This is a genomic window from Paenibacillus sp. alder61 (assembly GCF_020179875.1).
Classification (GTDB): Bacteria; Bacillota; Bacilli; order Paenibacillales; family Paenibacillaceae; genus Fontibacillus; species Fontibacillus faecis.
The window spans coordinates 57672-114926 of record NZ_JAIUDG010000022.1; the positions used below are offsets into that span (position 1 = coordinate 57672).

The window sequence follows — 57255 nt, forward strand, 5'->3', positions numbered from 1 at the left end:
TACCTTGGCCGACGGCTCGACCCGCTTGGTCGCCACCGTGTACGATCTGATGCTCAGCCAGTACGGCGTGAACCGGCCCGGCTGCAGACTGGCTGCGGCGGGATATGAAGATGCGGATTCCCACTATACACCGGCATGGCAGGAGCGGATTACGGGCGTCAAGGCGTCGCTGGTTGTGCAGATCGCCCGCGAATTCGCCCAGAACTCCTTGGACACCGGCGGCCGATCCATGATCATCATGGGCGCCGGGATCAATCACTGGTTTAACAGCGACACGATTTACCGGTCGATCTTAAACCTGGTCATTTTGACCGCGTCCCAAGGGGTCAACGGGGGCGGCTGGGCCCACTATGTCGGCCAGGAGAAATGCCGGCCGATCGAAGGCTGGTCCTCGATCGCGTTCGCCCGGGACTGGCAGGCGCCGCCTCGGCTGCAGAACGCGACATCGTTCTTCTATTTCGCCACGGATCAGTGGAAATACGAAGAGATGAGCAACGCGTCGCTGAAATCACCGACCGGCGGGCCGATCGACTATACCCATCCCGCGGATTACAACGTCCTGGCCGCAAGGCTCGGCTGGCTGCCGTCCTATCCGCAGTTCAACAAGAGCAGCCTGGCCTTCGCCGAAGAGGCCGCGGCCAAAGGGCTCACGGATAATGCCGATATTATCCGGCATGCCTATGAGCAGGTCGTATCGGGCGAAACGAAGTTCGCCGTCGAGGACCCGGATGCGCCGGAGAACTTCCCGCGCACGCTGTTCGTTTGGCGGTCGAACCTGATCTCCAGCTCCGCCAAAGGGCAGGAGTTCTTCATGAAGCATCTGCTCGGCACGAGCAACGGACTGTTGTCCACGCCGAACGAAGAGGAGAAGCCGCAGGAAATCGTTTGGCGTGATGAAGTGGAGGGCAAGCTCGACTTGCTCGTCGCACTGGATTTCCGGATGACCGCCACTCCGATGTACGCGGACGTCGTCCTTCCGGCGGCTACCTGGTATGAGAAGGTCGATTTATCGTCGACGGATATGCATCCGTTCGTGCATCCGTTCAATCCGGCGATCGACCCGTTATGGGAATCGAGATCCGATTGGGATATTTACCGGGCGCTGGCCTATACGTTCTCGGAGATGGCCAAGACCCATCTGCCGGGGGTTTACAAGGATATCGTCACTTCTCCGCTGGGACACGATTCCCAGGCTGAAATCGCCCAGCCGTACGGCTTGGTGAAGGACTGGAGGAAGGGCGAGGTCGAACCGGTCCTCGGCAAAACGATGCCGGGCTTTACGGTGGTCGAGCGCGATTATACGCAAATTTACAATAAATACGTCACCCTCGGACCAAACCTGGAGAACGGCAAGGTCGGAGCGCACGGCGTTTCCTTCTCCGTGAAGGAAGAGTACGAGGAATTGAAGAAAATCAACGGCACGTATTTTGACGAAACGATCAAAAACGGCCGGCCGAAGCTGCATACGGCCAGACACGCGGCGAACGCGGTGCTGCATATTTCGTCAGCGACGAACGGCCGGGTTTCGCAGCGGGCCTGGGAAGCCGCCGAGCAGGACACGGGCGTGCAGCTGAAAGACATCTCCGCGGACCGGGCGGCCGAGAAGATTACGTTCGCCGGCATCACCGCGCAGCCGCGGGAAGTAATTCCAACGCCGGTGTTCAGCGGCTCCAACAAATCGGGCCGCAGATATTCGCCGTTTACGACGAATATCGAACGTCTCGTGCCGTTCCGCACGCTGACGGGACGCCAGCATTTTTATCTGGATCACGAGATCTTCATCCAGTATGGCGAATCGCTGCCGGTTTATAAGCCGACTTTGCCGCCGATGGTGTTCGGCCCCCGCGACAAACAGGTGACCGGAGGCAAAGATACGCTGGTGCTGAGATATTTGACGCCGCACGGCAAATGGAACATTCACAGCACCTATCAAGATAACCAGCACATGCTGACGTTGTTCCGCGGCGGTCCGACGGTCTGGATCAGCCGGGAAGACGCGGAAGCGCACCAGATCGGCGATAACGACTGGTTGGAAGTTTACAACCGCAACGGGGTCGTAACGGCCCGGGCCGTCGTGAGCCACCGGATGCCGAAAGGCACGATGTTCATGTATCATGCCCAGGACAAACATATCAACGTTCCGGGCTCATCGATCACGAACGAGCGGGGCGGCAGCCACAATGCGCCGACGCGGATTCATCTCAAGCCGACGCAGCTCGTCGGCGGCTACGCGCAGCTCAGTTACGGCTTCAACTACTACGGACCGATCGGCAACCAGCGGGACGTATACGTGGCCGTTCGCAAAATGAAGGAGGTCGACTGGCTTGAAGATTAAAGCGCAAATCGCCATGGTGATGAACCTGGACAAATGCATCGGCTGCCATACCTGCAGCGTGACTTGCAAAAGCACCTGGACGAACCGGGAAGGTGCGGAGTACATGTGGTTCAACAACGTAGAGACCAAGCCGGGGATCGGCTATCCGAAGCGTTGGGAGGACCAGGAGAAGTACAAGGGAGGATGGACCCTGCGTAAAGGCAAGCTGGAGCTGAAATCCGGCAGCAAACTGTCCAAAATCGCGCTGGGGAAAATCTTTTACAATCCCGATATGCCGGAAATGAAGGACTACTACGAGCCCTGGACCTATGACTATGCCAAATTGACGAACTCGGGCGAGAAGAAGCATCAGCCGGTGGCCCGTCCGAAATCCGCGGTGAGCGGGGAGACGATGGATCTCGACTGGGGGCCCAACTGGGAGGACGATCTCGCCGGAGGCCATATTACCGGCCCGAAGGATCCCAATATCGAGAAGATCGAAGAAGAGATTAAATTCAACTTTGAGCAATCGTTTATGATGTATCTGCCTCGTCTATGCGAGCACTGCCTGAACCCGAGCTGTGTGGCTTCGTGCCCGTCGGGCGCCATGTACAAACGGGATGAGGACGGCATCGTGCTTGTCGACCAGGAAGCCTGCCGGGGCTGGCGCTACTGCATGACGGGATGTCCGTACAAAAAGGTGTATTTCAACTGGAAGACCAACAAGGCGGAAAAGTGTACCTTCTGCTTCCCGCGGATCGAAGCCGGACTGCCGACGGTATGCTCGGAAACTTGCACCGGGCGCATTCGCTACCTCGGCGTCCTGCTGTATGACGCCGACCGCGTACAGGATGCGGCGTCCATGCCGGACGAGAAGGATCTGTACCGGGCGCAGTGCGATTTATTCCTGGACCCGCACGATCCGAAAGTTATCGAGCAAGCGCGTAAAGACGGGCTCGCCGAAGAGTGGATCGAAGCGGCGCAAAATTCGCCGGTGTACAAATTGGCGATCGAGTACAAGCTGGCGTTCCCGCTGCATCCGGAATACCGGACGCTGCCGATGGTATGGTATGTGCCGCCGCTCAGCCCGATCATGAGCCATTTCGAAGGCAAGGATTCGATCCAGAATCCGGACCTGATCTTCCCGGCCATCGAGGAAATGAGAACGCCGATTCAGTATTTGGCCAATATGCTGACCGCCGGAGACACCGAAGTCGTCAAGGAGGCCCTCCAGCGGATGGCGATGATGCGCTCCTACAAACGGGCGGAATTCTCCAAGCAGCCTTTGGACGAAAACCGTTTGGCCCGCGTGGGCTTGAACGCCCGGCAAATCGAGGAGATGTACCGGCTGCTCGCGATCGCCAAGTACGAGGACCGATTCGTTATTCCGACATCGCACAAGGAAGGTTACATGGATCCTTTCCGTGCGCAAGGGATGGAAGGGTTCGGCGGCATGAACTGCGACGGATGCGGACCGGCATCGCCGCGGACGGAAAGCAAGAGCGGCAAGGAGCTGTACGAGGAGAACTTCTACGGGGGGATCTGGCGTGATTGATCTGGTCAAGTTAAACGACTATAAAGAAGCCTTTGGCTTTTTTGCCCGGCAACTGGCTTATCCCGAGAAACGCAGCATGCAGAATCTGACGATGGACGGGGACGTTCCCCCGCCCGTCGCCCAGCTGCTGAACACGTACCGGGAACAAATGGAGCTGCTTAGTATGGAAGAGATTGAAGAGAGCTATGTGCAAACATTCGATTTTCAGAGAAGCACGACCTTGTACATGACTTATTTTAAATTCGAAGATTCTCGCGAGCGGGGAAATATGCTATCCGCCCTGAAAGCCATCTATGAGACGTTCGGGCTCGAAATGGCGGACAGCGAGCTTCCGGACTACTTGCCCCTGATGTGCGAGTTTCTTTATGCCGCGGAATGGGTGGGCCAAGAGAAAGCCGAACTCGGCGTAAGTACGCTGCTCAGTGTTTTGGAGGACGGCACGTATTCCCTGATGAACGCGCTGGAGAAGATCGAAAGCCCTTATTTTTTCCTGGTGAAGGCGTTAAGGGAAACGTTTAAATGCTGTTTGCGGAAGGAGGCGCTGGAATCATGAACTGGCTGGATCATTTCGTCTGGGTCATCTTTCCTTATTTATGCGTCGCGGTTTTTGTGGTGGGTCATATTTTTCGATTCCGGTACGATCAGTTTCACTGGACGGCCAAATCAAGTGAGTTTATCGAGAAAAAGCAGCTGATGGTGGGCAGCCTCCTGTTTCACATCGGTATCCTCCCCGTCATTATGGGCCATATCGCCGGTCTGGGGATTCCTAAGGAATGGATGGAGTCCATGGGCGTCAACGAGCATGTGTACCATATCGGAGCGGTTTACATCGGCGGACTTTTCGGAGTGATCACCTTGGCGGGGATGCTGCTCCTGACCACGCGCCGCCTAACCAAACGTACGATCCGTCAGCTCAGTACCACCTCGGATCTGATCGTTAACGTCATGCTGCTGTTTATCGTATTTATGGGCGTGTTCTCCACCTTGGTGACTACGAATGTGCAGCCGGAGTTTGATTACCGGGAGACGATCTCCGTCTGGTTCCGCAATCTGTTCCTGTTCCAACCGGACGCCTCTCTGATGAGCGAGGTTCCGCTTTCGTTCAAGATGCATGTGGTGGCCGGCTTCCTGATCTTCGCGTTCTGGCCGTTCAGCCGACTGGTTCATGTCTGGAGCGTACCCTTGAATTATGTACGCAGAAGCTATATCCTTTATAGGAAACATCGTCAGCAGAGCGTACGTCGCTAAGTCGTTCAGAAATGTACAGGAATAATGTTAGGGAGATAGAGCTATGCACCAGAGTTCCGGTCAATACCAAACGATCCTCGATCAATTGAGAGAGAAGATGGGCTATGATTTCGTTTCGCTGGCTTTCGCCCAGTCCGAGGCGGATGGTTTCGTTTTAACATGGCAGTATGCCTCCGGTAATTTGAACAACCGGTACAAACGGATTGTGCTTCAGTCGGGCAAAGGAATCGCCGGAATCGTATATAAAACGGGGAAACCGATGCTGGTTGAAGATGTTGCGGATGAACTGAATTCGGGCGACCTGTTCAATTATCCGATTCTGATTTCCGAACGGTTAACCAGTGTCGCCGCGATTCCCTTGTACCGGTTTGAGCGGGTGGAGGGCATTCTGCTTGCGGGTTACCGGGAGAACAGTCGTTTTACGAGAGAAGGGCTGCGGATGTTACATGCGCAGCTCCGAGGCGAGTTCGGTGATTTTGAAGTCAAGGAGATGTCCGTGTTATGACTCCGCAAACCTCTGGAATTTCATCCGACCTGCTGTGGAACCTGTACCGCAACAGCCCGGAAGCCGTCCTGTTCTTTGACGCCGCTAACCATATAATCGCGATAAATCCGGCTGCCGAGCGCTTGTTTGACCCGAAGCTGCTGAGCCGGCTTTCTTCCGGAGGCAACAACGCCTTCTGTTTTACCTGCCGCGGCTATACGAGCGAAGAGGAACTGATGTCCTGCCTCAACTGCTATCTGTCCTCTCCGGCCCGTGATTTTGCCTCGTTTCAGCTGTTTCTGGAGACGAAGGAGCGAGGGCTGCTGCCGTTCTCGGCCAGTTTTTTCCCCATTGAGGAAGAGTCGGGTATCCGGGTGCTGATGCTCCGGGATTTGACCCGCCCGCTCATGACGCAAGACAGTTTGAACCGGAATACGATGACGAAAAGCATCATTAAAGCCCAGGAGGACGAGCGCAAGCGGATTTCCCGCGAACTGCACGACAGCGTAGCACAGGAGCTGATCAGTTCCCTGGTGGATCTCCGGGTTCTCAAATACTTGAACGTGCAGGACGAAGCCTTGCAGAAGATCCAGCAAACGGAAGCTTCCTTGACCCGCTTGCTGGATCAAATCCGCAATCTGTCGGTCGAACTCCGTCCCGCGTCCCTGGATGATTTGGGTTTGGAGGCGGCCTTCCGCTCCCACTTCAAATGGATCGAGAAGAATTACGGCGTTCTCGTGCGTTTCACGGCGGAATTGAACGGAACCCGGTTTAACAGCGAAATTGAAACGGTCGTATACCGCATCTGCCAGGAATCCGTATTGAACGCGCTAAAATATGCGGATGTGGACGAGATCGCCGTGCGGCTGTTTGAGCGGGAAGACGGCCTCGAGTTGATCGTCCGGGACGAAGGCTGCGGGTTTGACGTCAATGCCCGGGATCCGAAAGGGACCGGCCTGGGCCTATACGGGATGAAAGAGCGGACCGAGCTGGTGAACGGGGAGTTAACGATCACTTCCGAGCCCGGCAAAGGCACCGCCGTTCATCTGCGGATCCCTACGGGTAAGGCCGCTGCGGCTCCGGCATCGGGAGATCCCGGGAAAAGCTATGGTCGGGGGGAAGAGAAATGAGAATCGTCATTGCGGATGACCACGCGGTCGTTAGAAGCGGTTTTGAAATGATCATCAATTTTCAAGAGGACATGGAGGTTGTCGCCACGGCGGCGGACGGAATCGAGGCTTATCAGATGGTCGCCAAGCATCGGCCGGACATACTGCTGATGGATCTGAGCATGCCTCCCGGAGAGAGCGGCTTGATCGCCACAGGCAAAATCAATGAGGACTTCCCGGATACGAAGATCCTCATCTTGACCATGTATGATGATGAAGAATATTTGTTCCATGTGCTCAAGAACGGAGCGAGGGGCTATGTTCTCAAAAATTCACCGGATGAGCAGCTCGTTACGGCGATCCGTATGGTCCATCAAGGGGGGACCTACATTCATCCCAAGCTCGCCACCTCGCTGGTCCGGGAGTTCATTAACAAGGACCACGGCGTGGATGAAAGCAACCCCTACCAGGTGCTGTCCACGCGGGAAATCGAGATTCTCCCTCTCGTGGCCAAGGGATACGGCAACAAAGAAATCGCGGAAATGCTTCATATTTCCGTAAAAACCGTAGAAGCCCATAAAGCCAAACTGATGGACAAATTGAACTTGAAAACCAGGCCGGAACTGGTGGAATACGCTTTGAAGAAGAAATTGCTTGATTTTTAGGTTTGACTGGACATTTCCCTTATAAAAGCCCAAGATCATCCCTTGATGATTTTGGGCTTTTGTGTGTCAAAACCCCGCCCATAGGGTTTTTACCTTCCTGATTAGGGGAGTTCCCTATTAAAGGAGGCGATTTTTCTGCGCTACAATACGTGCAGGGGAAATTCATCCGGCTTCATTTCAGTTTAAGCGAAAGGTGATCGATATGATTAAAAAAGCTCAATTGCCGCTGCAAACCTTGAACCTTATAGTAGGCTTTGCGGTCTGGGTCATTATTTCTTCGCTGCTTCCTTATATGAGGGAAGACATCGCCATTCCGGCGGACAAAGTCGCCATCATCACGGCGATTCCCGTCGTGTTGGGATCGGTCCTGCGCATCCCGGTCGGGTATTACACCAATATTTTCGGGGCGCGGATCGTATTTCTGATCAGTTTCATCCTGCTGCTGGTTCCGGTTTACTTCATTAGTGAAGCGACTTCCTATTCGGCTTTAATTATAGGAGGCCTGTTCCTCGGTATCGGCGGTTCGGTTTTCTCGGTAGGGGTTACCTCACTGCCAAAATATTATCCGAAAGAACGGCACGGCCTGGTCAACGGGATCTACGGGCTAGGGAATATGGGTACCGCGGTCAGCACCTTTGCCGCACCGCTTGTGGCCGACCGTTTCGGCTGGTCCGCGACCGTTAAGTTCTATCTTGTACTGCTGCTTGTGTTTGCGGCCTTGAACTTTCTGTTCGGCGACCGGAAGGAAACGAAAGTCAAAACATCTCTATCCGTGCAGATCAAAGGCGTTTACAAGAACGAAAAGCTCTGGCTCTTCTCCTTGCTGTATTTTATCACTTTCGGCTCTTTCGTAGCTTTTACGGTGTACCTGCCGAATTTCCTGGTCACGAATTTTGACCTGACCAAAGTGGACGCGGGCATGCGCACCGCAGGCTTCATCGCGCTCGCCACCTTTATGCGTCCGGTCGGCGGCTGGTTGGCGGACCGTTTTAACGCGCTATATTTGCTGATCGGCGTGTTCGCCGCGTTCACGGGAGCAGCGATTGTTTTGGCTTTCTCGCCGACCATCGCGCTTTACACGTTCGGAAGCTTGGCCATTGCGGTCAGCGCTGGCACCGGGAACGGTGTTATTTTTAAACTGGTCCCGCAATATTTCAACAAACAGGCCGGGATCGTCAACGGGATCGTTTCCATGATGGGGGGGCTTGGCGGATTCTTCCCGCCGCTGCTGTTGTCGGCGATTCATTCCATGACCGGTCAATATTCTATCGGATTTATGCTGTTGTCCCAAATTGCGTTGGCGAGTCTGATTCTGGTGATTTGGATGGTATATCAAAACAAGCTGAGCCTATCCTCGGAAGTGTTCAAAAAGACCAATCAAGGGATCTTGGTCACCGATGCGAAGGGAATTATCACGGCGGTGAACCCGGCATTTACCGCACTGACCGGCTTTGAGGAAGACGAAGCGATCGGGAAGAAGCCGAACATCCTGAGAACGGACCGGCAGCAGGCGGATTTTTATCAAAAGATGTGGAAGAGCATCAAGCAAACCGGGATGTGGCAGGGTGAAATCTGGAATCGCCGGAAAAATGGCGAAGTCTATTTACAATGGTTAAACATAAGTGCTATAAAAGATGAGACCGGAGAAGATATCCGATATGTGGGAACTTTTTCGGAGCTTGCGGAAAGCCGGAGGAAGAGCGGCTGATTGGAGGATGACGGATCATGGAAAACCCGTTGCAAGATCAACTTCATAGACCCCTGCGCGACTTGCGGATTTCCGTGACGGATCGCTGCAATTTCCGCTGTACCTACTGTATGCCCATTGAGAAATATGGGGAGGATTACCCGTTTCTGCCGAAAAGCGAGCTGCTCTCGTTTGAGGAAATCGAACGGCTCGTGAGAATCTTTGTGACCTTCGGAGTCAAAAAGATCCGCTTGACCGGCGGGGAACCCCTGCTCCGGCGCGGGCTTGGCGGGCTGATCCGGCAGCTTCGACGCATCGGCGGCGTCGAGGACATCGCCATGACGACCAACGGATTGCTCCTGCACCAATACTGCGAGGAGCTGTACGAAGCGGGGCTGCGGAGGCTGAATATCAGCCTGGACGCGCTGGACCCCGGGATCTTCGGCACGATGAACGGGAGAGGCATCCGCCCCGAACGGATTCTCGAGAATATCGATTTTGCCGGCAAGTTAGGCTATGAAATCAAGGTAAACATGGTCGTGCAAAAAGGAATGAACGATCGGGAAATCATTCCGATGGCCGAGTATTTTAAGGATCGCAACATCACGCTGCGCCTGATCGAATATATGGATGTCGGCAACGATAACGGTTGGAGTTTTGAGAAGGTCACCCCGAAAGCGGAAATGCTGCGGATGCTGGGCGAGGCTTATGATCTTAAACCCGTCGAGCCTTCCTATTTCGGTGAAGTGGCCAAGTATTACCGTTATAGTGGAAGTACCGCGAAGCTTGGTTTCATCACCTCGGTTTCCGAATCGTTCTGCTCGTCCTGCACGAGAGCCCGGCTATCGTCGGAAGGCAAGCTGTTTACTTGTTTGTTCGCGTCCGAAGGCTTTGACCTGAGGAAACTCCTGCGCGAAGGCGCAGACGACGCGGACCTGGCGGCAGCCATACGCGCGGTATGGGAGAAGCGGACCGACCGTTATTCCGATGAGCGGACCGAATTTACCGCAAGAAACCGAAAAAAAATCGGGATGTCTTATATCGGAGGCTAATGTTCGCTTCTTTTGCAAAAAAGGTTCCTAAATTCGCGAAAACGCGTTTTAGGGACCTTTTATTTATCATCGGCTACAAGATGACCAAGGCGCAGACGGTGAACAGGAGCGAAAAGGCGATTTCCAGCATGCCGCTCTGCTTCACGGTTATTTTTGTTTTCGGAAGCCATACGGCCCGCAGCAGCAGAACGGTCATCGGAATCAGCAGCGCGGCGGGGAACCTCACCGCGCAAATCGCCAGGGAAGCGATATGATAACCTACGGATAGCTTGTAGAACAACGGGTTGTTTTTCTCACGGATAATCGTTTTGACATAAAAAATGGTTCCGGTAAAATACAGAATATTTAACAGAAACAAGCTCCCTGCGAATCGCCAGTCCTTCCCGCCGCCCATTTGGTAAGCGACGAACAGAATCAGGCTAAACTGCATCACCGCCGCGAGATCGTTCAGAAACGCCCGTTCCCGGTTGCGCCGGGCAAAATAGCCGTTAACCAGAAACAAGGGGAGAAATAAGGGAATCCAGAACAACAGCACCGGATCAAGAACGAGCAATGCCGCCGCTACCGGGATCAACAAACCGCCGTACAGCAACATCGGTTTACCGTAAAGGCTTGTTTTCCTCGTGCGAATCCATTGCAGCAGCGGAAAGGTGAACAGATACACGAGCAGCCAACCGGCAAACAGCAGGATGTGAAGCCGACCCGGCCTGGAGGCGAACATGCCGAGCAAAAATGGTATAATCAGCATAGCCCAGGCGCCGTGCTGTTTTGGAATATATTTGGATTTCATATTTTCATTCCTCACTCTCATCCTATATAAACGATCTATAATTAAATTTTAACTGACTGATGAATCCGGCTTGTGAGGGCGGTCACTTGGCGTCTGAAACATCTATGAAGATTTCGAATTCTATTTCGAATTCCGGGAGAGGAGAAGGATTATGCCTCAAGTCGAACTCATTCAGGTTCCGCCCCATCATGCGGACCTAAAAGCGCTTATCGCCCGATTGGACGAGTATCTGTTTAAACTTTATCCCCCGGAGGAAGTGTTTACGGTCGATTTCAATGATCCTTACGTTCATGAAATTCAATTCATCGTAGCCTATACTCAAGGGAAAGCGGTGGGATGCGGAGCTATAAAAAAAGTGGATGAGTCGAGCGTGGAAATCAAAAGGTTTTTTGTCGACGAATCCTGCAGGAATCAAGGCGTCGCCGGTCTGATTCTGGGGGAATTGGAGCGGCGGGCCCGCGCACAATCGTTTACGTCCATGAAGCTGGAGACGGGAGCCGATCAGGTTGAAGCCGTGCGCTTCTATGAGAAGCACGGGTTCGTCCCCATTGAGCCGTACGGGGAATATATCGGATGCCCTTCAAGTCTTTGCTATGAAAAGAGGCTGACGGATAAGGGAGATCTCATCCAGGCGGCTGAAGTCTTTGTAAAAAAAGAGCTGGAACACGAGCCGAGCGGACATGATTGGTGGCACATCGAGCGTGTCCGAAGACTCGCCGTGCTGCTGGCTGACCGGGCAGGGGCCGACCCGTTTATCTGCGAGCTCGCCGCGCTGCTCCACGATATTGCGGACGAGAAGCTGAACGAATCGAAAGAAGCGGGGTTGGACAAGGTTCGCGGTTGGCTGAGCGATCAGGGGGCCGCGGAGGACGTGAAGCAAAAAGTGCTGTCCATCATCTCGACCATGTCGTTTAACGGAGGAAAGAATCCGCCGATGGATACATTGGAAGGGAAAGTGGTTCAAGACGCGGATCGGCTGGATGCGATCGGGGCGATCGGCATTGCCCGGACCTTCGTTTATTCGGGGGCCAAGGGAAGGCCCATTCATCTGCCCGGACAGGATTTCAGCGGAACGGATTACCGGTCGAGCGATAAATCGGCCATCTATCACTTTTACGAAAAGCTGTTGAAGTTAAAAGACCTGTTAAATACCGCTCACGCCAAAAAGCTGGCGGAAGAGCGGCATCAATTTATGGAGCAGTTCCTAATTCAATTTTATAAGGAATGGGACTTAACCGAAGAAAGGAAGTAGACGCATGGAAGAGAATTTGCTGGTCCTGGAAACGGACAGGCTGTTGATCAGGCGGTACAAGGAGGAGGACCTGGAAGAACTGGCCGCGATTCTTGGCGACGCCGAAACGATGAAATTCTGGCCGGCCCCTTTTACAAGGGAACAGGCAGAAGCCTGGCTGCAGCGAAGCTTTGAAGCCAATCGAACTTTGGGGTTTGGGAGATGGGCCATGGTGCTGAAGGAAACAGGCCGAATCATCGGTGACGTCGGATTTATGCGGGCCGAATTGGACGGGCAGATGGAAAATGATCTCGGGTATATTTTGTCCGACAGCTATTGGGGCCAGAACCTGGGAACGGAAGCGGCTGCCGCCTGCCTCGATTACGGGTTTCGGCAATTGGGAATGACCCGGATCTGCGCCAACATGGCCGTGGACCATCATGCCTCCAGACGCGTGGCGGAAAAGATCGGGATGATGGTCGAGAAACAATACATCAATAAGCGGAATCGTGATAAACTCACTTACTTATTAAGCAAAAGTATTTAATCGGGAAGGTGAAGTATGTTCTTTTTCAAAAAGAAATCCCCCGCATCCGAGGAGGAACTTCTCCGCTTTATTCGCCGTTTGGAGGACGCCTACATGGAGCAAGACGAGCTCAAGCTGAATGATAGTTTTCATCCGGATCAGCGGGGAATGTCATTAACGCGTCATGTTCAATTACAAATGAATTTTCAAATCTACCAAATCACCTCGGAAATCCTCCACTTCGAGAAGATCGATAGCTCGGAGGAGGAGGCCGGTTTTACGTATACTAGAAAACATCTTTACACCTGTAAAAATCCTGAAGACGAGCAGAGCTCCACTTTGAACAACATAACCAGCTACTACGTAAAAGTAGTTCGCGGGAAGCGCGGCTTTTGGATTACCAAATATACGCCGTACAGCGTTCTGTATTTGGATCGAGCCGGGGATATCCTGCCGGGAGAAGCCGCGGTAGTACCGGCTAACGCGCAGTATTTCGGAGCAATCCAGCCGCTGCTTTCCCGCTTCCGCAAGGACGGACTGAAACCGGCTACATACCATACCTATGCAGGCAGCGAGTTCATTGGCTATTTTCCAGAGCGAGAAACTTTCAGCTACCAGACGACGGAAAAGTTCTCAGTCGATTTCTTTGAGACGATGGAGGCTTCGGATATCCATGAGCATACGGCAATCTATTTGGACCAGGAGCTCGATTTCGGCGAAGCGCTCGAGGTGGGAGCAAGCCATTCAATTATCGAAACGCAAACGCCCGGAAGCCAGGGAACGAACCATGAACTGGTGTTAAGCCTGCTTAACCGGGAAGGGTTCTTTATGATCCGGTATATGAAAATGGGCGAGCCGATCCCCGATGAAGCCCGGAGCCGTTGGATCGAACAAATGCAAGAAGCGGCAAAGATACTCCAAAACTAAACAAACGAAAGCGGAGGAATTAAAGGACGGATTGTTTTATTATACGCGAAGCAACCGCGCTGCCGCTTTATAGAAAGTTATCGTTCAAATTATGGTTGGGTTAAGGGGGAAAAAGGATGTCCGAATTGCTGGAAAAGATTCAAAACAGGGTGGTCGACGCATCGATCACAAACGAAACCATCGGAAGCCTTACTGTGGTTTCCGGTGAGATCATAGCCTGCGATCCTCTGATTCCTCATCACGAGCCTTTCGCCAAACGCGTTTCTTCTGGGGTGTACCCGGTGATCCTCTGGTGGCACCAGGAGGAAGAAAGAATTGCCGGAGCGGAATTAAGATTGTCCGAGGAGCAGCCGGTGCGTTGGGAAATGGCCGTCAGACCCGGGCAGAATATCTCGTCGCTGAAGCCGGGGGCCGTTTTTGGTTTCCCCGTCGATGCGGGGCTTGGCTGCTTTGCCGATGCAAGGGCGATTCAGGAAATGGAGCGGCTCGAGGAACGGCTTGCCCGGGAGCTCGGGGATCAATTTAGCAGCTTCTATGATAATAAAATCGAGTTTATCCTTGAGGAGAACGAGGATAATTGGGGCAACTTGCTTGTTAAGGAGGAGAACGGGCTGAATGTCATCCTGTTCGCTTCCGGCTATGGTGACGGGCACTACGCCTCTTACTGGGGGATCGGGGACAACGGCGAACCGGTTGCCCTGGTAACAGACTTCAATTTATTCTAGTTATGGTGTTATAATAGATACCGTAAATTTTATAAAGAAAGCAGGTACACCCATGGGGCGTAAGTGGAACAATATCAAAGAGAAGAAAGCTTCTAAGGATGCAAACACCAGTCGAATCTATGCGAAATTCGGCGTAGAAATTTATGTTGCGGCCAAAAAAGGCGAGCCGGATCCCGAGTCCAACCGCGCGTTGAAGGTCGTATTGGAACGTGCAAAAACTTACAATGTACCCAAAGCCATCATCGACCGGGCCTTGGACAAAGCCAAAGGCAGCGGGGAAGAAACCTATGAAGAACTGCGTTACGAAGGTTTTGGACCGAACGGCTCCATGGTCATCGTCGACGCTTTGACGAATAACGTGAACCGTACCGCTTCCGCCGTACGCGCCGCGTTCAACAAAAACGGAGGCAACATGGGCGTCAGCGGTTCCGTAGCTTATATGTTCGATTCCACCGCGGTGATCGGCGTCGCGGACAAATCGATTGACGAAGTGTTCGAACTGCTGATGGAGGCGGATCTGGAAGTTCGCGACATCCTTGAGGAAGACGACAACGTGATCGTTTACGCCGAGCCGGATCAGTTCCATGAGGTGCAGGAAGCGTTCAAGCAAGCCGGCATTACGGAGTTCACGGTGGCCGAGCTGACGATGCTGGCCCAGAACTATGTGACGCTGCCCGAGGACTCCGTCGCTCAATTCGAGAAGCTGATCGATGCGCTGGAAGATCTGGAAGACGTGCAGCAGGTGTATCATAACGTGGAATTTGATGAGGCATAATCAACAGGACCATTAGTGAGAGACCGGGTTTCGCCGTTAGGCGGGCCCGGTTTTTTTGCTTTATTGCAGCTGTTTTAAAGATGGCCTGGTCGGGTATTCATCCGGGATTAGGCGGAACATCGGTACCGGAGCAGCCACGGAAGGAAACCTTAACTTAATTTTTGAATTCCATAATTTTGAACTCTATGCTAGAATGAAGGCGAACCTCTGTTCTGTGAAAATGTGTGAGGAGAACAGCATGGCAAGATCGCAGAATTTGTCCACAACAAAATTAAGGATAAAGGTGGTAATCGTATGGCGCTTCAATTAAATCAGGTATTTATTAATCTACCGGTGAGAGACCTGAACAAAAGCATGGCCTTTTATAAGGAGATCGGCTTTGAATTCAATGCGCAGTTTACGAATGAGAATGCTGCTTGTCTGGTCATAAGCGAGCATATTTTCGCCATGCTGCAGACGGAAGAACATTTTAAAGGGTTCACAAACAAAGAAATTCCCGATACGACAACTCAGGCCCAGATGATTCTGGCCTTCTCCGCAGCCAGCAAGGAGCAAGTGGACGATATCGTCAACCGCGCCATGGCGGCAGGTGCTTCCAAATATAACGACCCGCAGGACCACGGTTTTATGTATGGCTGGAGTTTTCAGGATTTGGACGGGCATCTTTGGGAAGTTTTGTATATGGATCCGAGCAACCTTGAGCAGTAGTTTATTATTAACATCATGGATTGTTAATGTCATGAATTATTGATATACGATAAATTAAACAGGAACTATTTAGGTTGAACTATTGATTTGCATATTAGACAGCGGTGTAGAGCGTTCTTTACACACTTGGATGTGGAACTAAATGTTTGGTTTGAATTAAAGGGAATTCTTCCCGTTAATTTGGCACATATGCGTCTGCAGAGGCGAATTAACTGGAAAACCTCCCGTTAATTCGCCTGAAATTGTGTATTTCGGCAATAGGGCCGCGAAATAGATGGAGTTTTTCCTGCTAAATCCGATCGAGGGGGCCAAGAGGGGTACATTAACAGGATATTTTCCCGTTAATGGTGTAGACTCCGACGGCGGGACCTTATATCCACATTTGTGGATGTTGGCAACGCTTTTTCCGAAACCCTATCACATCCTTGCCTAACGACAATTTATTTAATTCAACTTATTATAGACAGAATTTTGTTTTTCAGCGCGTTATATTTCTTGAGATGAGGGACTCTACCTATGAGTGATTATATTTTTACCCAGTTGAATTTTGTGCGGAATAATACGCTCCAGCTGGCGAGTACGGTGGATGAACGGAAATCGGAGATTCTCCTGGACGGTTTTGGCAACCATATTAAATGGAACCTTGGCCATATTTACTTTGTACAGGAGAAATTCGCCTTCCATTTCAATGGGGAGGAGATGCATCTTCCGCCTGGCTTCGGGGAGTTATACGCCCCCGGCACTCGTCCAGAACATGGAGCTGACGGGGGATTCGCGCTTGCGGAAATCCTCGGTTTGCTGGGCGGGCAAATGACGCGGATCGAAACCGCGTTGTCCGCTCGGCTCCAAGAAGAAGTTAAACAGCCTTACACGACTTCCAAAGGTCTTCATTTATCCAAGGTGAATGAGTTCTTGAGCTTTTGTTTGTACCATGAAGGCATGCATTTCGAAAAAATCAAAACCATCCTCCATCTGATCGAACGGGAAGACAGCCGAAACTAGTAAACGGCGGTTGAACCTTGCGGGATTCTCGATTATGCTGATAGTAACATCGACTAGAATGGAGTAATCCCGTTATGTATCGCAATATGGAAGAGTGTATCTTGGATTTGGAGAAGCATGGACATTTAATTCGGGTTCGCGAGGAAGTGGACCCTTACCTTGAGATGGCGGCAATCCACCTGCGGGTTTATGAGGCAGGCGGACCCGCCTTGTTGTTTGAGCGCGTTAAAGGCACAAAGTTCCGGGCCGTTTCCAATCTTTTCGGCACCTTGGAGCGCAGCAAATTCATTTTCCGCAAAACCTGGACTAATACGCAGAATATTATCGCTCTGAAGAGCAACCCACTGGCAGCGTTGAAAACGCCGTTTAAAAGTATCGGCACCGGTTGGGCGGCACTTAAAGCCTTGCCCATGAAGGGGGGAAGCCGTCCGGTAACCGCGCAAGAAATCCGGATTTCGGACCTGCCGCTCATTCATCATTGGCCGATGGACGGCGGAGCCTTCGTAACCCTGCCACAGGTGTTTACGGAAGATCCCTCCAAACCGGGGATCATGAATTCGAATTTGGGGATGTACCGGGTCCAGCTTAGCGGAAACTCGTACGAGCCGGACCGCGAAGTGGGAATTCACTACCAAATTCACCGGGGAATTGGCATCCATCAAGATAAAGCGAACAAACTCGGGCAACCGCTTAAAGTGAGCATTTTCGTAGGGGGCCCTCCCGCACACACGCTATCGGCCGTCATGCCATTGCCGGAAGGGCTAAGCGAGCTTACGGTAGCGGGGATGTTAAGCGGGCGCCGATTCCGCTACAGCTACGTGGACGGCTATTGCATCAGCAATGAGGCCGATTTCGTGATCACCGGCGAGATTCACCCCGGCGAAACCAAGCCGGAGGGACCGTTCGGCGATCACTTGGGGTATTATAGCCTGGTCCATCCGTTTCCGGTGATGAAGGTGCATAAAATATACGCCAGAACCAACGCGATTTGGCCGTTCACCGTAGTCGGCCGTCCGCCGCAGGAGGATACCGCTTTCGGCGAGTTGATCCACGAGTTGACCGGAGATGCGGTACGCCAGGAAATCCCGGGCGTCAAAGAAGTACACGCCGTGGATGCGGCGGGGGTCCATCCGCTGCTGTTTGCCATCGGAAGCGAGCGGTACACGCCTTATCAAAATGTTAAACGTCCGGCCGAACTGCTTACGATCGCCAACCGGATTCTGGGTACCGGCCAGTTGAGCCTGGCGAAGTATTTGTTTATTACCGCCGAAGACGGGATGCCGCTCGACACCCACCGGGAAGTGGAGTTTCTGACCTACATCCTGGAGCGAATCGATTTGCATCGGGACATTCATTTCCAGACCCAGACAACAATCGACACGCTCGATTATTCCGGCACCGGCCTGAATAGCGGCAGTAAAGTGGTTTTTGCGGCATACGGAGACAAGAAGCGGGAGCTGTGCAGGGAAGTGCCGGATTCGCTGAAACGGGTCAGGGGCTTTGAAAATCCCCGGCTTATTATGCCGGGAGTTGTGGCGATTCAAGGCCCGCAATTCGGGAGTTACCCCGAGGCCCAGAAACAGCTGGAGGCATTGACGAAGGCGGTATCCGAGCAGGGAGCGCTACCTGCTTGTCCGATGATCATCCTTTGTGATGACAGTTCTTTCGTAAGCGCCGATCTGAGAAACTTCCTTTGGGTGACTTTTACGCGAAGCAACCCGTCCCATGATATTTATGGCGTCAACAGCTACTATGACAACAAGCATTGGGGCTGCGACAACGTCATTATTGACGCTCGCTCCAAACCGCACCAAGCCCCACCGCTTGTACAGGATGCCGACGTGGACAAGCATATTGACCGGTTGTTTGCAAAAGGCGGAAGCCTTAGCGGGATTAAAATTTAATTTCTGATTGAATATTGACATATCGCAAATCATCGATATAATGATAATCATGAAACCAATTGAAGTATTTAAAGCGTTGTCGAATGAGTCGAGACTGCAAATTCTGCACTGGCTGAAACAACCCGATCTTCACTTTACACCTCATGAAGGCATTGACATGAACAAAATTGGTGTTTGCGTTTCTCAAATCACCGACAAATTGAATATGACGCAATCCACGGCATCCCAGTATCTGACGATTTTGCAGCGAGCCGGGCTGATCAAGACACAAAGGATCGGCAAGTTCACTTATTATCGGAGGGACGAGGCTGCGATCGCGGAAATTGCGGAATATTTAAAGCAGGAAATCTAAAATCACGGATCCTGAGCTGCGAGTAAGGGCTCGGGATTCGTTTCGTCAGACAATTCGACAATTCGCGATATGACTGTTTAATATTCAACATATCGATATATCGCGAATTGTTTTAATATAGATGAAATACGAGCAAAGTAGCGGAATAGGAGTGAACATCTTGCAAAATACTTGGAAAATTTATGTGCTCGCTATCGTTAGTTTCTTGGTCGGGACTTCGGAATATGTCATTTCCGGGATACTGGATAAAATCGCCGAGGATCTGGGAATTACTATTGCGGCGACCGGCCAGCTTATCACGATTTTTTCGCTGGTCTATGGGCTGGGGACCCCCATCGTCATGGGTTTAACCTCTCGAATGGACCGCAAGAAGTTAATTCTCTACGGATTAGGTTTGTTCGTTGCGGCGAACGCTCTGGCTTTTTTGCTTCCAGGCTATGGTTTGTTTGTGCTGGCCCGTGTAATCATGGCGCTAGGAGCTGGGACCGTGGTCGTCACCGCTCTCAATATCGCGGCCAAAATAGCGCCGGCCGGAAAGCAGGGGAGCGCTATCGCTACCGTCATCATGGGCTTTACGGCTTCGCTTATCGTCGGAGTGCCTTTGGGCCGGATCGTTACCGGCATGTGGGGGTGGAAGGCTGTTTTCGGCGGGATTGCCGTGATGGGCGTCCTCGCCATGATCGTACTCTCCCGAACCTTGAAACCGATTGAGGGGGATAAACCGGTCCCCCTGATGCAGCAATTATCTCTCTTGAAGAAACGACATGTCGCGCTGGGACTGTCGATCACCTTTTTATGGCTGGGCGGGTACTCCATCGCTTATACCTATCTCTCTCCTTATTTGCTCGAGGTTTCGGGAATGGGGGAAAAGCTGCTAAGTCCTTTGCTGCTTGCTTTCGGCCTGGCCAGCCTGGCGGGATCCAAATTCGGAGGATACAGCACGGACCATTGGGGCGTTAAGGTCACTTTGACCGGCGGGATGCTGCTGCATATTCTGATGTTGGTCCTTTTGTCGGTGGTAGCCGGGACCATCACCGGTATATTCCTCTTACTGATTCTTTGGTCTTTTTCGGCCTGGTCAACCGGTCCGACCCAGCAATATCATATGGCGACGATGGAGCCGGAATCCTCCGGGGTCCTCCTCGGCTTAAACCAGTCGATGATGCAACTGGCTATGGCTGCCGGAGCCGGAATCGGCGGTTTGGCGATCAAGTATATTTCTCTGGCATCGGTAACGTGGATCGGCGCACTTAGCGTTCTTTTCGCCATTATAGTCGGCTTGGGGAGCTTTCGGGCGATTTCCAAATCCAAAGCAAACATGAATGCGGCGAAAGGATAAATTTGGATTGCTTCGGGCTCTAAGGTGTGATATGATTACGCCACTTGATAAAAGGAGGCTTTCGTGTGATAGATTATTCCCGATTGAGACGGCCATGATTTTGTTGTGGAGCTGTTTTCGTTCTGCCTGTGCGCAGGAAATCGGGAGAGGTATGTCTATCCGCGGGTGTCTTCATCCATCTTTGTTGTTAAGGTGCATTGGATCGCGTGTGTCTTTTTGCCCTTAACCAACTTGGTTATGCGAAGCCATTCCTTTTTCGAAACCCGCACAGGCAGACGACTGCCTGTGTTTTTTATTTTGAAGAGGAGGAGTGGTGGATTTATGACACCATCAAACTTGAACGGTAACGGGAATGAGCATGCCCATGGGTACGTGGAGAATCAAATGATCTCGGATGCTCGGCGGCTTGGATTAAATCTGGACCCGAAGAGTCTGGAGCTGAATGAAACGGGAATGGACTTCCTGGTCGGTTTTGCCAAAGACGCGAAGGATAACCGAACTTGGGTGCTTCGCAAGCCCAGAAGGAAGGATGTCTGGGAGAGAGCGGTAAACGAACGAAACGTGTTAGGCCTGCTTCATAACCAGCTGTCTGTGGCAGTCCCCGACTGGCAGATTTTCGATCCGGAGTTGATCGCCTATCCGCTGCTACCGGGATTCCCCGTCGCGGTCGTTGATGCCGCCGCGGGAGGGTACGCCTGGGCATTTGAACAGGCTCGGCTGGAGGATGCATTTTTCGATTCCCTTGCCGGTGCGCTTGCCGACCTTCACGGGACGGATCGGGACGCCGCGGCAGCAGTCCGTTTACGGGTAAAGTCCCCGCAGGAAGCGAGACAAGGCTATGCCGATCACATCCGGGAAATCTCCGAACACTTTACTATTCCCGAATCCCTGAGTACCCGATGGAATCGTTGGTTGGCCACGGATTATTATTGGCCGGACTTCTCGGTCCTGATCCACGGTGACTTGCATCCGCCTCATATTTTGGTCGATGACAAGCAGCGCGTCACCGGCCTGATTGACTGGACCGAAGCGGAAGTAGCCGATCCGGGAAAGGATTTTACCATTTATTATGCGCTGTTCGGGCGCGAAGGACTTGAGGATTTACTGGAGCGTTATGAACGCTCCGGGGGCCGGACTTGGCCTCGCATGTCTGAACATATCGCCGAGCAGTGGGCGGCGTACCCCGCATTGGTCGCGAAATTTGCGCTAACGACGGGGAAGGAGCAGGATATGGAAATGGCCAGAGGGATGCTGGCAACCTGGAAAGCCGATTAAACCAAAATTCTAAGAAATCAGGAGGAATTAAACTATATTGAATCAAGCGCGCAAGTCATTGATGATTACCCCCGTTCCGGTCATCGAGCCGGAAATCGGCCGTTGGTTGTGGGGAATGGAGGATGTAAGAAGAACGATTAAGACGAGGCTGGCGGAAGCGAGCCAAGCGGTCCTGGATACCCGGCTGGAAGGGGCTACTTCGATCGGTTCCCTCTTGTATCATATCGCTTTTATCGAAGCGGATTGGCTTTATGAAGAAGTGCTTTGTTCCCCTTGGAATCCCGACATCAAAGCTTTGTTTCCGGTCGACTGCCGGGAAGACAACGACGATTTGTCTCATGTGGAAGGCGAAAGCATCGAAAGGCATTTTGAAAGGCTCGACCGCGTGCGTAACGCTTTTTTGGCGGTGTTTCGGGAAATGAGTCTGGAAGACTGGCGGCGCCCCCGAGTCTTGGAACCGTATGATGTCACCCCCGAGTGGGTGGTCTACCATTTGATTGAACATGAAGCTCATCACCGCGGGCAGATCTTTTCGCTGCACGGCAGATTGCTGAAGTCGCTCGCCTGAGGCTGGAAAATAGGCCCCCCCGTTTGTTGCATCTTTCTATAAGAGCACACATAATATACATAAACGTATATGATGTGTGCTTTTTGTTTGACACCGACAGCATGAGCATGAGGAAGGAGCTTACATACATGTCTACCCTGGACCTGGCCTGTCTTCTCAAGGACCAGCCTTTATCCCGATATTCCACGTATGAAATCGGAGGAACCGCCGCATTTTTGGCTCTGCCGCAGACCGACGACGACATCCGCGCCGTTTTGGAGGCGGCGCAATCCCATGGTTTGAACCCCGTTTTCTTCGGGATGGGGTCCAACTTGTTGTTTCCCGATAGACCGAGCCGGGAAACTTTATTTATCTCGACGAGATCCCACCGTGAACTTTCGATGAGCGAAGAGCGCATATACGTGTCGGCGGGGACGCCGATGTCCTTGCTGGCGCTTGTCGGCGCCGAAATCGGAACCGAAGATTTCGATTTCTGCTATCTGCTACCGGGGACATTGGGGGGCGGAATCTACATGAACGCGAAGTATTTCGAACACCATATCAGCGATTTTTTGGATACCGTATACTATGTGGATTTGGATGACCTGCGCCAAGGGATTCAATCGATTGCCGCAGAACAATGTGAATTCAGTTACAAACGTTCGATTTTTCAGCAGAAGAATTGGTTCATTACCGGAGCGCAATTAAAGTTTAAGCGCTGCCCGGCCAACCCGGATGCTTTAGATCCCTTTTTGGTCCATATGGATCGGGAAAAGACGGCCATTTCCAGCCTGTCGGAATTTTATGATTTTTACGCCGGTGCGCTGGATCGTCTGGAGGCCCGGCTAGGGCGGACGCTAGGCAAGATGCGGGGAGTCATTGAAGACCGCACGGGAAAACATCATTTTGACTACCCTTCCTGCGGTTCCGTGTTCAAAAACAATTATGATATCGGCGAACCCATCGGCAGGCTGGCGGACCGTCTCCAACTCAAGGGATTGCAGTACGGGAACGCCATGATCTCTCCCGTTCACGGCAATGTGATTCAGAATAGGGGAGGCGCCAAAGCGGAAGAAATCCTGTATCTGATTCATAAAGTGCAGGATGCCTTTAGCAAGCATTACGGATTTGTGCCGGAGCCCGAGGTGGTGGTTGTGCCGTCGTGATCCGTTTGAAGGCCTTCATGCCTTGTGGTTGACAGGGCAGATCGGCTATATTATCATGTAACTATCTTCCAATAAGGAGAAGTTTTTATGTCCGGAGTCGTTCTTAACTAAGATAATTCCATAAATAAGCTTCATTTGTCCCGTCTTTCTGACGACTGATCAGAAGGGTTTGTTTTCATGCGGGCAATGACGGCTTATGGATTTAGTTAAGAACAGCGGATACCCTCCGAATTTGGAGTCGTCTTGATATGCCTAACACATATCCGTGCTGAGTTCAGCGCGGATTTTTTGTTTAGGGGCTATTGGGGCAGCGCAAAAAAGAGCGGGAGTGAACGTGTGTTCATGGACCGCTCTTTTTTATATTTTGAACCGGGAGTGATCGGAATGAAACAAATTGTACGCCAAATAAAACCGGAAGTTGAAGGAGGATCTAGAAAAAGGGAGCGATGGGATGAAAAACTTAATTGAACATGTATATGAGCAAATACAGCTTCAGGAAGGGACGGCCGCGTTGGAGAGGGTTCTGATGGAGTGCTACTTAACCCCGGGGATATCGACTAAAGCCTTGGCGGTAAAATGCGGCTTGCCCGTCCCTTTAACGGCGGCAGTCAAAAGAGAATTTATCCGGGCCGGCGCTTTGACGCAGGATCGCGGTGTCCGCTGCACCCCGGAGGGAGAAGCCTGGGTTGATAGGCAATGGGGATATAGCGGGATCGATAAAATCCTTTACCATCAACTTATTGCCGAAGGTTCCGCAGAGTGGAAAAAAGAGGTTCAAAGCCTGCTTACCGAGCTAGAGCATGGCTATGCGTTAAGGCCGCAGGCAAACGTCCAACTGGACCAGGCCAAATGTACGCCGGAAACCAGTTTGAAGAGAGCGGTCCTGTCTCTCCGGGAGCAAGCTCTTATCGGTAAAAAAATTCTCTGTGTTGGCGATGACGATCTGGTCAGCGTTTCGGCCGGTTTTTTGTTGAAACGGCTTTTTCCGAATTCCGACCACCGGGCCACCGAAATCGAAGTCGTGGATATCGATTCAAGATTTTTAAGCTATATCGAGGAGTTGGCGGCCGCTTATCATTTACCCATACGCTGCAGACTGTGGGATTTGCGCGAACCTCTGCCTGACGATATGCTGGGCGAGTATCATAGTATATTTACGGATCCGCCCTATACCCTGCAGGGAATGTCATTGTTTCTTTCCCGGGGACTAAGCGCCCTTCGTCAAGAAAGCGGGCTGTCGATCTTTTTGTCCTTCGCCCATAAACCACCCGGCTTTACCTTGTCGATGCAGCGGGCGTTTGTAAACATGGGGCTGACCGTCTGTGCGAACTATCCCCATTTCAATATCTATGAAGGGGCCGGGTCGATCGCCAACCGGAGCCAGATGTTCGTGCTGCGCACAACCGATCAGAGTGCGCCGGAAATAACGGGCAGCTTCCAGGAGGAGATGTATACCGGGGAAGTGAACCGAACCCTGCGCATTTATCAATGCAAGCGCTGCAAGACACAGGTGAGGGTTGGGCAGCGAGGGGAGGCAGCCACGATCGAACAGCTCAAACATAGGGGATGTCCGCGATGCACCGGCTTTACCTTCGAGCTCATCCGCAAGGTGAAACAGAGCTGAAAACGGTCCTTGCATTTGAGGACATATGTCCTTCCCAAATACTTAAAGATCCCTTTTAATAGGGAATATCAATAAGGATTGGGGAGAGAAATGAAGATGAAAGGACTGTTGTTTGCTTTTATGGCCGGGTTCTTCATAACCTTGCAGGGGGTGGCCAATTCCCGGATCAGCGAAGGGATCGGCACCTGGCAGGCGGCGACGATCACGCAATTTACCGGCTTTGCGGCGGCGTTGTTGATTCTTCTGTTTGTGAAGGAGAAGAGATGGCGGGGATTCAAAGAGGTCAAGCCCATTTATTTAACCAGCGGCGCTTTGGCCGCGATCATCATCTCGAGCAACATGACGGCGATCCACCATGTGGGGGTTACGCTGACCGTCGCGGCTGTTTTGATCGCCCAGCTTAGCTTGACTTTTTTAGTCGATATTAACGGCTGGTTCGGTGTGATCAAGCAGAAAATGCGTCTCCCGCAGTTTATCGGGATCGCCTTGATGGTGATCGGCATTATCATATTGAAATTTTAAGCAGAACGCCGGGAGTGGTGAGCCATGAAAGAAATCAAAGATCCGATCCTATTGGAAACTTATCTTCGGGAATACGGACTGGAACCTGTTTTGTACGAAAAAATCAGACCTTACTGCGCTTTGTACGAATATAACCGCGGGGATCTGATCTGTTCCCAGGGCGAAAGTCCGGAAATTTTATATATTCTCGTCAAGGGCAAGCTTAAAGTGTTTACGACCAATGCCGAAGGGAAAACGTTGGTGATCTCTTTTAAAACCGCGCTTGAGCTCGTCGGGGATATTGAATACGTTCAAGAGACGGATATATTGAACACGGTGGAGGCGGTGACCGGAGTTCATATGATCGCCGTGCCTTACCGGATCCTTAGGAGGTACGGTCAGGAGCATGCGCCTTTGCTGCAGTTTTTGCTGAAAGTGATCACGAGGAAATTTTACCTCAAATCCAACTCCATCAGCCTTAACATGATGTATCCCGTAGATGTGCGTTTGGCCAGCTACCTGGTCGCCGCTTTTTCCGACGAGTCACATAATCCTGTTTCCGGACTGCTCAGCACGGCGGAACTAAAAGATGTGGCTAATTTGATCGGGGTCAGCTACCGGCATTTGAATCGCATTATTTTGCAATTTTGCTCCAACGGGCTCCTTGAGCGGAAAAAGGGCGGGCTCTTGGTGAAAAACCTGGATGGCTTGGGCAAAATGGCGATCCGGAATATCTACGAATATCAATAAGGGAGGCTTCTTTATGTTGATTGGATTGTTGCTAGCGCTTCTGGCCGGCTCTTTGGTCGGTCTGCAAAATATATTTAACAGCAGGGTCAATGAACGGGCGGGTACTTGGCCGACCACCACTTTGGTGTTGGGACTCGGATTCCTGGCCTCTTTCCTGATCGGACTGGCGATTGAGGGAAAAAGGCTGTTCCATCTGGAGCATATGGAGCCCTGGTTCTGGTTCAGCGGCATTGTTGGAGTCGGTGTCGTGGTATGTATGGTCAACGGCATGAAATGGCTCGGTCCCACTTATACCATCTCGATCGTGATGTGCTCCCAACTTTTTTTCGCCTTGTTATGGGATTCTTTCGGATTTCTGGGTCTGGAAGTCGTCCCTTTTACGATGAAGCAGCTCGTGGGCGTGCTGGTCATCGGAAGCGGGATCCTGCTGTTCAAGTTTGGAGGAGCACGAGAGATACGGGCGGCGGTAGCTTCGAGAGAAGAAGCTTAAATAAGACGGAACCAAAAGTATCCGAAAGGATACTATACGACGGGAGTTGCGATTTGCTAAGCTAGTTAAGATAACCGCAGTTATGGAATTGGGGGAGTAGTATGAGCGTTTATCTACGTGAGTTTTTTGTGGAAACCGAGGCGGAGGAGCTGGTTTCTTTTCTAGCGGGGAAAACCTGGCCGTTTCACGGGGCGGCCACGATGGCGGAAGCGACCGTGCGGGAGCAGATCGCGCGAGGCCGGTATCACTCCGATGAAGAGAAAAAGACGTTTTGGGCGATGGATGAGCAGGAACAACGAGTCGGTTTGGTCCGGGTCTTTGATCTCGGGGATCCCACGCCCATGTTCGACCTCCGCATTGCCGAGAGCCACAGGGGCCGCGGAATCGGCCTGCAGGCTTTGCGTAAACTGGTGGAATTCGTCTTCACCACTTACGAGGACAAACTCCGGCTGGAAGGACATACACGGGTCGACAATTTGGCCATGCGCAAGGTTTTTCATAAGGCCGGTTTTGTGAAAGAAGCGGTTCACCGCCAGTCGTGGCCGTCCGAGGACGGCGCCATTTATGATTCCATTGGCTACGCCATCCTCCGTGAGGATTGGCTAAACAACAAGACTACGCCAATTTGTTGGGACGACTTCCCATACTAAGAAGACCAGGAGGAGGGATCCTTCATGAACGATCGGCAATCGGCGGGATGGCTTTCTGGGGGGACCTATTGGCTCTGACCAGCGCCTTCATGGGAACGGTCTATTACTTTATCGGTCAGCACAGCCGACAATCCCTTTCTTCCATGACTTATACGCTGGCGTTATATGCGTTCTGTACGGGCTTCAGCGCCCTATATGTCCTGAGTAAAGGTTATGCCTTGACCGGATACCCGGCTGCGGATTGGTTGAGATTTATCGGAACCGCCATCATCCCGACTTTGCTGGGACAGTCGGTCGTCAATTGGCTACTGAAATGGCTGAAAGCTACGACCGTCTCGGTCGGGATGCTATCCGAAACCTTTGCGGCTGTCGTATTCGGATACCTGCTCTTTGATGAGAAGGTCTCGATCTTCCAGCTTGCCGGCGGCGGGTTCATTATTTTTGGAATCGTGATCTATCTGCGAAACGAACGCAAAGAAACCGAGAAGCAGTTATCCCGCAAGCCGGATTCTTTCAGGGAAGTCGCCGAATAGGAGAGGGATGGAGGACGAAGCCGGTGGTGAACCGACTTCGTTCTCCCGAATGATCGCCGGCAAATGCAATGGACCATGCTTCCCGGGGAAATCTTCATGGTTAGCGGATGGGTTAGACTCAACAAAGGCCGTTTTAACGAGCCGGAGGGATATCTTTCAGCTCGTAATAGACGGCCTTCCCTTTGCGTCTGGCCGTGTTGACCATTTCATCGGCACCTAGCGACGGACCGCCGACCCGCAAAACGGCATCAATATGATCGAGCAGGCGAACCGCCGAGGGATGAAATATTCGATTAAACACTTCGTCACCGATGCGGGCCGATCCCGCCGTTTCTATGAGCGGCAGCGCGTACCACTCGCCGAGGACGGGCAAATGCCCCATTTCATAAATTTTGGAGGCGAACGCCTGCATTAAACGGACGTTGCGCTGAATGAGCGCGGGGTCGTCATTCGTCCCTGAGCGGTAAGGGCCCGCGATCAAAATATGCAATGAAGGCTTGGGGAATTCCGGTTCCGAAAACTTCGGCTGAATCAACCCCTTCGCTTCGGCATATTGCAGAAGCATGATCGTCTTGGCATCCCGTATGTCTCCGGACGCCACCATGTCCAGCGCTTCGCCGAAGGGTAATTCAAGCACTTCGATATTTTCTTGCTCGTGAGCCAGTCCGCCGCCGTCGCCGGCACGCATATCGTCGGAGTACTCGGCAATATAAAGATGCAAAATTTCGGTAACGGAACCGGGCGACATGTAAGCCTCGAAAACTTTATGCACTTGGGAAACCCGATACCCGGTTTCTTCTTCGGTTTCCCGGATGATCGCCGTTTCGGGACTTTCCTCATCCAGCAGGCCGGCGCAGACTTCAATCAGCATTCCGGTTTCATTTCCGTTGACGTAGGTCGGCATCCGGAACTGGCGGGTCAGGATTACCGTTCCTTTCGCCCGGTTATACAGGAGGATGGCGGCCCCATTCCCGCGGTCATAAGCCTCCCGGGACTGTGTGGTCCAGCTTCCGTCTTGATTTTGGGTTTCAAAGGTGATTTTCTTCAGCACATACCAATTGTCGGATAATACCTGTTCGTCGATGAGCCGTACTTTGGGATTCATAGTGTTCCTCCTTCAGGAGATTTTATCTCGTTCCGCTGCTATCTATCCTAGCAGGCGACAAAGGGATGAACAATCTTAATATATTGAACGGAATTATCGTAAAATTGACCTCAACTATAAGGCAGGTGACGCATGATGCTATCGCCTTCATCCTTCTATTTCCGGACGGCGGACGAAAAGCCGTTTCCATTCGCCACCTTATCTTCGATCGGGTGGGATCGCAAAGCGACGGATAAATACGACTTTGACGTTTTCCGTCGTGCGGACCGGGGGCATTTCATTTTTCAATTTACACTTTCCGGGGAAGGTAGGGTCGTCTTGAATGGGAAAGAGCAGCAATTGCCTGCCGGAACGGGCTTTTTGGTTAAAGTGCCCAGTGAAGCCCGTTATTTCTATGAGGCCTCGGCAAAGGAACCTTGGGAGTTCATATGGATGAACGTAAAGGGGGAGGATGCCCACAGGTTTGCGGACCGGTTATGCGGAGAGGCGGGGGCCTCGTTCAAACTTCAGCCGGAATCGTCTCCGCTGCGCTTGTTTTGGAGCCTGTACCGGGAAATCGCCGTCGGGAACTTGCGCAACCATTATCGGATATCGACCAAGGTGTACGAGTGGATCGTAGCTATGCAAGCCAACGAATCCGAATTGGAACGAGAGCCGGAACGGGTCAAGCCCGCTTTTTTGGCCGCCGAGGACTTTATCAAACGGCATTTTTCCGAATCATTAACTCTGGAAGATATTGCGAATCATGCGGGCGTGTCCAAGCATTATCTATGCCGCTTATTTCAAAAAAACCTCGGCTATTCACCCATGGAATTCGTCAGACGCAGACGGATTGAGCAGGCGGCGGCCGCCCTCCGGGTTACGGATCAGGCGGTCCACCGAATCGCGGCGGAATGCGGTTTTGAAACCCAAAGCTATTTCGGAAAAGTGTTCCGCGATTACTTCGGGATGTCCCCGCTCGAATACCGGAAGCAAGAGCTGGAATATCCGTATAAGACCGTGATTATTGATTAAAATCAGAGGCGGCCCTAATGCTTTTGTCTTAAATACAAGGAATGAAGGTGTCCCCTGGACTAGACATGCATCTTTGGATGGATGTCTAGTCCAGGGGATTTTTTATATGGAGAATTCTGCCTGGATGCGTTTGCCGGTTTCACGGCATTTTCAAAAATAATGTTTACATTTTTCAATAGGAGGAATATACTCATGATATAAAGTTGCATTAAGGAAACTTTACTGGTTGAAGACAACTTTGACCTTTGCATAAGGAGGGATCGACATGATGGAACAAGGTGTCGTACATGAACAAACGAAAATGGATCATAAAGGAACGGCCTTGCCCGCAGCGGCAAAAGCCGCTTTAAACGGTGAAGCGAAGGGGATAAAGCGACTGCTGCCGTTTTTGGGTCCGGCCTTCATTGCAGCGGTCGCCTATCTCGATCCCGGCAATTTCGCCACCAATATTACCGCAGGCTCCAAATACGGATATTTACTTCTATGGGTCATCGCGGCCTCGAATCTCATGGCGGTTCTGATTCAAACATTATCGGCGAAGCTGGGCATCGCCACCGGCAAAAATTTACCGGAGGTTGCACACGACCGCTTTCCGAAAAGCGTATCTATCTTCTTGTGGATTCAAAGCGAACTGGTCATCATTGCGACCGATTTGGCCGAGTTTATCGGGGCGGCTCTCGGCTTGTACTTGCTATTCGGCATTCCGATGCTGCCGGCCGCCATTATCACCGCCATCGGCTCCTTTGCCATCCTGGAGCTGCAGCGGAGGGGATATCGCTCGCTTGAGGCCGGAATCGCCGCAATGGTGCTGATCGTCGTATTGGCTTTTGCCTTCCAGGTGATCGTCGCCAAGCCGGATTTCGCCGCGGTTGCCACCGGCATTGTCACCCCCCGGTTTGACGGAATCGACAGCGTCCTGCTCGCTGCGGGCATCCTTGGCGCTACCGTCATGCCGCACGCGATTTATCTGCATTCTTCCCTGACGCAAAATCGCATTGTCGGCAGAAACGAGGCGGAGAAGAAGAAGATTTTCAAGCTGGAATTCATTGATATCATCCTGGCCATGATTATTGCCGGTGCCGTCAATATGGCGATGGTTGTCGTTTCCGCCGGGCTGTTCTTCAAGAATGGAATGGTGGTCGAGGATCTGGACGTGGCTTTCCGGCAATTTGGACAATTGTCCGGGCCGGTCACCGCTATCTCGTTCGGTCTGGGTCTGCTTATCGCCGGTCTGTCGAGCTCTTCGGTGGGAACGATGGCCGGTGACGTGGTCATGCAGGGATTCATCAACAAACGGATTAATTTATATCTCCGGCGCGCGATCACAATGGTACCGCCGCTCGCGATCATTGTTTCGGGTGTGAACCCGACGGACGCTCTGGTGATGAGCCAAGTGGTTCTGTCCTTCGGCATCGCCTTCGCTCTTATTCCGCTTATCCTGTTTACCGCCAACCGCGACATCATGGGCGGGCTCGTCAACCGGCGCATCACTACGATACTGGGTTGGATGATTTCCGCGCTGGTCGTCGGACTCAATTTATTCCTCATCGTGCAGATGCTGTGAATGAGGCTTGAAATCGCATCACAGTGTATTATTCTCAATGAAATGGGCAGGTCAACGTTGGTTCCCTAGGGTTTGCGGCGTATTCATTATTCGACAATATGGTTGTGGGTTATATGCTGCCGCTAGGATATTATATGCTAAATTTATTCTCGGGGCCCGAGTTGGGCAACTTCTATTTATTTTCATTGGCCAACGGGAGTTTAAGCGAGAAGTGCTGGCTATTTGGCGGAGGGGTAACACTGTTTGCATTTGGGATAGTTTACGGAAGCTTAGTGAGAAGGATTAGATAATAGCGGCAAGAAAGCGGCTCACGTAGAGCCGCTTTCTTGTTATAAGTCTCTTCCGATCAACTGATGGACCAGCGCTTTATAGTCCTCCTGTCTTTCGCAGCTTTGATACATACGGTTGGCGGTCGTCTTGGCGTTGCCGAAGAAAAAGCGCTCGAACTGGCTTTGTCTGCCGCCGAAGGGACCCGCCCCCAGTTCCCAGGCCAACCTGAATAGGGAGATCCGCTCTTTGGCCGATGACGATACCCCCTTCAAATAAACCTCCAAATATTGCTTCGGAGCGGATGACAAGTCGGCTTCTAAGGGGTTCATAATCAGATTGCTGGCGCTAAGCTGTTGTATCGTATGGATCATTTCTTCATAATATTCGGGAAACTGAAGATTAGCCGCGATTAAAGGAGGATTCCCGGGAACATAGTAGCCGTTAGGGTTCGTATCACCCGTTGTTTCGGAGGCCAGCCTCAAAGCGCGAAGGTTCTCGAGCATCGTCATTACTCTGGCGATCCGGCTCGTTGTCGACAACTCCGCTGCCGCGTTTTGCTCTTCGGCCAGGGAGAGTATCAAACCCAACAAAAACTCGGTTTTGGCGATATATCTGGAGAGGATTTGATGTCCCGCGTAAGCATGGAAATTTCCCTCCTGAAATAAACGGTCGAACAACCTTTCATCCCCGTAAAAAAACACCCGATCATGCGGGACGAGCACCCGGTCCAACACAACGAACGTGTCCATTTCCTCGAATCTGCTGCTAAGCGGGTGGTCAAAGGCGGAGTCGCGGGCATAGCTCTCGCGGCAAATGAACGTGATCCCTTCCAAATCGTTCGGGACCGCAAAGGCAAAAGCGCTGGGATTCCCGTCCTCCGACAGCGAAAAGGAAGGGGAAGGGAAAACCAGGATTTCTTCACAGGTGGGGCCCTGGGTGGCCATGATGAAGGCACCGCTAACGACAATTCCTTTATCGTTCGTTTCGATGACTTTAGCCGCAATGGATCCCTCGGTGTCCGCGGGTTCGGACCATTTGGATGCCAGGGGCTGTACAAAGGCATGCGACAGCGTAATATCGTTTTCCCGGCAGTAAACATAATAATTTCTTAAATTCCGGGCAAAATCCGGCGAGCTTTGCTCGAGAACGGAAGCGGCCGTATAAAAGGCCATTAATGCCGTGTTCATATAGTCGGGGGAACGGCCGAGAAACCCGTGATGCCGCCCCGACCAAATCTCCGTCACCTGCCTTCTGCGAACCAGATCGTCCGCGTTGACCGGCGGCAGATAGGAGAGACCGACGCGTTCGCCGGTTAGCGGGGAAAGATAGGTCATCCGTTCGATATATTCCCCGTCGCATTGCAGGTCATACAAGTCGGCCTGCGTGCGGATTAGCCCGCGAAAGGCGGGATGTTCGGACAGGGGGCCGGATACTCGTTCACCCTGATACCAAAGGTTGATGCGCTGCCGGTCTATCCGTTCGATATACTGCCTACCGTTTTTAACAGGCATGGTCATAATCTCCTTTACGAAGATGATTAATGCGTCGCTTATCGCCGCGGAATGATCTCCCTATATATATTGCAGGGGAAATGTAAATGGTGAATCGGACGCATCATTTTCCAAAATCGAGTGTCCGGTCCTGTCGATTCTTTTGTCAGGAAGAATGCCCTTGCGTAGCATGATGCTGAACTGAAACGTCCCGTTTTCCGGCCTTTAGCCATAAACCGAGCGAGAGAATAAAGCAAGCCATAGTAAAGGCGGCCACGGCCATAAATTGTCCCGTTCTTCCGTAAAGAAGGCCCGCGATGTATGCGCCAGCGGTCGTTGCTCCGTACATGGCGGCATTGCTTAAAGCGGCGATCGTGCCTCGGGCTTGATGTGCGAGCGATTGGAGTTCGGTTATCATCACTGGAAAGAGGGTGCCCATGAGAAGGAAAATGGCAAACAACCCGGCTTTCACAAAAGACGGAGAGGAGGTATTGGAGATGCCGAGATATAACAGGCCCGCCGCGCCTAAAGCAACCACCAACACCTTGTTTTTCCCGAACCGGTTGACGGTCCGGCTGCCCAAGAAACTGCCGATTAGATTGCCGAGTCCCAAAAACATCATAACTTGCCCCGTTCCCGCTACGCCCAACGAATACGCGTCGGCCAGCCAACTTCCGAGAAAGCTGAAAGCCGCAAAGTTGCCAAGCTGAAAAGCAAAGTAGGCGATGAACGAAATTTTCCCGTTTCTAGCCGTAAAGACACTCCTGTAATTTTGAAGAATAGAGAGGCCGGGCGATCGCCGAGGCGTCTGTTCCGGCGGGAGATCGGGCACCACGAAACGAATCGGTATCGCGAGCAATAAAGCAAAAACGCCCAAGAGAAAGAAAGGCAGCGACCAGGTGCGATCCGCCATAAAAGCCCCCAACGGGACCCCTAGAGTTTGAGAAACGGCGAGCCCACCCGTGACGATCCCCATAGCTCGCAAAATTTGGTTAGGACGAACAAGCGAAGGGATGGAAGCCCATATTTGCGGGGTAACGATAGCCGCCGAAATGCCGGAAAGAGCGCGGAACAGCAGCATCACGGCAAAGCTAGGGGCTATTCCGCATAAAAAAGTCGATATCCCGAAGCCGATCATCCCGTATAACATCACTTTTTTTCGGTTCCATCCATCCGATAGCGGCCCGATTACCAGGGCGAATAAAGCGTATCCGAGCGCGTAAGCACCAACCATCCATCCGGAACTCGCTACCGAAACGCCGTACGTTTCCCGCAAAACCGGGAGTAACGGAGAGATGAGAAAGGTATCCGTACCGATAAGAAACATGAGCAAGAAATAAAGAACGATAATAGGGTTCATGAAGCCATCTCCTTTGCAGCAACGATGCAGTCTGTAGTTATGTAGTACAACAACTATTGAACTAATAGACAAAAAGAATGTCCTTGCGTCACAAGGACTCAAGGAACCCTGGAAGGAAAGCGGCAAATGCGGCTTTGTTGATTTTCGTATAGCGGGTTTGCGCGTCTTTTCTTACGGTAATCAGTCCGGCTTCCCGAAGTGTACGAAAATGGTAAGATGCGTTCGATTTCGAGATGGCGCAAATTTCGCCTACCTCCCCGCAGGCCATCTCCTTATCCTTGTTGTACAATGTCCGGATAATTTCAATCCGGGTGGGATCAGCCAAAGCCTTAAAAATTTTGACCAGAGTGTCATCCGATTTCGTTAGTTCAATAGTCATAAAACCAAGATACAAAAAATCAAACGAGATTGCAAGTGATTTAAGTTAACCGCATGGAGTTGACGAAACCTCCGTAAATAAATTTGTAATTTGCAAATTTAAGGTGAAATAGCAGTCCTCTACGGACTGCAGCATAAGCTGGATTTTCCCATAGCTTCATTCAGCAGGCGGATGGAGCGCAGGATTGTTTCCTTTTCAAACTCGGTCAGGTGCGAGAAGATTTCCTCGAACGTCCGGGCCATCTGAGCATCGATGGAGGCTGCGACGGAGTTCCCTTCCGCGGTCAAAGACAGATTGTAAACCCGGCGGTCCGCCACATCCGGATTTTTCTTCAACAAATTCATTTTGACGAGCGATTGAACCTGTCTGCTGAAGGTGGTGATATCCGTATCCAGCGCATCGGCGATCTCCTGCATGGACGGCTTGTGCCGGCGGTTTACTTCGTACAGAATATGGCTTTGAACCAAAGAAATTTCGGTGCCGCCGGCCTTGCAGCAATTTTTGTTCAACGATCCAAAGTGGCGGGTCATCGTTTGTAACAGTTCACGCGTATTCTCCATACTTTCATCTCCTCTAGACCTCTAGTTATACCGCATTTAATTGCATAATGCAAATATGGCATCATGACAAAAAAAGACTATGATCTTCCCGAAAGGGATCACCATAGTCTTTCTTGTTCCCGTTAAATCACATATACGTATTCCTTGAGTTCCTTCTTCTTCAAACCGAATTCAAACGTATCCTGGCGAAGTCCCCGCCGCATCGTCTCCAGCGAAAGCACTTCGGTTGGAGGAATATTGCCCAAGTGCACGCCGGGACCGAATTTACGCAAAAACAGAACCTGCTGATGCTTCAGAGGCGCTTCCCACATCAGGCGGTTCAGATCCGGCACGAATTTCAGCACATCGTCCAGCAGATTCGTCCGACATTCGCCCTTTTCGTCGAAAACGCCCACCCCTGTACCGGATTCGCGCGCCTCCACCGTTAACAGTTCGGCACCGGCGGCGAGGTCCGTTTCCATCGTTTCGGCGAGCGAGGCGGCATCGATCAGAGATCCCGACAATTTTTTGCCGTATTCCGTGAACACGATCAATCCCCGCTGTTTCCCTTCCTTGATCAGTTCGGTGCGCTTCTGCCGCGGAAGATTTATCGTGCCGTCGGACACCTCAATCCCGTTAAAGCCCAAATTACAGACGGTATTGAAAAAAGCGGGCACCACATCCTGCTGAACGGCCGTCTCCAAAAGCGTCCCTCCCGGCATGACGACAATACCGTGCCGTTTGGCCAGGTCGATTTTATATAGCAGCAGTTCGGTGCTGTACAGAGGGGCCGTGCCGAAGCCGAGTTTAATGCAGCTGATGTAGGAAGAGGCCGTTTCGATCATGTCCGTAAACGAATGCCTGCCGAGCCCCTTATCGATGACCATCGTCTGTCCGCGTCCCGTCCCTGCGGCCCTGCTTTCTGGATCCGGTTCCGCCGCGGCATCTAGGCGAATTCCGCTCGGATCGCACAGTTCGGAGGGCCAAACTCCACGCAAGGAATTTTTCATCTGAACTCTCCTCAATTCTTTAGACTTTTCATGTCATCAGGTGACATTGATATCTTATGCGTGGAGCCCCTGACAGGTGCCCAAAGCCGGAGAGCAAGCGAAAGCGTCACTCCGCCAATTTGGCGGGAGGTCTGATTAAGAAGAACACGAGCCCCAACGTAATGAAGGACAAGGCCGAAACGGAGATAAACACGAGCCGGTCCGATTGATCCATCATCCAGCCGAACAAAGGCGGGCCGAATGCCACGCCCAAAAAGCGCAGACTATTGTAAAGCGAGGTGATCATGCCGCGTTCGCTTTTTTGCACGGCGCCCGTAATCATCGTATTTAAACAGGGGAGAAGGAGCCCTGTCCCGATACTGCTTAACGTGAGCAGCCCGATAAATACATAAATGTTGGTAAAGAAAAAAATCGTGGCGGCCAGCGAAACGCTCATCATCACCAGACCGATATTCATAAGCCAGCGAATCAAGGTTCCCTTTTTCTTGATCAAGCTGCCTGTCGTGTAGGAAGTGATGACCATGCCCAACAGCGGGATGGCCAGGATAAGGCCTTTCATGACACCATCGATTTTATAGGGCGGATCTTCGAGCGTATTCGACAAATAAAACAGGACGCCGAATAGGATAAAAAGCCCCAGCGATCCGGCGAAGAAGGAGGTGATGAGCCAGCGGCCTTTTTCCTTGAAAATTTCCCCGAGTTTGCCGATATAGCTTTTCAGATCCTGCTTCTTCTCATGCTTCGGCTCCTTGATCATAAAAAGAACGGCCAGCAGCGAGAGGGCGCAAAACACCGGAAAGGCAAAGAAGGAGGCATACCAGACGATCAGCACGAGCAGGGAGCCGATAATCGGGCTGAGCACCTTTCCCACGCCGTTGGAGGCTTCAATTAAGCCAAGCGCTTGGCTTTCCGTTCCCCCTTTGTACATATCGCCTACCAGCGCCATGGCAATCGGCGCCGTTCCGGCGGCGGCCATTCCCTGAATGGCCCGGGCGATAATGATCACCGTATAGGAGTCCCAGATCGCGCCGAACCCCGCAAGCAGCCCGGCTCCGCCGTATACAATCAGCGCCGGAATGATGATTACTTTCCGTCCGAACCGGTCCGACAGGTAACCGATCACGGGGATAAAAATACCGGCGGCCAGCGAAAAGATGGAGATAATCAAACTGCTCTGGAATTTGTTGATGCCAAGCTCTCTTTGCATTTGGGGCAGAACCGGAACCAGCATCGAGTTGCCGAAGACTAGGACAATCGGGATGGTGGCAATGGCGATAAATTCCCAAATACGGCCTTTGCCGCCGCCGTTTGTTTTCTTTTTCTCCGTTTTTTCGGACGATTCCGACTCGCGCTCCAGATCGATATCGCTCTCAAAGGTAATATTCAGCTTACGGGATTTCGTTTTAGCCATAGGTTTGATCTCCTCTGAACGGAAATGTACTAAATGTTAGACTATCCCGCTTTGGGCTTCATTATTTGTGTTTTCGAAAAAGGTTGGCTTTGGTTATGAAGGGCACTTCCCGGAGCTCGGGCCCATATACTGGGATGGGAAGCAATATATCGGCAGAGGAGATGTCCATGCAAATCAACATAGTTCAGGGTCATGATCCGGATCCCGGGCCTACTTTCGCGAATGTGGTCATTGATACGATCCGGGCCTTTACGGTGGCGCATTTTGCTTTTTTGAACGGCGTGAGGTCGATCTACTTGGCGGAATCGGTGGAACAAGCGTTATCCTTCCGCAAACATCATCCCGATTGTTTGCTCGCCGGGGAAATTCAAGGGCTTCCGATCAACGGGTTTGATCTGGACAATTCTCCGGCGCGAATCGACCGGACCCCGCTAAATGGAAGACGGCTTATCCAAAAAACAACGAACGGCGTACAAGCGGCCTTGAATGCGCTGAATTCGGAATACGTGCTGGTTACCGGTTTGTCCAATGCTAGAACTACGGCCAATTTTCTAAAAAGAGTGCTGCAGCAACATTCGCCGCAAGCTCCCGTAGTTCAGTTGATCGCCTCCCATCCGAGCGGAGATGACGATCTGGCATGCGCCCAATACATTCAAGGCATCCTAAATTCGTCGGGAGGCCCTGACTTGGAAGCCACGGTCCGCAGAATACGGGAGTCGGAGGCGGCCCAAAAATTTTTGGACCCGGGGAGACCGGAGTTCCCTTTGGAGGATCTGACCTATTGCACAGCCGAACTCAATACCTCCTTTGTAATGCGTGTCCGCCACAGAGAAGGTCTGGCCTGGATTGAGCGGCAACCGATTTCATGATAAAATAGATTTTATTTCTTTATCCGCGTTTATCGCGGTTTTTTTGTGGGGGGAGCTAAGATTGTTGATCAGAGAGCTGGAGGAACAAGATAATGCCGCTATCGAAAAGATTATACGGAGCTGCCTGATCGAATTCGGCGGGAATCGCTCGGGACTGGCTTGGGAAGACGAGAGCTTGCGTGATCTGTACCGATATTATAAGCCCGAAGGCAGGGCATATTGGGTGATCGAGAAGGACGGGCAGGTGGCAGGGGGCTGCGGAATCGCTCCGTTTGCCGGTTCCCGTGAGGTCTGCGAACTGCAGAAAATGTATCTGGACAAGCCGCTTCGCGGCACCGGAATCGCGGGATTACTACTGGATACGGCACTGCAATTCGCTAAATTGCATTATTCTCAATGCTATCTGGAAACGCTGCGGACGATGACAGCAGCTAATCGTTTTTATACGAAGCACGGTTTTGAACCCTTGGACACCCCGCTGGCAGGCTCGGAACACTTTGCTTGCGATGCCTGGTATATCAAGGATTTGTATGATTCAAGCGATAACGAATAAAAAGCAGAAGGAATCCCCTAAAGGGGTCATTCCCTCTGCTTTTTTCGAGTGTCCGCCATCTTCTCCAGATCCGCCAATTCTTTTCGTTTCGCTGCAATGGATCGCTCCAACCGGTTAAGCTCGTCCGTTGCTTTCCGGGCCTCCGATTCGGCAGTCTGAATATGCCGCTCATACTCCATCCTCCGCCGTAGAGGAATCAAGACACAATCGTAATAAGTCTTTCCCTCGGAAACCCTTTTACTTGCATTAAACAGGACGGGCACATCTGCACCTTGGTTAGATTTCAAGGATAAGTACATTTCTTCGACAAGACCGTTAAGACGGATCAGCGGCATAAAATAAATTTGAAAAAAGACCCGGCTCGATCGCGTCAGCAGGAAATCGAATCGGGTGCCGCGGAGCCCGTTGACTTTAAAGTCAAGCAGCCGACAAAAGGTGGTGTTCGCTTCCAGAACAAGGAGTTCTTCCGTCAGTTCCAGATAGCCGCAAGGAGCCAAGTCCAGCCGTTCATCCATGTTAACGGGGAAGCTCCATACCGGAAGAAACATGAGATAAATAAGATGAGATCAGACGTATCGTTTCTTCCGGATGACTGACATGCGGGCAATGGCCGCGTGCGTCCATAAGTTGCAATTCGCTCCCGGGAATTTGACGGTGAACGAAGGCTCCGACTTCGAGCGGCGCTATGACATCCTCGTCGGATTGAAGAATAAGGGCGGGGACTCTGACTTGGGAGAGCTCGGCCCGATAATCCGAAAGGAAGGTAGCTTTGGCAAACCGGCGGGCGATGTCAGGATCCGTGGAACAAAAGCTCCCCTCCAACTCCCGGGAAAGTTCCGGACGTTCCGCATTCCCCATGATGATAGGAGCGAGGTAATTGGCCCAGCCCATAAAATTTTGGTCCATGATTTCGAACAATTGATGAAGTTCCTCCAGTTCAAACCCTCCGATGTAATCGGGGAGGTCGTTTATGTAGCAGGGGGAGGGACCCACCAAGATGAGGCGGTCAAAATATTCCGGTTTGCGGATCGCCGCCAACAAGCCGATCATGGCACCCACCGAGTGCCCGACCAAAATGGCGTTGCTCCATTCATGGGCTTCGCATATCTCAAGCACATCCTGGGCGTACCCGTACAAATCGGCGTATCGTTCAGGATCATACGCGGTCTTGTCCGACTTGCCGGATCCGACAAAGTCGAATAACACGACCCGATAATCCTTTTCAAACGTTGGTGCGACAAACCGCCACATGTGCTGGTCGCAGCCGAATCCGTGGGCAAAAATAAGCGGCTGTGAGCCGCTGCCTGCAATGTTGACGTTGTTTCGTGCTGTTATATACTCCAATTGTGCGTTCAATAGTAAGCCTCCTTTACCCGGATTCTTTAACATTATACCCATCTTGTCGAAATAAGAATAATTTTAAATATTTTTCTGATAAAAAGTTTATCTATTTAAAAAATACCGTTTAAGGAACTTCAACTGCTGCACCCGCCGCCGCAGCTGCTGCAGGAAGATCCGCCGCTGTCGGAGGATCCCCCACCATCTGATCCGCAGGAGCCCGCATGATGGTCCGTTCCATGGCCGGAATCACTGTGGTGGTCTCGCAGGTCATCGCTACCCGAGCTGCAGCCCGAACCGCTGCAACTGGATCCGGACGAATCCTTCTTGATTGCTTTTTCAGGGGCTAGGTAATCCGAGAAATTGTTCGGGTCGGTCATGGAGAAGAAGACAACGGAAGTGAGCAATACTTCCGAATTTTTAAAATTAACGGGCTTGCGAACATTTTCCGCCAGTTCTTCGTCGACCCTCTCCATCCGATATTGGAGCGCCTCTTTTACGGATTGAATCGCTTCACGAGCTTCGGGCAACCGATCGTAAGTCCATGCATTAAATCGGCCGCCTTGAGCGGGCGGGTCGGAAGCGTTTCGGTATGCCTCTAGCTCTTCGCGCGGAAGCGGGTGGCGGAAGAAACGGCCCCACAACCGTTCACTGTAAGGGTTCCAGCCGAAAAGCTCCACATATACGAAATCGAACCAAGCCCGCTCTCCGGGAATCGGAACGGAGGCTGCCGGATTAGGGGTATGGTGCAGCATGCGGCCGAGATATTTGTCGGAGAAAGCCTGATAGTCTCTCGTATACATAAGCATTTCATGCCAAACTTCATCCACCGCTTTACTGAACATCGGTACGCGATCCAAAACCGCGCACATCACGTAAAAGCGCTGCAGTTCAAGCCATCGCCATTCATATTCGCGTTCGGTCATTCCGGGGTGTTCGTTTAGAACACGCTGCTTTACGGACGCTTTGTAAGAAGGAGGAATCGACTTCTCCAAGCGGCTCACGAGCGGCCACACTTCACTGTTCGATTCTGCGACCGGTGGAGGCGGAGGGGCTTTGCGCAAACTTTCTTCAGAAGAGCGAGTTGAACTTTTTTTCCTGGATTGGGATAATAAGATAATCACAACGACGACAGCTAGGACCAGGACCCCGATGAAGATAACCATGCCATCTTCCTTTCTCATTAAGGGTTTATTCAGAATTATGTCAAATTTAAACTACACTTGCAAAACAATAAAAGGGAAAAGGAGGGAGGAGAACCTTGTCCACACCTGCGATCTACCTGATTACGGGCATCATGGCCAGCGGAAAATCGACGGTCGCCCAACTCCTGGCCGAACAATGGGAGCACTCGGTTCATCTTCGGGGTGATATTTTTCGTAAGATGATCGTTAATCATCGGGCCGAAATGACTCCTGAAGCGGAAGGAACGGAGGCGGAAAATCAGCTTTGGTTGAGATACCGACTGGCCGCGCAAGCCGCCGATACCTATGTTCAAGCCGGATTTACAGTGGTCGTACAGGATGTTGTCATCGGCCCTATGCTGAGCGAATTTGTGGCTTACGTCCGCAGCCGGCCGCTTTACGTCATTGTCCTTTGCCCCGATCCAGAGGTTGTCGCCAGAAGAGAGGAGCAACGCACGAAAAAGGGATATGGTTCTTGGACGGTAGAGGCGTTGAACTCGGTCTTACGGAAAGAAACTCCGCAAATCGGCCTCTGGCTGGACACTTCCCGCCTCAGCCCCGAGGAGACGGTTACGGAAATTAGAGCCCGGGCGGAATCCGAAGCTTTGGTCTTGCCTTAACTCGTATTAACATACTTTAAGAGGAGGAATTATGATGATTTTATTGGAGCCTTTTTATTAACTCCGTCTTTCGGTTATCCGCGGACCTCCTATTTTGGTAGATGGGAACTTACAAGAAAGAAAGGGTATAAACCAAAGGAGGGATTCGGATGCGCTCCGAACGAGAAATGTTTGACTTAATCTTAGATGTAGCCAAGAGTGACGAACGTATTAAAGCCGTTGTCATGAACGGTTCACGCACGAACTCGCACGTAACGCGCGATCTTTTTCAAGACTATGACATTGTATATTTGGTGGATAACGTAACCTCTTTTATTGACGATCCCGAATGGATCGATGTTTTCGGAGAGCGGCTGATTCTCCAAACTCCGGAAACGATGACGTTGGTCCCGCCTCAGGGCGGGGGGCGGTTCGCCTATCTTATGCTGTTCGCCGATGGCAACCGGATCGATCTGACCCTCGTTCCTATGGAAGAGAAGGAGCTTTTTCTCCAGGAAGATAAGTTGACGCGGATTCTCCTGGACAAAGAGGGTGTACTTCCCGAACTTCCTCCGCCTACGGATGAAGACTACCTTATTAAAAAGCCTACGGCCGCTTTGTTTGGCGACTGCTGCAACGAATTTTGGTGGGTATCGACCTACGTGGCTAAAGGGTTATGGCGCAAAGAGATTTTATACGCCTATGACCATATGAACATCGTCCGGAACATGCTTTTGCAAATGTTGATATGGAAAGTAGGGTTTGAGACCGGGTTCTCTTGCAGCGTGGGAAAAAACGCGAAATTCCTGTCACGGTATGTGGATCAAGACACGTGGAGGCAGCTTCTTCTCACTTTCCCGGGAGGATCCGTCGAGCAGATCTGGCGGGCGCTTGACGCGATGACAGAACTGTTTGAACAGACGGCACAACAGGTAGCGGCAGCCCTTGAAGCGGTATATCCCCTGGAAGAGTACAGGAAAGTAAAAAACTACTTGAGTGACGTTCACCGGCTTGCCCCGAATGCCACGGTTTTTCAACCCTCCCGTTTGGAGGAAGCGGGCTTACGGACGGAGAATGGGCCGTTCCCGATGAGCCGTGAATCCCGGTTGGAAATCGCGGAGGAGATTAAGGAGCGGGTTTTGGAGACACACGGGGAACGCGTTAAAGCGATCGGGATATATGGTTCCATGGGACGGGGAAGCGACGGACCATACTCCGATTTGGAGGTCCGCTGCGTGCTGAATAGCGCTGGAGAGGAATACAACCATGAATGGTCGGCCGGAGCGTGGAAAGCGGAAGTCAATTTCGTCAGTGAGGATATCCTCCTCGAGGATGTCTGTACGATCGAAGGGGATTGGCCGCTTACGCATGGGCAGTTTTTATCCGTATTGCCGCTTTACGATCCGGACGGTTTCTTTGCGAATTTGAAGCAAACCGCCATCTCTCAGGATGAGGCCAAATTTCGCCATGCCCTTCAGGCGCTTATGGTTGAGGAGATGTTCGAATACGCCGGGAAGTGGCGAAATGCCGGTGCCCGGGGGACGGAATCTTTTCTTCCTGCCCTGGCTGTGAAAACGGCGGAGGCGGGAGCCATGCTGATAGGTCTGCATCACCGGACTTGTTATTCGACCGGAGCGCGGGTTCTGTCCGAAGCGCTGGAATTGCCGAATCGTCCGGAAGGATTTGATCGTCTATGTCAACTTGTGATGACCGGTCAATTATCCGAATCCGAGAGCGTCCTGGAGGCGTTGGAGGTTTTTTGGGAAGGGGTGAACGGGTGGTCCGCACGGAACGGGTATACGATGACCGAGCCGCGGCGAATCCCCTTTTAAAATGGCGATCATCATCAAGCAATTGAGCGAATCCGACCTCGGACTTCCCGTTCATATTCGCAATGAATTTATCGTGGACTCCGTCTTTCAATTGACCATGCAAGACAATTTGATCCGATATGAAATTATCCCCGTACCTGCCTATACGAAGCGTTACCCGGAAGAGCCGGAAGACCGTCTTCACATGGCGGATTATATGAACGATCCCGATAAATTGCTGGTTATTGCCCGTACCGAGCAAGCGATCATCGGCCTGGCGGCAGCGAGCACGAATTGGAACCGGCTTGCGTTGTTGGAGGAGCTGAGTGTGGATACCGACTATCGGCGGCACGGCCTGGGCAGAAGCTTATTAGATCGGGTCAAGGAATGGGCGAAAGCCCGGGGATTGGCCGGGATAACGCTGGAGACGCAGCATAACAATGTGCAAGCCTGCAAGTTCTATGAACGTTATGGCTTCAAGATCGGCGGATTTGACCGGTATGTCTACAAAACCTTCGAATCTTCCAAAGATGAAATCGCGCTTTACTGGTATCTTATGTTTTAGCTAGCCGGATAGGAAAAAGGAGCAGAGGACGATGGTCCGCATCTGCTCCTTTTTTTCGAAGTGCTTCGTTTATGGCTCCGGAGTTAGCCTACGCTTTCAAACCGTCCAATACTTCCTCCACTTCAAAGTTAAGTATAAGATCATTTAAGTTTGATAGCTTCAATTCAGCACACAATCAGTATGTATGTAAACGTGCAACCTATAAATTTATAGGAAATAAGGATTGGATGACTTTTCCTTACCCTGGTAAGCTTGTGTCAACAAGGGAATAGCGAATGGAGGTTGAATTCTATGGAAGCTGATCATGTCCAGGACCGCGCAGCATTATCGGGAAAATTAATAAGTGTCTTAAATTCGCGTTCTTTGAAAAGCACGCATTCGAGATTGGCAGGGATGCTATTGCCTGGACTCTCCGTTTTGGACGTTGGCTGCGGCACCGGTGCGATCACACGAGGCATTGCCGAAGCTGTAGGGCCCTCAGGCCATGTTGTCGGCATGGATGCCAATCCGCAGTTGATCGAACAAGCCCGTCAAATGCATGGCTCCGTTCCAAACTTGACTTTCCAAGTAGGCGATATTTATCACCTGGATTACAAGGAAGCTTTCGATCTGGTCACGTGCGCCCGATTGCTTGTTTGGCTCTCTGACCCGTTGGGTGCCTTAATGAATATGAAGCTTGCTGCCAAAAAAGGGGGACGACTTCACGTTGCCGACTATAATCATGAAAAAATCAGTTGGGATCCCCAGCCGCCCGCCAGCATGCTGACTTTTTACGCCGCTTATTTAAAATGGCGCAGCGATGCCGGACTGGACAACACGATCGCGGACCGACTGCCTGAATTGTTTAGCGATGCGGGACTTTCGGAAGTCCAGGTTCATCCGCAGCACGAAAGCATTACGCGCACGGATGAGGATTTTGCGTCCCGCATCCGGATCTGGGCCGATACCGCTTCAAGCCGGGGGCCTCAAATGGAGAGGGATGGTTATATTTCGGCTTCCGAATACAGGAAAGCGGAGGAAGAATATCGTATGTGGTCTGAACGGGAAGCGGATAAAATGCAGATGTATATGCTGGCCGTGGAGGGAGTAAAGACTAACTGACGGAGGAGACATAACGGTAGCAGCCGCTTCTTCTGCAAAATCATGAATAATTCGAATAATTAATCCGGTGAATTAATGAGATGAATTGATGTCGGGTTTTGTCGAAAGAAGGTGGGGGCTGATTTCTGATATTTAATGGAGAGCGCATTTTGTATTATTAATGATATTAAATAACCAACACAACTCCCTATCTTGCTTAGTAATTCATCATATTAACTAACCCAGCGACCGATTTGCTTATTCGGCTCATTGGGAGACATGGTAATGCAACAGGCCACGCCATTCCTTTCGGAATGCGAGGCCTGTTTTTTCGTCCATTAACGACTTACTTTTCGGTAATTTTAATTTCTTTGATTTGCACTTTTTCTGTCGGAGAGCTTGGTTCCCCGGAATAGGGATTCGCTTCGACAGGGGTGGCGGCAATCGCGTCGACGACATCCATACCTTCCGTCACCTTGCCGAAGATCGTGTAATTTGGCGTCTGGTTTAAATTGCGGCTATCGTCACCGGTACAGATAAAAAACTGACTTCCGTTCGTATCGGGTCCGGCGTTGGCCATGGCGACAATCCCGGGCTCGTACGTATAGTTTGTTTTTTCATCTTCAAATTGGTAGCCGGGACCGCCCGCTCCGGTTCCTTCCGGGTCTCCGGTCTGAATCATAAACGTCTGAATGATTCGGTGGAAGACTACGTCGTTGTAAAAACCTTGCCGGGCCAGAAAGACGAAATTGTTCACGGTTTTCGGGGCGTCCTTGGCAAAAAGTTCAATTTTGAAGTTACCCTTTGATGTCGTGATTTCAGCCTCGTAGGATTTGCCGGTGTCGATTTCCATCGCCGGCGGGGTATCCCAGCTTAATTTCTTGTCCGGTTCCTGCGGCTCAGCAGCCGGTGACGCTGGCTCTGTTGTTCCTTGCGATTGCTCCGCCGATTCACCCGTTTTCTCACTGTATTTACTGCAGCCGCTAAATAGGATTGCAGCAAATAGCAGTATAAAGACGGGCATCACTACAAACTTTTTTCTCATCTTTGCTTCATCACTCCTTTTGCAAACCTTGATCTATCATACTGATTTTCCGACAAAAAATCCAGCCAGGTGAGGGGATAAATCACCGGGAAGGCGGGGAGGTTAGGGAATAACCTTATTCGTTTGGAAGATGTTACGAAAGCGGGTGATCCTCATGTCAATGCTAAACAAAATAGGGTTAATACTGACGATGATCTTGCTTTGTCTGGTTGCCAGCGGGTGTCTTAAGCAAGGTCAGACAACCAGGGAACCGGATTTGATCCGAGTTAAATCGCTGAAAGGGCGCGAGTCGAAAAAGGTCATACTCATTGTCGCCGATTCTCTGATGCCTCAAGCCATCGAGAACGGGGTGGCAAACCAAAAGCTTCCGGCGTTTCAGTACCTGATCCAGCATGGCCAGTACTATAACAATATGGTCAGTTCTTTTCCCACCATGTCCGTAACGATCGACAGCTCACTGCTTACCGGGGCTTATCCGGATGGCCACCGGATTCCCGGATTAACCTGGTATTCCACCGAAGATCAGGAGTTGATCAATTATGGAACGGGCCCGTTGGAAGTCGTCAGGCTAGGGATAGATCCGGTTTTGACGAATGCCGTCATCCACTTGAACGGAAGCCATTTAAATCCCCAGTTGCCTACGATATATGAGGAATTGGCCCGTCTAGGAAGGAGAACCGGCAGTATAAACGGGCTGATTTACCGGGGAACCGAGAGCCATACATTATCTCCGCCCGCCTGGATGCATGCCCCTACCTCACTGCCCAAGTCCATTAAAGTTAAGGGACCGGACTTTCTAGCTTTAGGGAGCTTGGCCGATCCGCTTAAAGGGATTGCTAAATTGCCGGACGGTTTAACCCGGCGTATGGGGCTGAATAATGATTTTTCCGTGGCAACGGCCAATTATTTGATCAGGAACCGCAAGCTGCCTGATTTTCTGTATGTGTATTTGCCCGACCTGGATAAGCAAATACATAAGCAAGGCCCTTCCCCGGAGGTAAAAGGCGTCCAGGAGTTGGATCGACAGCTTCAATCTCTGTTGGACAGCTTCGGTTCGCCGAAGGAAGCCCTGCAACAGGCCGTGTTCATTGTGATTGGCGACAGCGGAATGACGCCGATCCTGCCAAAACAAGATCAATCCGTCATTGATTTACGTTCTCTTTTTAAAGGGTATAATGTGCTGCAGCCGGGGGATCAGGTTTCGGAAAAGACGGAGGCGGTTCTCGCGGTCAATGAAACGATGGCTTATGTGTATGATCTTAAATCGGATAAGCTTGACACATTTGCCGGCATCCTACATGCGGATCCACGGATTGACTTCGTTTCGTGGAAGGAAGGAGACTGGATCCATGTCGTTCAGGGCGGTGGGACAACCATGCTTCGATTTAAAAAAGATGGCCCTCTGACCGACCTTTATCGGCAAAACTGGTCCGTTGATCAAGATACTTCCATCCTGGACTTAACCATAGACACCGCCCAACGCAAATTAGACTACGGCCGTTATCCGGATGTACTGCGTAGGCTATACGGGGCCTTACATTCCCACCCCGGAAATTTCCTGGTTGTCACCGCCAAACCCGGTTACGAACTGGCGGACACCAGTTCGCCGACACATCCGGGAGGGGGAGGGCACGGATCTTTCGGTAAGGAAGAGTCGCTGGTTCCCCTGATCATAAGCGGTACGGAAAAACGGCCGCAGCATTTACGGATCGTCGATCTCAAAGATTTTCTGCTCCAAGTGGTAACCCAGTGAAGAAAATACAACATAAATAAAATTATGTAAACTATTCTACGGGCGATTAATTCCTTAATCGCCTACTCGTGGTATACGTCTGCAAATTCGAATATAATAGGGTAGAAAAAAAGCTATAGTAACGCTAGTTTTACAGGTTCAGAATCGGGGTAAAAGCATTAAAAGACTGCCTATAGAAGGGGGACTTACTGATTGAAAAGACTATGGAACCGAAGGCCGCTCTTGACCAGGTTGCCCACACTTCTTTTATCCGTATTCTTCTTATCGGCGTGTGCAGCCATTGAGAGCGTGAACCAGTCATTAAATTATATGAACGACGCTACGGGATATATTGAGCAGGTCTCCACGGCGGGGACTTCAGCAGATGGCCAGGAATGCGGTCAACAACCCCGATATCACGGCCCAATTTCAGGACAAATTGGATCAGCTTCAAACGAAGGCCAACGAATTCAAACAACTGGATCCGCCGGCTATTGGCGAGGCCGTTCATGAGAAGTTACTTTCCTATAACGAGCAGTTGATTACTTCGGTCACTCAATTTAAAGAAACGTTGGCTGCGCAAGGCTTTACTCTTGAGAACTGGGAACAAACCGGGATCCCCAGCCTCATTGAAAATATTAATAATATTAGACAGCAGTTGGGCGAGCTTGGTGGAGGATAAGTGATTGAAGAAAAATCCTGCTCCGGTCTTATAAGAGAAATCGGGGCAGGATCACTTTTCGTCCGATCTAATCCGGTTTTTGTGCCCGTTCAACAATATCCTTCCAGTCGTATCCTTCCAAAGGCATATCGTCTACATTCAACGTTTCCCCGCAACGCACTTCCAAAATCTCCATACCCGTTTCGGTCCCTATGGCATAACTTCCTTGGGAAGTGATGGAGAATTGGTCGCCCGCCTTTACCTCAAATGCCTGGCCGTCAAGAATCACTTGGCCGCTTCCGGAAAGTACAGTCCAGGCCTTAAATCCTGTCCGATGAAAGCGCAAACCGATATGATTTCCGGGGAAAAGCGACAGCTTCACGGTGAGAACGTCGGTGTTTCCTCCGCCGGGGGACCTGTCGATCACCCGGTAGTTGCCCCACTTTGTTTCCCCATACATCGGCTCCATTGGAGCATCACCCAATTGAGCCTTAATTTCATTGGAGGATGTTTTGTCGGCGATCAAAATGCCATCCGGACTTGCGGCTGCAATGATCCCGGGAACTCCGAGAACATGAATCGGATAGGGGAGGTCGTTGACGATATGGGAGCCCGGGGAATGGCCGGAGATGCTTCCATTGCCGCATACGTTGGCATCCAGCAGCTGAGACAAAGCGTCCCAACTTCCGATATCTCGCCACACTCCCGTGTAAGGCAAGACAACGGCATTTTTCGTTTGCTCCGCGACTTGTTTGTCGAAGCTCCTCTCCGGCAGCTGTTCGTAAATACGAAGCAAATCGTCAAAATGGGCCGGCATCCCGGCGTTCTCCATGTTGGCCAGCATAAAAGACGTTGTAAAAGCATATACCCCGCAGTTCCACAACGCTTTCCGCTCCAGAAGGGTTTCGGCTAAACCGGAATCCGGCTTCTCCAAAAATTCAGCGACGGGGATAAACCCGCTGCGGTTACGATTTCCCGGCAAGATGTATCCGTACTGATCCGAAGCATGCGTAGGCGTGGTTCCGATTAAGGCAATATCGGATTTTGCGGCCTTCAGGAGATCCGGAAGCAGCTTAAAAGTTGCGAAAAAATCGTCTCCGGCGAAGACGTCCGCCGGCGCAATACAGATGATTTCGTCCTCCCGGCCCCCAAGACGGGATTCCAGGTATAATGTGGCCAATGCGGCGGCCGTAAAAGTCCCTCGCTTGAAAGGTTCGCCTATGATCGGAATTAAACCTTTGGTATGCCGGGACGCCAGGCTGGCCTGATTTTGCTGGGAAACTAGAAGCGTGGAACGCAGCAAGTCGGTTTGATCCAATTGACGGCACACCCTGCCAAGCATGGATTCTCTGCCTCCTTCGGGGGAAGGAAACAGTTCCACAAACAATTTGGACCGCTGCTCATTGGAGAGAGGCCAGAGCCTTTTGCCGGCACCGCCGCACAGCAGTACTAGATGCATGGTCCGCTTCCCCCTTAAGCCTGGGAGGCCTTGCTGTATATTTTTCGTTTATGAAAAGAGAGGGAGCGGTATTTGAGGGCCTGCCTGCGGATTTGTTTTTCGTTTAAAGAAGAAGCGTTCGAACTCAGGCTTTTGTTCCTGGCGCTTTTAAGCAGCACACTGCCCGGAGCCAGCGCATACAGATAGTTGGCGTAAGTTTCGTACTCGGAGAAACCGAACTGCTTCTTCTTGTTGATACAGTGGATAATCGCCCGATACCACGGCATCCGATGCTTGGCTTCGATTTTCTTCTTCAGCGAAGCGAGCTTCGTTTTTTCGAACAGCATATAATGGGTGACAAAAGATCGGGGTCTGAGCGCTTTCACCCCGAGCAGTTTTCGGTAGGTATTGAAGTACTCCGGCTGGCTCCAATCCCGGCAGTAAAAAACCGTTTTACCGCCGGCCAAGAAAGAATGGGGCGTGATCAATACAGTGTCCGCATCTATGACTAAAAAGTGATTGGCTTTAACAATTCGATCTCCGTTCATTTTGAGCAGTTGTTGATATAACCAACCTGACCGATTCCAGCGGGATGACTGATAATGGATGTCTTGTTTGGTGATGGGAAGTACGGATCTTTCATTCACAAACACGCACTTCTTATTGGCACAGAGGTTTCTGATCCTCTGGCTGGCGGGGGAAACGATATAAATTTGCCCGATGGGGTGCTGTACGTAACGGCGTAGATGATCAATGGCATAAGGGAGGGTCCCCAAATCTTTTTCAATGGCAGGTATCAGAATATCGATGACGGGCCCGTGCTTCATCCGCATTCCGGTGCGCTCCGGCATTTCCTCAACTCCTTGCGTCAAATATCCTATCGAGTTCATGGTATGTGAAATTGAAAAAATTGGTCAGGGCATAGGTATGAATCTTATTTTATTGGAAAAAAGGCCCTTGAATCATGACTTGTTCGGCGGATCCGCATAAGATGGAATGACCTTGGGAGAACGACGAGGATGAATGACTAATTTAAAAGACGGGAGAGGTGTGGCGTGGGGCATGATAAGCTTCAACCTTTAAGAAGCAAAGGGTTAAAGACGAAAGTGCTGCTCAAAAACGAATCCATTCGGCGTTTTGTCCCCGATACGCAGAAATTCACCAAAGAGAATTTACGAAGTATGATCAACCGGTACGAAATGGTTTACGTTAAACCGGACCGCGGCACTTACGGTATGGGCGTTATAAAAGCCGAAATGGAGAATTCCCGTTATTTTGCCTATCAAATCAATCAAAAGCGCCTGACATTCAACCATTTTGACGCGTTCTATACGAGTCTTGCCCGGTTGATTCAAAAACGAAGCTACCTGATCCAAAAAGGCATCCATCTGTTGAAGCACAATAACCGCCGATTCGATATTCGGGTGATGGTCCAATTAAGTCCGGACAATCAATGGGAAGCTACCGGAGTCATCGGCCGGCTCGGTCACCCGAAGAAAATCGTAACCAATTATCACAGCGGCGGGAAACCGATGGACGTCCATACACTGCTGAAATCTCATGTTTCCGCCGCACGGCGCGAGGCGTTAATCCAGGAAATGAAGGGATTGGGTCTGCGAATTGCCCGGCACATGAAGAAATCCTACCCGTATTTGAGGCAGATCGGCGTTGATATCGGTCTCGATCGGAGTCTAACCCCCTGGATTATCGAAGTGAACGTCAAACCTGACCCGTATATTTTTAATCAATTACCGGATAAGAAGATGTATCGTAAGGTAATTAGATACTATCGTTTGGGTATGAAGAAACAAAAGTAGCGGCAAGCGTATTATGGGATAAAACAAAAAAACTCCTGTCCTTAACTGGATCATGGAGTTTTTTGGGTGCGGATGCAATTAAACCAAACAATAGAAACCTGGTTTCGAATGCAACCGGATAATTTGAAGTGGAGAACGTTAGCGTTCGTCCTCTAGGCAGGCTGCCCAATCGGCAGCCTTTTTTGTATTCTGCTGAAACATGGCCGGTAATAGAAATATCACTTGTAACGAAGTCCATTGACATCATGACTTTTCGGTCATATTATATGACTATTAAGTCATAATGAATGCGGAGGAATTACATTGCCTAAAAGAACCTTTAACCGACTGGACGACGACAAAAAAGAAAGAGTCATGCGAGCGGCCATTGAAGAATTTCAGGCCCATGGCTTCGAACAGGCAAAAATAGAAGTGATCGCCCAAAATGCGGGAGTAGCCAAGGGCAGCATCTATCAATACTTTGACGATAAAAAGGATTTGTTTTTATATTCTGTCACATGGGGGCTGAATTATTTTATGAAGGCGATCGACAGACAAACCCCATTGAAGGATATGGATGTTTATGATTACTTTCTATCTGGAAACCGTGAACGGTTTGAGCTGTTGAAGAAAGAGCCTCTGCTTGTTGCGTTTTCCATGGATATCGTCTCGGGCAAATACGGCAGCCTGACGAAGGAAGCCAATAGCGAATTAAACAGGGTCGGTGAGGAATATGAGCTAAAGCTGATTGCCAACGGCAAAAAAAGAGGAACGATCCGCAACGACCTGGACGACAGCATTCTATTGCTGTTTTTTCAGGGGGTAACGGAAAAATTTACTGCTACCATTATAGCAAAGGCCAAGGAGTTTGAGGGCGAGCTTACGGAAGAACAATTTAACGAGATGGAGAGCCTTTTGAAAAGCATGGTCGCCTTATTAAAACAAGGAATGGAGAGATAACTATGTTTATTGCGGTAAAGAATTTGAAAAAGAGCTACACTACGGGCAAAAGCAAAACCGAGATATTGAAAGGGGTAAGTCTTGGGCTTGAAAAAGGGCAGACAGGCGTCATACTCGGCCCGTCCGGCTCGGGAAAATCAACGCTGATGAACATTATTGGCGGCGTGGACCTTGCGGACAGCGGCAGTATCCGTGTCGACGGCTTGGAGCTTGCTGCGCTTAACGACGATCAGCTGACGGATTACCGCAGGGATTCGGTCGGCTTTATATTTCAGTTTTACAATCTCGTACCGAATCTTACCGTCATGGAAAATATCGAAGTGGTAGCCAATATTTCAAAAGCTCCGCTGGATATGGATACGGTGCTGAAAGCGGTTGGCCTGGAAACGAAAAAAAGGAATTTCCCAAGGGAGCTATCCGGAGGCGAGCAGCAGCGTGTCGCGATAGCCCGCGCCATTGTCAAGAACCCGAAGCTGCTTTTGTGCGACGAACCGACCGGTGCGCTGGATTATGAGACGTCCCGCAGTGTGCTTTCTCTTTTGCAGAGAATAAACCGCGATTTGGGAACGACCATCCTGATGATTACCCACAACACAGCTATCGGCGATATGGCGAATGTGGTCTACAAGGTGCGCAGCGGAGAGATTGTGGAAACGATCCGGCATGAAGAAACAACAGCAGCAGAAAGGATTGAGTGGTGATGACACTGCTAAAAAAAGTAACAAGGACCATGCTGGAACATAAATCCAGGTATATCGGGTCTATGCTTTTACTGATGATCAGCAGTATGATGTTTGTCATGTTAAATATGACATCAGCCAATTTGATTTATACGTTCAAGACGTTTTCCGAACGGAACGTTTTGTCCGACGCGGAGTTTTCCACCGATACCGCCATTGACGCGGCCGCTCTCAGCCGGCAATTTGCCGCGAAGCTTGAAATTGGCGGCACGGTGGACAGCGAAGTGAAGCCCGGTCAAACGCTGCGGGTGTTTCCGATGATGAACACCGTCAATATTCCCGCCGTCCAAGAGGGGAGCGTACCGGGCCGTTCGGAAATCATGCTCGACCGTCTGTTTGCCGAAACAAACGGTTACCAAATCGGCGACACCATCCATGTCGCAAACAAAAATTATACCGTTTCGGGCTATACGCTGCTGCCTCATTTTATTTATGTTATCCCATCGAAAGATACGATGATGAACGACCCTAAAACCTTCGGCGTCGGTGTTGTCGGCAAAGCGGATTTTGATTCCATGCAGGATCGGAATAAGGTTTACGCCATCCGTTTCGACGAGAGGGGAAATATTAAATCCCAGGAAGCGGCACTAAAAAACGCGCTGCGTTCGCAGGGTATCCGCATAACGAACTGGCAAAGCACAGAAAAGAAAGTCAATGTATCCTACGTTCCTATGAAGGCAAGCATACAATCCACGATGAGTGCAGTTGTGCCGCTTGCCATGCTTGCGCTCACCTGTGTTTTGCTCGGAATGCTGATGTGGCGGATGATCAGGAGCGAATCCGTCATTATTGGGACATTGTACGCGCAAGGCTATAGAAAACGGGAATTACGCCGCCATTATTTGATGTTCCCGCTAATGGTGTCGGTTATCGGCTCAGTGGTCGGCTCCATATTGGGGTTATTGTTGGTGGCCCCCGTATTCAACTTTATGCTGACGGCCTTCCCTATGCCGGTTTATGAAACGATATTCAATCCTTGGCTGATGATTGTCGCCATACTGCTTCCGGTTATCATTCTTTGCAGCGTCACATGGGGCGTTATCGGCAAAGTTTTAAAAACGCCTCCGGCCATCCTTATGAAAGGCGGAGAAACCAAAAGAAAAACGAATTTCATAGAACGGAACCTGCGGCTTGACCGTGTGAAATTCAATACAAAGTTCCAGATCAGGGAGCAGGTTCGCAGCTTATCGAGAAGCTTATTGCTGTTGTTTGGGGTCGTTGTCGCCACAATGCTTATATTATACGGTTTTGCGATGAAAAGCTCGGTTGACTATATGCTCAATAAAGGCGTGAAGGAGATGTACAACCTGAAATATGAGTATGTTTTCAAATCGGAGAAAACCGGAGCTGCGCCCGCAGGAGGCGAACCGTTCGGCGCGGCGTATGTGAGCCTTATAAATAATGATGAAATCAGCTTTTATATGACCGGCGTTCTGCCAGACACCGGGAAGATCATTCTGAAAGATGGCTCCGGGCAAGTACTTAAACCGGATTCCAACATTATCACGGCGCCGCTGGCGAAAAAGCTTAGTGTGAGTACAGGCGACAGCGTGACCGTGTTCGATGTGGAGAACGGGAAGGAGCATACGTTTATCATTGAAAAAGTGGCGGATACGTACGCCGGCGAATTTTTGTTTATGCCGCTCGACCGATTTAATAAAGAATTTGGCTTGCCTGTGGATGCTTACATCGGTATTTGGAGCGACATGCCGATGAACTTTTCTCAGGGCGAGCTCCAGAATACCAAATCCATCGATGCCATAATTGCAGGCTTCGGCAGCTTGATCAATCAGATGGCGCCAATGATTTACGGCTTAATCTTTGCTGCATTTATCGTCGGTCTGATTATCATCTATATTGTAACCGGTATGATGGTTGACGAAAGCCGGGCCAGCATATCGCTAATGAAGGTGTTCGGATACAAAAAGAAAGAAATCAATACATTGATATTGGGCAGCAATACATTCATTGTTGCGGCAGGCTTTCTGCTCGGTATTCCCGCTTTGCTGGGAAGCATAGGCGCGCTTTATCAATCGCTCACAGAGTCATTGCAGCTCGTAATGCCGGTCAAACTTAATTTCTTCTATATGGTGCTCGGTTTTGTTATTGTAATGATTACGTTTGAGTTTGCAAAGCGGATGTGCAGAAAAAAAGTAGCCCGTATCCCGATGAGCGAAGCGTTGAAGGCGGGAGCGGAGTAAGATAAAGGCTTTTGCTGGGGAGCAAGGCGTATTACAAGAGCACTCGGTACTCGTCGTCATCATCGGACAGAGCCATTTGAAACGCTTCTGCGACGCGCCGTAGCCGTTGCGTTTTATCTCCAAACCTGCGGGGCAGACTGGGATTCCTTTAGGCGAGATGCGAATGTCGCTGCCCGTTTCCAGAGGTTTTGTACCACGTACGTTGAGATCAATGAACGGCTCGATGTGCTGATGCACGATCATAGATCGCGCCGGCATCAGCACATCGAGCAGCCGACCCAAAGCGAATCATATACATGTTCACAAAACTCGTATTTTGTACATATGTAATAGATAATTTGCCATGAAACAAATCTTGACCATTCCTTTCATTATTGAGCCTGAACATCTCAATTTTATGGGAATGGTCTTGTTGGTCAAACCCTAGATCCCTCCACGCGGTTTTTTGTTTCGCGCGTTTCACGCACTCAACTGGCTAAAGCCGTAATCATAACCACCCGTCCAACGGGTGGTTTGCTCTTGGGGTATAACCCCCTGTTGCCAAACTGCGCCTAAAGACGCTAGCCTGACAATAAAATTGTTCAGGCTCAGTGTTTTTGTCACTTTCACTTA

56 protein-coding genes and 2 pseudogenes (1 of these 58 cut by a window edge) are annotated in these 57255 nt (G+C 51.1%); 44 read left to right on the plus strand and 14 right to left on the minus strand.

The features are described 5' to 3' along the window. The 9 genes from LBW89_RS21260 to moaA form a co-directional block, all read left to right on the plus strand. Positions 1 to 2335: the 3' portion of a nitrate reductase subunit alpha gene (locus LBW89_RS21260; protein ID WP_225040258.1), read on the plus strand. Its footprint begins 1340 nt before the window's first position; the window shows 2335 of its 3675 coding nt (coding positions 1341-3675); its start codon lies off the left edge, out of view; its stop codon occupies positions 2333 to 2335. Continuing rightward, complete coding sequence (gene narH, locus LBW89_RS21265) at positions 2325 to 3869, plus strand: nitrate reductase subunit beta (RefSeq protein ID WP_148457559.1); 1545 nt, start codon at positions 2325 to 2327, stop codon at positions 3867 to 3869. The genes LBW89_RS21260 and narH overlap by 11 nt, the downstream gene beginning before the upstream one ends. Beyond that, complete coding sequence (gene narJ, locus LBW89_RS21270) at positions 3862 to 4422, plus strand: nitrate reductase molybdenum cofactor assembly chaperone (protein WP_148457560.1); 561 nt, start codon at positions 3862 to 3864, stop codon at positions 4420 to 4422. The genes narH and narJ overlap by 8 nt, the downstream gene beginning before the upstream one ends. After that, on the plus strand, positions 4419 to 5117 hold the full coding sequence (narI, locus tag LBW89_RS21275) for a respiratory nitrate reductase subunit gamma (RefSeq protein ID WP_148457561.1): 699 nt from the start codon (positions 4419 to 4421) through the stop codon (positions 5115 to 5117). Before narJ ends, narI begins: the two co-directional genes overlap by 4 nt. A 43-nt stretch (positions 5118 to 5160) precedes the next feature. Next, positions 5161 to 5622: a GAF domain-containing protein gene (locus tag LBW89_RS21280; RefSeq protein WP_148457562.1), complete on the plus strand. Its 462-nt coding sequence runs from the start codon at positions 5161 to 5163 to the stop codon at positions 5620 to 5622. Beyond that, a complete protein-coding gene (locus LBW89_RS21285) occupies positions 5619 to 6731 on the plus strand; it encodes an ATP-binding protein (RefSeq protein WP_148457563.1) in 1113 nt (370 codons plus the stop codon). Before LBW89_RS21280 ends, LBW89_RS21285 begins: the two co-directional genes overlap by 4 nt. Further along, positions 6728 to 7375: a response regulator transcription factor gene (locus LBW89_RS21290; RefSeq protein ID WP_148457564.1), complete on the plus strand. Its 648-nt coding sequence runs from the start codon at positions 6728 to 6730 to the stop codon at positions 7373 to 7375. The genes LBW89_RS21285 and LBW89_RS21290 overlap by 4 nt, the downstream gene beginning before the upstream one ends. Positions 7376 to 7577: 202 nt before the next feature. Then, positions 7578 to 9083 carry an MFS transporter gene (locus tag LBW89_RS21295; RefSeq protein WP_148457565.1) on the plus strand — a complete coding sequence of 502 codons (1506 nt, stop codon included), beginning with the start codon at positions 7578 to 7580 and terminating at the stop codon, positions 9081 to 9083. Positions 9084 to 9097: 14 nt separating this feature from the next. Then, positions 9098 to 10114 carry a GTP 3',8-cyclase MoaA gene (gene moaA, locus LBW89_RS21300; RefSeq protein ID WP_318249430.1) on the plus strand — a complete coding sequence of 339 codons (1017 nt, stop codon included), beginning with the start codon at positions 9098 to 9100 and terminating at the stop codon, positions 10112 to 10114. A 73-nt stretch (positions 10115 to 10187) separates the two neighbouring features. Here the strand turns inward: moaA and LBW89_RS21305 are convergent, their stop codons facing one another. Next, on the minus strand, positions 10188 to 10904 hold the full coding sequence (locus LBW89_RS21305; protein WP_225040262.1) for a YwiC-like family protein: 717 nt from the start codon (positions 10902 to 10904) through the stop codon (positions 10188 to 10190). Between the two features lie 151 nt (positions 10905 to 11055). On the opposite strand from LBW89_RS21305, the pseudogene LBW89_RS21310 reads away from it, so the two are divergent. The 20 genes and pseudogenes from LBW89_RS21310 to LBW89_RS21405 form a co-directional block, all read left to right on the plus strand. After that, positions 11056 to 11457 (plus strand): annotated as a pseudogene (locus LBW89_RS21310) (GNAT family N-acetyltransferase); the annotation flags it as partial. A gap of 51 nt (positions 11458 to 11508) precedes the next feature. Next, the gene (locus tag LBW89_RS21315) at positions 11509 to 12156 is read left to right on the plus strand and encodes an HD domain-containing protein (RefSeq protein WP_225040323.1); all 648 of its coding nucleotides are present in this window, start codon (positions 11509 to 11511) and stop codon (positions 12154 to 12156) included. 4 nt (positions 12157 to 12160) lie between these two features. Beyond that, positions 12161 to 12682, plus strand: coding sequence for a GNAT family N-acetyltransferase (locus tag LBW89_RS21320; protein ID WP_225040264.1), 522 nt, complete (start codon positions 12161 to 12163; stop codon positions 12680 to 12682). A gap of 15 nt (positions 12683 to 12697) precedes the next feature. Next, entirely contained in the window at positions 12698 to 13588 is an 891-nt protein-coding gene (locus tag LBW89_RS21325) for a hypothetical protein (RefSeq protein WP_225040266.1), read from the plus strand. 116 nt (positions 13589 to 13704) lie between these two features. Next, the gene (locus LBW89_RS21330; RefSeq protein ID WP_225040268.1) at positions 13705 to 14313 is read left to right on the plus strand and encodes a DUF4241 domain-containing protein; all 609 of its coding nucleotides are present in this window, start codon (positions 13705 to 13707) and stop codon (positions 14311 to 14313) included. 52 nt (positions 14314 to 14365) lie between these two features. Continuing rightward, positions 14366 to 15088, plus strand: coding sequence for a YebC/PmpR family DNA-binding transcriptional regulator (locus tag LBW89_RS21335; protein WP_225040270.1), 723 nt, complete (start codon positions 14366 to 14368; stop codon positions 15086 to 15088). Between the two features lie 294 nt (positions 15089 to 15382). Further along, the gene (locus LBW89_RS21340; protein WP_148457573.1) at positions 15383 to 15796 is read left to right on the plus strand and encodes a VOC family protein; all 414 of its coding nucleotides are present in this window, start codon (positions 15383 to 15385) and stop codon (positions 15794 to 15796) included. A 516-nt stretch (positions 15797 to 16312) separates the two neighbouring features. Then, complete coding sequence (locus tag LBW89_RS21345; protein ID WP_225040272.1) at positions 16313 to 16798, plus strand: DinB family protein; 486 nt, start codon at positions 16313 to 16315, stop codon at positions 16796 to 16798. 74 nt (positions 16799 to 16872) lie between these two features. Beyond that, positions 16873 to 18702 (plus strand): UbiD family decarboxylase, encoded by a 1830-nt coding sequence (locus LBW89_RS21350; protein WP_225040274.1) that lies wholly within the window; start codon positions 16873 to 16875, stop codon positions 18700 to 18702. Positions 18703 to 18751: 49 nt separating this feature from the next. Further along, on the plus strand, positions 18752 to 19054 hold the full coding sequence (locus LBW89_RS21355; RefSeq protein ID WP_148457576.1) for an ArsR/SmtB family transcription factor: 303 nt from the start codon (positions 18752 to 18754) through the stop codon (positions 19052 to 19054). Positions 19055 to 19214: 160 nt separating this feature from the next. Beyond that, on the plus strand, positions 19215 to 20393 hold the full coding sequence (locus LBW89_RS21360; protein ID WP_225040276.1) for an MFS transporter: 1179 nt from the start codon (positions 19215 to 19217) through the stop codon (positions 20391 to 20393). 384 nt (positions 20394 to 20777) lie between these two features. Then, on the plus strand, positions 20778 to 21668 hold the full coding sequence (locus tag LBW89_RS21365; RefSeq protein WP_318249431.1) for a macrolide 2'-phosphotransferase: 891 nt from the start codon (positions 20778 to 20780) through the stop codon (positions 21666 to 21668). 37 nt (positions 21669 to 21705) lie between these two features. Further along, positions 21706 to 22236, plus strand: coding sequence for a DinB family protein (locus LBW89_RS21370; protein WP_225040279.1), 531 nt, complete (start codon positions 21706 to 21708; stop codon positions 22234 to 22236). A gap of 128 nt (positions 22237 to 22364) precedes the next feature. Continuing rightward, positions 22365 to 23381 carry a UDP-N-acetylmuramate dehydrogenase gene (locus tag LBW89_RS21375; protein WP_225040281.1) on the plus strand — a complete coding sequence of 339 codons (1017 nt, stop codon included), beginning with the start codon at positions 22365 to 22367 and terminating at the stop codon, positions 23379 to 23381. A 451-nt stretch (positions 23382 to 23832) separates the two neighbouring features. Beyond that, positions 23833 to 25005, plus strand: coding sequence for a bis-aminopropyl spermidine synthase family protein (locus tag LBW89_RS21380; protein ID WP_225040283.1), 1173 nt, complete (start codon positions 23833 to 23835; stop codon positions 25003 to 25005). A 96-nt stretch (positions 25006 to 25101) separates the two neighbouring features. Beyond that, positions 25102 to 25527 carry a DMT family transporter gene (locus LBW89_RS21385; RefSeq protein ID WP_148457581.1) on the plus strand — a complete coding sequence of 142 codons (426 nt, stop codon included), beginning with the start codon at positions 25102 to 25104 and terminating at the stop codon, positions 25525 to 25527. Positions 25528 to 25551: 24 nt separating this feature from the next. Continuing rightward, positions 25552 to 26256 carry a Crp/Fnr family transcriptional regulator gene (locus LBW89_RS21390; RefSeq protein WP_148457582.1) on the plus strand — a complete coding sequence of 235 codons (705 nt, stop codon included), beginning with the start codon at positions 25552 to 25554 and terminating at the stop codon, positions 26254 to 26256. Between the two features lie 13 nt (positions 26257 to 26269). Further along, positions 26270 to 26746 carry a DMT family transporter gene (locus LBW89_RS21395; RefSeq protein ID WP_148457583.1) on the plus strand — a complete coding sequence of 159 codons (477 nt, stop codon included), beginning with the start codon at positions 26270 to 26272 and terminating at the stop codon, positions 26744 to 26746. Between the two features lie 101 nt (positions 26747 to 26847). Next, the gene (locus LBW89_RS21400) at positions 26848 to 27396 is read left to right on the plus strand and encodes a GNAT family N-acetyltransferase (protein WP_148457584.1); all 549 of its coding nucleotides are present in this window, start codon (positions 26848 to 26850) and stop codon (positions 27394 to 27396) included. Positions 27397 to 27464: 68 nt separating this feature from the next. Further along, positions 27465 to 27929: a DMT family transporter gene (locus LBW89_RS21405; protein WP_170287193.1), complete on the plus strand. Its 465-nt coding sequence runs from the start codon at positions 27465 to 27467 to the stop codon at positions 27927 to 27929. 133 nt (positions 27930 to 28062) lie between these two features. On the opposite strand, the gene nudK is transcribed toward LBW89_RS21405, so the two are convergent. After that, on the minus strand, positions 28063 to 29034 hold the full coding sequence (gene nudK / locus LBW89_RS21410; RefSeq protein WP_148457586.1) for a GDP-mannose pyrophosphatase NudK: 972 nt from the start codon (positions 29032 to 29034) through the stop codon (positions 28063 to 28065). A 132-nt stretch (positions 29035 to 29166) separates the two neighbouring features. Between nudK and LBW89_RS21415 the strand changes: the two genes are divergently transcribed. Next, on the plus strand, positions 29167 to 30048 hold the full coding sequence (locus tag LBW89_RS21415) for an AraC family transcriptional regulator (protein WP_148457587.1): 882 nt from the start codon (positions 29167 to 29169) through the stop codon (positions 30046 to 30048). A gap of 301 nt (positions 30049 to 30349) precedes the next feature. Then, positions 30350 to 31612: an Nramp family divalent metal transporter gene (locus tag LBW89_RS21420; RefSeq protein ID WP_148457970.1), complete on the plus strand. Its 1263-nt coding sequence runs from the start codon at positions 30350 to 30352 to the stop codon at positions 31610 to 31612. Between the two features lie 329 nt (positions 31613 to 31941). On the opposite strand, the gene LBW89_RS21425 is transcribed toward LBW89_RS21420, so the two are convergent. From LBW89_RS21425 to LBW89_RS21450, 6 genes are all read right to left on the minus strand, one after another. Further along, on the minus strand, positions 31942 to 33393 hold the full coding sequence (locus LBW89_RS21425) for a 4-hydroxyphenylacetate 3-hydroxylase family protein (RefSeq protein WP_225040285.1): 1452 nt from the start codon (positions 33391 to 33393) through the stop codon (positions 31942 to 31944). A gap of 145 nt (positions 33394 to 33538) precedes the next feature. Continuing rightward, the gene (locus LBW89_RS21430) at positions 33539 to 34732 is read right to left on the minus strand and encodes an MFS transporter (RefSeq protein ID WP_225040287.1); all 1194 of its coding nucleotides are present in this window, start codon (positions 34730 to 34732) and stop codon (positions 33539 to 33541) included. An 88-nt stretch (positions 34733 to 34820) separates the two neighbouring features. Next, entirely contained in the window at positions 34821 to 35111 is a 291-nt protein-coding gene (locus tag LBW89_RS21435; RefSeq protein WP_148457590.1) for an ArsR/SmtB family transcription factor, read from the minus strand. A 119-nt stretch (positions 35112 to 35230) separates the two neighbouring features. Further along, positions 35231 to 35671 carry a MarR family winged helix-turn-helix transcriptional regulator gene (locus LBW89_RS21440; RefSeq protein WP_225040289.1) on the minus strand — a complete coding sequence of 147 codons (441 nt, stop codon included), beginning with the start codon at positions 35669 to 35671 and terminating at the stop codon, positions 35231 to 35233. A 122-nt stretch (positions 35672 to 35793) separates the two neighbouring features. Continuing rightward, the gene (locus tag LBW89_RS21445; protein ID WP_225040291.1) at positions 35794 to 36660 is read right to left on the minus strand and encodes a phosphosulfolactate synthase; all 867 of its coding nucleotides are present in this window, start codon (positions 36658 to 36660) and stop codon (positions 35794 to 35796) included. Between the two features lie 106 nt (positions 36661 to 36766). Then, on the minus strand, positions 36767 to 38071 hold the full coding sequence (locus LBW89_RS21450; protein ID WP_225040293.1) for an MFS transporter: 1305 nt from the start codon (positions 38069 to 38071) through the stop codon (positions 36767 to 36769). 167 nt (positions 38072 to 38238) lie between these two features. Here LBW89_RS21450 and LBW89_RS21455 point away from each other — a divergent pair, with 167 nt between their 5' ends. Next, positions 38239 to 38940, plus strand: a complete 702-nt coding sequence (locus LBW89_RS21455; RefSeq protein ID WP_225040295.1) for a 2-phosphosulfolactate phosphatase — start codon at positions 38239 to 38241, stop codon at positions 38938 to 38940. A gap of 61 nt (positions 38941 to 39001) precedes the next feature. Next, complete coding sequence (locus LBW89_RS21460) at positions 39002 to 39493, plus strand: GNAT family N-acetyltransferase (RefSeq protein WP_148457595.1); 492 nt, start codon at positions 39002 to 39004, stop codon at positions 39491 to 39493. 26 nt (positions 39494 to 39519) lie between these two features. On the opposite strand, the gene LBW89_RS21465 is transcribed toward LBW89_RS21460, so the two are convergent. From LBW89_RS21465 to LBW89_RS21475, 3 genes are all read right to left on the minus strand, one after another. Then, on the minus strand, positions 39520 to 40008 hold the full coding sequence (locus LBW89_RS21465) for a serine/threonine protein phosphatase (RefSeq protein WP_148457596.1): 489 nt from the start codon (positions 40006 to 40008) through the stop codon (positions 39520 to 39522). 1 nt (position 40009) lies between these two features. Next, a complete protein-coding gene (locus LBW89_RS21470) occupies positions 40010 to 40849 on the minus strand; it encodes an alpha/beta fold hydrolase (RefSeq protein ID WP_225040298.1) in 840 nt (279 codons plus the stop codon). Between the two features lie 119 nt (positions 40850 to 40968). Then, positions 40969 to 41835 carry a hypothetical protein gene (locus LBW89_RS21475; RefSeq protein WP_225040301.1) on the minus strand — a complete coding sequence of 289 codons (867 nt, stop codon included), beginning with the start codon at positions 41833 to 41835 and terminating at the stop codon, positions 40969 to 40971. 257 nt (positions 41836 to 42092) lie between these two features. On the opposite strand from LBW89_RS21475, the gene LBW89_RS21480 reads away from it, so the two are divergent. From LBW89_RS21480 to LBW89_RS21500, 5 genes and pseudogenes are all read left to right on the plus strand, one after another. Beyond that, the gene (locus tag LBW89_RS21480; RefSeq protein ID WP_225040303.1) at positions 42093 to 42635 is read left to right on the plus strand and encodes an AAA family ATPase; all 543 of its coding nucleotides are present in this window, start codon (positions 42093 to 42095) and stop codon (positions 42633 to 42635) included. Positions 42636 to 42784: 149 nt separating this feature from the next. Further along, positions 42785 to 43639 (plus strand): annotated as a pseudogene (locus tag LBW89_RS21485) (aminoglycoside 6-adenylyltransferase); the annotation flags it as partial. Positions 43640 to 43660: 21 nt separating this feature from the next. After that, positions 43661 to 44446 (plus strand): ANT(4')-I family aminoglycoside nucleotidyltransferase, encoded by a 786-nt coding sequence (locus tag LBW89_RS21490; protein WP_263639259.1) that lies wholly within the window; start codon positions 43661 to 43663, stop codon positions 44444 to 44446. A gap of 1 nt (position 44447) precedes the next feature. Continuing rightward, positions 44448 to 44990 carry a GNAT family N-acetyltransferase gene (locus LBW89_RS21495; protein ID WP_225040305.1) on the plus strand — a complete coding sequence of 181 codons (543 nt, stop codon included), beginning with the start codon at positions 44448 to 44450 and terminating at the stop codon, positions 44988 to 44990. Positions 44991 to 45281: 291 nt separating this feature from the next. Beyond that, positions 45282 to 46091 carry a methyltransferase domain-containing protein gene (locus LBW89_RS21500; protein WP_225040307.1) on the plus strand — a complete coding sequence of 270 codons (810 nt, stop codon included), beginning with the start codon at positions 45282 to 45284 and terminating at the stop codon, positions 46089 to 46091. 325 nt (positions 46092 to 46416) lie between these two features. Here LBW89_RS21500 and LBW89_RS21505 read toward each other — a convergent pair whose 3' ends face one another. Beyond that, entirely contained in the window at positions 46417 to 47115 is a 699-nt protein-coding gene (locus tag LBW89_RS21505; RefSeq protein WP_225040309.1) for a peptidylprolyl isomerase, read from the minus strand. Positions 47116 to 47275: 160 nt separating this feature from the next. Between LBW89_RS21505 and LBW89_RS21510 the strand changes: the two genes are divergently transcribed. Together LBW89_RS21510 and LBW89_RS21515 are read left to right on the plus strand one after the other, a co-directional pair. Beyond that, positions 47276 to 48868 carry an alkaline phosphatase family protein gene (locus LBW89_RS21510; RefSeq protein ID WP_318249428.1) on the plus strand — a complete coding sequence of 531 codons (1593 nt, stop codon included), beginning with the start codon at positions 47276 to 47278 and terminating at the stop codon, positions 48866 to 48868. A gap of 364 nt (positions 48869 to 49232) precedes the next feature. Next, positions 49233 to 49529, plus strand: a complete 297-nt coding sequence (locus tag LBW89_RS21515; protein ID WP_225040311.1) for a DUF6376 family protein — start codon at positions 49233 to 49235, stop codon at positions 49527 to 49529. A gap of 67 nt (positions 49530 to 49596) precedes the next feature. Here LBW89_RS21515 and LBW89_RS21520 read toward each other — a convergent pair whose 3' ends face one another. Beyond that, positions 49597 to 50967 carry a sugar phosphate nucleotidyltransferase gene (locus LBW89_RS21520; RefSeq protein ID WP_225040313.1) on the minus strand — a complete coding sequence of 457 codons (1371 nt, stop codon included), beginning with the start codon at positions 50965 to 50967 and terminating at the stop codon, positions 49597 to 49599. A gap of 14 nt (positions 50968 to 50981) precedes the next feature. Beyond that, positions 50982 to 51797, minus strand: coding sequence for a DUF6492 family protein (locus LBW89_RS21525; RefSeq protein ID WP_225040315.1), 816 nt, complete (start codon positions 51795 to 51797; stop codon positions 50982 to 50984). Between the two features lie 204 nt (positions 51798 to 52001). Between LBW89_RS21525 and LBW89_RS21530 the strand changes: the two genes are divergently transcribed. The 4 genes from LBW89_RS21530 to LBW89_RS21545 all read left to right on the plus strand — a co-directional run bounded on the left by LBW89_RS21530 (position 52002) and on the right by LBW89_RS21545 (position 56643). After that, a complete protein-coding gene (locus LBW89_RS21530) occupies positions 52002 to 52763 on the plus strand; it encodes a YheC/YheD family protein (protein WP_225040317.1) in 762 nt (253 codons plus the stop codon). A 303-nt stretch (positions 52764 to 53066) separates the two neighbouring features. Continuing rightward, entirely contained in the window at positions 53067 to 53702 is a 636-nt protein-coding gene (locus LBW89_RS21535; protein WP_148457607.1) for a TetR/AcrR family transcriptional regulator, read from the plus strand. Positions 53703 to 53704: 2 nt separating this feature from the next. Next, positions 53705 to 54403, plus strand: a complete 699-nt coding sequence (locus LBW89_RS21540) for an ABC transporter ATP-binding protein (RefSeq protein WP_148457608.1) — start codon at positions 53705 to 53707, stop codon at positions 54401 to 54403. Continuing rightward, positions 54403 to 56643 (plus strand): ABC transporter permease, encoded by a 2241-nt coding sequence (locus LBW89_RS21545; RefSeq protein WP_148457609.1) that lies wholly within the window; start codon positions 54403 to 54405, stop codon positions 56641 to 56643. The genes LBW89_RS21540 and LBW89_RS21545 overlap by 1 nt, the downstream gene beginning before the upstream one ends. Positions 56644 to 57255: the final 612 nt, after the last annotated feature.

Coding starts and splice junctions, on each gene's coding strand:
- LBW89_RS21430 (WP_225040287.1), bottom strand. CDS start 34,732: ATGAACCCTATTATCGTTCTTTATTTCTTGCTCATGTTTCTTATCGGT.
- LBW89_RS21415 (WP_148457587.1), top strand. CDS start 29,167: ATGATGCTATCGCCTTCATCCTTCTATTTCCGGACGGCGGACGAAAAG.
- narI (WP_148457561.1), top strand. CDS start 4,419: ATGAACTGGCTGGATCATTTCGTCTGGGTCATCTTTCCTTATTTATGC.
- LBW89_RS21355 (WP_148457576.1), top strand. CDS start 18,752: ATGAAACCAATTGAAGTATTTAAAGCGTTGTCGAATGAGTCGAGACTG.
- LBW89_RS21435 (WP_148457590.1), bottom strand. CDS start 35,111: ATGACTATTGAACTAACGAAATCGGATGACACTCTGGTCAAAATTTTT.
- LBW89_RS21305 (WP_225040262.1), bottom strand. CDS start 10,904: ATGAAATCCAAATATATTCCAAAACAGCACGGCGCCTGGGCTATGCTG.
- LBW89_RS21425 (WP_225040285.1), bottom strand. CDS start 33,393: ATGCCTGTTAAAAACGGTAGGCAGTATATCGAACGGATAGACCGGCAG.
- LBW89_RS21455 (WP_225040295.1), top strand. CDS start 38,239: ATGCAAATCAACATAGTTCAGGGTCATGATCCGGATCCCGGGCCTACT.
- LBW89_RS21330 (WP_225040268.1), top strand. CDS start 13,705: ATGTCCGAATTGCTGGAAAAGATTCAAAACAGGGTGGTCGACGCATCG.
- LBW89_RS21285 (WP_148457563.1), top strand. CDS start 5,619: ATGACTCCGCAAACCTCTGGAATTTCATCCGACCTGCTGTGGAACCTG.
- LBW89_RS21385 (WP_148457581.1), top strand. CDS start 25,102: ATGAAAGGACTGTTGTTTGCTTTTATGGCCGGGTTCTTCATAACCTTG.
- LBW89_RS21340 (WP_148457573.1), top strand. CDS start 15,383: ATGGCGCTTCAATTAAATCAGGTATTTATTAATCTACCGGTGAGAGAC.
- nudK (WP_148457586.1), bottom strand. CDS start 29,034: ATGAATCCCAAAGTACGGCTCATCGACGAACAGGTATTATCCGACAAT.
- LBW89_RS21400 (WP_148457584.1), top strand. CDS start 26,848: ATGAGCGTTTATCTACGTGAGTTTTTTGTGGAAACCGAGGCGGAGGAG.
- LBW89_RS21510 (WP_318249428.1), top strand. CDS start 47,276: ATGCTAAACAAAATAGGGTTAATACTGACGATGATCTTGCTTTGTCTG.
- LBW89_RS21515 (WP_225040311.1), top strand. CDS start 49,233: ATGGCCAGGAATGCGGTCAACAACCCCGATATCACGGCCCAATTTCAG.
- LBW89_RS21545 (WP_148457609.1), top strand. CDS start 54,403: ATGACACTGCTAAAAAAAGTAACAAGGACCATGCTGGAACATAAATCC.
- LBW89_RS21325 (WP_225040266.1), top strand. CDS start 12,698: ATGTTCTTTTTCAAAAAGAAATCCCCCGCATCCGAGGAGGAACTTCTC.
- LBW89_RS21345 (WP_225040272.1), top strand. CDS start 16,313: ATGAGTGATTATATTTTTACCCAGTTGAATTTTGTGCGGAATAATACG.
- LBW89_RS21380 (WP_225040283.1), top strand. CDS start 23,833: ATGAAAAACTTAATTGAACATGTATATGAGCAAATACAGCTTCAGGAA.
- LBW89_RS21505 (WP_225040309.1), bottom strand. CDS start 47,115: ATGAGAAAAAAGTTTGTAGTGATGCCCGTCTTTATACTGCTATTTGCT.
- LBW89_RS21420 (WP_148457970.1), top strand. CDS start 30,350: ATGGATCATAAAGGAACGGCCTTGCCCGCAGCGGCAAAAGCCGCTTTA.
- LBW89_RS21335 (WP_225040270.1), top strand. CDS start 14,366: ATGGGGCGTAAGTGGAACAATATCAAAGAGAAGAAAGCTTCTAAGGAT.
- LBW89_RS21290 (WP_148457564.1), top strand. CDS start 6,728: ATGAGAATCGTCATTGCGGATGACCACGCGGTCGTTAGAAGCGGTTTT.
- LBW89_RS21365 (WP_318249431.1), top strand. CDS start 20,778: ATGATCTCGGATGCTCGGCGGCTTGGATTAAATCTGGACCCGAAGAGT.
- LBW89_RS21450 (WP_225040293.1), bottom strand. CDS start 38,071: ATGGCTAAAACGAAATCCCGTAAGCTGAATATTACCTTTGAGAGCGAT.
- LBW89_RS21520 (WP_225040313.1), bottom strand. CDS start 50,967: ATGCATCTAGTACTGCTGTGCGGCGGTGCCGGCAAAAGGCTCTGGCCT.
- LBW89_RS21445 (WP_225040291.1), bottom strand. CDS start 36,660: ATGAAAAATTCCTTGCGTGGAGTTTGGCCCTCCGAACTGTGCGATCCG.
- LBW89_RS21320 (WP_225040264.1), top strand. CDS start 12,161: ATGGAAGAGAATTTGCTGGTCCTGGAAACGGACAGGCTGTTGATCAGG.
- LBW89_RS21440 (WP_225040289.1), bottom strand. CDS start 35,671: ATGGAGAATACGCGTGAACTGTTACAAACGATGACCCGCCACTTTGGA.
- LBW89_RS21395 (WP_148457583.1), top strand. CDS start 26,270: ATGTTGATTGGATTGTTGCTAGCGCTTCTGGCCGGCTCTTTGGTCGGT.
- LBW89_RS21540 (WP_148457608.1), top strand. CDS start 53,705: ATGTTTATTGCGGTAAAGAATTTGAAAAAGAGCTACACTACGGGCAAA.
- LBW89_RS21295 (WP_148457565.1), top strand. CDS start 7,578: ATGATTAAAAAAGCTCAATTGCCGCTGCAAACCTTGAACCTTATAGTA.
- LBW89_RS21495 (WP_225040305.1), top strand. CDS start 44,448: ATGGCGATCATCATCAAGCAATTGAGCGAATCCGACCTCGGACTTCCC.
- LBW89_RS21375 (WP_225040281.1), top strand. CDS start 22,365: ATGTCTACCCTGGACCTGGCCTGTCTTCTCAAGGACCAGCCTTTATCC.
- LBW89_RS21525 (WP_225040315.1), bottom strand. CDS start 51,797: ATGCCGGAGCGCACCGGAATGCGGATGAAGCACGGGCCCGTCATCGAT.
- LBW89_RS21280 (WP_148457562.1), top strand. CDS start 5,161: ATGCACCAGAGTTCCGGTCAATACCAAACGATCCTCGATCAATTGAGA.
- LBW89_RS21465 (WP_148457596.1), bottom strand. CDS start 40,008: ATGGATGAACGGCTGGACTTGGCTCCTTGCGGCTATCTGGAACTGACG.
- LBW89_RS21350 (WP_225040274.1), top strand. CDS start 16,873: ATGTATCGCAATATGGAAGAGTGTATCTTGGATTTGGAGAAGCATGGA.
- LBW89_RS21500 (WP_225040307.1), top strand. CDS start 45,282: ATGGAAGCTGATCATGTCCAGGACCGCGCAGCATTATCGGGAAAATTA.
- LBW89_RS21390 (WP_148457582.1), top strand. CDS start 25,552: ATGAAAGAAATCAAAGATCCGATCCTATTGGAAACTTATCTTCGGGAA.